Here is a 57,671-nt window from a genome sequence, read left to right as displayed (position 1 = left end):
AGTTAAGTACGAGTACGGGTAAAGAAACACTTCGTTTTTCTGCACTTGAAAAAGTCCAAGCGGCTTTAAATGATGTTGAAGGCAGCAAAGTAATTGAGCGGGTCTTGTTTACCGGCTTTGTGATGCAATAAGGGGTTAGCGTGAGCGATTTATTATCCCAAGACGAAATTGATGCGCTATTACATGGCGTTGATGACGTTGAAGAGGAAGATATACACGAAGGTGAAGATGGCGGGGGAAGTACGCTTCAGTACGATTTTTCTTCGCAAGATCGGATCGTACGTGGTCGTATGCCGACGCTGGAAATTGTTAACGAACGCTTTGCTCGTCATATGCGAATTAGCCTATTTAATATGATGCGTCGCACCGCAGAGGTGTCTATTAACGGCGTGCAAATGATTAAGTTTGGCGAGTATATTCATACTTTATTTGTTCCAACCAGTTTAAATATGGTCCGTTTTAGGCCTTTAAAAGGCACTGGCCTGATTACCATGGAAGCACGACTTGTGTTTATTTTGGTAGATAACTTTTTTGGTGGTGACGGGCGTTATCATGCGAAAATAGAGGGCCGAGAATTTACCCCAACAGAGCGCCGGATTGTACAAATGCTCCTTAAAATAATCTTTGAAGATTATAAAGAAGCATGGGCACCGGTTATGGATGTATCGTTTGAATATCTCGATTCAGAAGTAAACCCAGCTATGGCGAATATTGTAAGTCCAACAGAGGTTGTGGTTATTAGCTCTTTTCATATTGAGCTTGATGGCGGTGGCGGCGATTTTCATATTGCACTTCCGTATTCGATGCTTGAGCCAATCCGAGAGCTTTTAGATGCGGGTGTTCAATCTGATACAGAGGATACCGACTTACGTTGGAGCAAAGCACTTCGCGATGAAATAATGGATGTTGAGGTTGATATGTCGACTCAGTTACTTGAAGTTGATTTGACCTTAAAGCAAATTATGGAATTAAAAGCAGGTGATATTATTCCGGTTGAAATGCCTGAGCATATAACTGTATTTGTTGAGGAACTCCCTACATTTAGAGCCAAGATGGGTCGCTCTCGCGATAATGTTGCGCTTCAAATTAGTGAAAAAATTAAACGACCTGATTCAGTTAAATCTGAGCTGCATGTATTTACCAAAGGCGGCAAGAAAATTGACTCAGATGCAGAATTAGCAGAACTAGAAGATGATTTACACCTCTCTGACGGTGTAGACTTAGACTGGTAATTGATTAAAAGGTTAAAAGTATGAGCGATGATCAAGACACAATGGATGAATGGGCAGCAGCATTAGCAGAAGCCGAAGGCCCAGATGATAGTGGCGAAGCACATGTTGCAGAGCTTGATGAGTTAAGTGATTCAAAACATGAAATGAGTGGTGATGAAAAACGAAAACTCGACACTATTTTAGATATCCCCGTTACTATTTCAATGGAAGTAGGGCGCTCTAAAATCAACATTCGTAACTTACTGCAACTAAATCAAGGCTCTGTTGTTGAGCTTGACCGTGTTGCGGGTGAGCCGCTAGACGTGCTAGTTAATGGTACTTTAATCGCTCATGGCGAAGTAGTTGTAGTAAACGACAAATTTGGTATTCGTTTAACTGACGTGATAAGCCAAGTAGAGCGGATCAAAAAATTACGATGAGCTTATTAGTTGCTTTAACGACTACCGTTTTTTCAAAAGCAGATGTGGCAACACACACTGGGGGTATACTCTCTATGGTGCTGTCGCTTGTAATGGTGCTAGTACTGATTATTGTACTGGCATTTTTTGTTAAAAAGCTTAACCCTAATTTAGCAAATAGTGATGAGTTTAAAGTAGTTAGAAGTCTACCTTTAGGTTCTCGCGAGCGTTTAATGGTTGTTGAGATAGATAATGCTCAGCATTTACTTGGTGTAACTCCCCACAGTATTAATTATTTACACAAGTTAGAAACCCCATTAAGTGAAAAAGAACTGCCTGAACTCGCTAAACGATTTGGTAAACTTTTAAACCCGCAATCAAACCAAAATAAAAAGAATTAAACCTATGACAAAGTGGCTGCTTATTATTTTTGCCATGGTGTTTGTACCAAATGTAAGTGCAGAAGGAATTGATGCCCTTACCATTACAACAAACGCTGATGGCACACAAGATTACTCAGTAACGTTACAAGTTTTAGCAATTATGACGGCGCTGAGTTTTATACCGGCCGCCATAATTATGATGACCTCTTTTACACGAATTATTGTTGTACTCGCCATTTTGCGCCAAGCAATTGGCTTACAGCAAACACCGTCAAACCAAGTGTTATTAGGTATGTCACTTTTTTTAAGTATTTTTATAATGGCGCCTATTTATCAGCAGGTAAACGAGCGAGCTATAGAGCCTTACTTAAATGAGCAGGTTACATCAGTAGAGGCTTTAGAGCTTGCTAAAGAGCCAATGAAAGCATTTATGCTTTCACAGGTGCGTTTAAAAGATTTAGAAACGTTCGCTAAAATTGCTGGTTACGATCAGCTAAATTCGCCACAAGATACGCCATTAATAGTGTTAATACCGGCCTTTGTAACCAGCGAACTGCAAACGGCATTTATAATTGGGTTTATGTTTTTTATCCCATTTTTAATTGTTGATTTAGTGGTCGCTTCGGTATTAATGGCGATGGGTATGATGATGCTTTCCCCCATGATAGTGTCCTTACCGTTTAAAATTATGCTGTTTGTACTTGTTGATGGTTGGAGCTTAGTGATGGGGACTCTAGCTAAAAGCTTTGGTTTAGGGACTTAGTATGCAAAGCATTAACATGACCCAACAATAGGAGTACAACATGGAACCGGAAATTTTTGTTGATATTCTAAGTGACGCGCTGTTTTTAGTTATTAAATTGGTGTCTGCAATCGTTGTCCCAGGCCTAATTATTGGTTTAGTGGTTGCTGTGTTTCAGGCGGCAACATCAATCAATGAACAAACGTTGAGCTTTTTACCTCGTTTATTAATTACCATTAGTGCGCTAATTGTAGGTGGGCACTGGCTTACTCAAGAACTGATGGATTTTTTTACTCGCCTAGTATTACTTATTCCTGAAATTGCAGGTTAAACGTGGAATACCCCTTTGCAGTTGTTATTCAATGGTTGAGCGATTTTTTGCTGCCCCTGGTACGCATTAGCTCAATGATTATGATTATGGCTGGTTTAGGGGCTAAAAATGTCCCTACGCGTATAAAAATGGGGTTATCAGTTGTTGTAACTTTTCTTGTCGTTCCTGTTCTGCCGCCCGCTACATTCACTAATTTATTTTCGTTTGAGATGATTTTAGTCGTTATTCAACAAATGCTGATTGGTGTTGCTATTGGTTTTGCATCTATACTTTTATTAAATACTTTTGTGTTAGCAGGGCAAATACTTGCGATGCAAACCGGTTTAGGTTTTGCTTCGGTTATTGACCCCTCTAATGGCGCAAGCGTCCCAGCGGTTGGCCAGTTTTTCCTTATTTTGGCCACCTTGCTATTTTTTACTTTTAACGGTCATTTAATGATGATTCAAATGGTGGTGCATAGCTTTCAAGTGCTACCCATTGATGGCACATGGTGGTCTGTAGATCATTACTGGGACATAGTGACTTGGGGCGGCTGGATGTTTACTACAGCACTGGTACTCTCACTTGCACCGCTTACCGCAATGCTCGTTATTAATATGTCGTTTGGGATTATGACGCGTGCAGCGCCGCAATTAAATATTTTCTCTATTGGTTTTCCGTTTACCTTGGTAGCTGGACTTATTATTATTTGGGCAACACTAGGTAACTTTGTTACTCAGTTTGAGTTTCAATGGTTAAAAATGGTTGAGCTAATGTGTACTTTAGTTGGTTGCTCACCTTAGGAGAAAGTCATGTCTGAAGACTCAGGACAAGAAAAAACAGAAGAACCGACATCCAAAAAGCTTGAAGAATCTAAAAAGAAAGGCCAAATAGCACGCTCAAAAGAGTTAGGTACCATGTTTGTGCTTATTTTTTCGGCTATATCGCTTTTGATGTATGGTCCTGAAATTGGTAAAGGTTTATACAATGTAATGGGCCGAACCCTTAGCTTAAACCGCAACGAAGCCTTTGATACCACTAAAATGTTTGCCGTGTGGGGAGAGGTTGCAGACGCGTTGATGTTTCCTATGGCTATGTTTGTGTTAATTATCGTTTTGGCTGCATTTATTGGTAATACGTTACTCGGTGGTTTTAACTTTAGCTGGGAAGCTGCTGCACCTAAAGCAAGTAAAATGTCGCCAATGAAAGGCTTTAAGCGGATGTTTGGCCCACAAGCGGCTATTGAGCTTGTAAAGTCACTTTTAAAATTTGGTTTAGTAGCAAGTTTTGCAGTGTTTTTAATTAATACTTATTTTGATGAAATACTGCATTTAAGTTTAGAAAGTGCGCCGGGTAATATTATTCATGCCTTAGAGATTTTAGGGTGGATGTTTTTAGGCCTTTCGTGCACTTTAATTGTTATTGCCGCCATTGATGCACCATTTCAAAGTTACAACCATAACAAACAACTTAAAATGACAATGCAAGAAATTAAAGATGAGTATAAAAACTCTGAAGGTGACCCACAAATAAAAGCGCGCATTAGGCAAACACAAAGGCAAATGTCGCAAAACCGCATGATGCAAGATGTTCCTGACGCTGATGTTATTGTTACGAACCCAACTCACTACTCTGTAGCATTAAAATACGACACGGAGCGCGCAGGTGCGCCTATAGTGCTTGCTAAAGGCATTGATGAAATGGCGATGCAAATTCGAAAAGTAGCAATAGGGAATGAAGTACCTATATTAGAATCCCCCATGTTGACCCGAGCGCTTTATCATACGGCTGAAGTAGGAGAGCAAATACCCGATCAGCTATTTACCGCAGTAGCGCAAGTTTTAGCGTATGTATTTCAGCTTAAGCGCTTTAATAAAGGGCGCGGTAAACGTCCAACTAAGCTCAATAAAAAGCTGCCAATCCCCGATGCCTACAAGTATTAAACCGTTAACCGAGTAACTTGGAATAGTTATTGCAAATTCTACGTAGTGTCAATTTTTTGAAATTGTAGAATTATGAGTTTTAAAGCGGTATTACAACAACTTAACAGAGACAAAAAAGACTATGCCAAAGGGGTAGGTACACCTTTGCTTGTGCTTGCTGCCTTGGGAATGGTGATTTTACCACTACCGCCATTTTTACTCGATATCCTTTTCTCGTTTAATATTGCTCTCGCGTTAGTGGTTTTACTTGTAACTGTTTACACGATGAAGCCAGTTGAATTTGGTATTTTCCCCTCTGTATTACTAATCGCTACAATTATGCGCTTAGCACTTAACGTTGCCAGTACTCGAGTTGTGTTACTTGAAGGCCATAATGGTGGTGACTCTGCCGGTAAAGTAATTGAAGCGTTTGGCTCAGTTGTTATTGGTGGTAACTACGCTGTTGGTTTGGTTGTGTTTTTAATCCTGATCATTATTAACTTTGTAGTAATTACTAAAGGTGCTGGTCGTATTTCTGAGGTATCTGCGCGTTTCACCCTTGATGCAATGCCGGGTAAACAAATGGCAATTGACGCCGATTTGAACGCAGGCTTTATCAGCGCAGAACAAGCGCGTGACCGCCGCGAGGAAGTAACTCGCGAAGCTGATTTTTACGGCTCAATGGATGGTGCGAGTAAATTTGTAAAAGGTGATGCGATTGCAGGTATTGTTATACTAATCATCAATATTGTTGGTGGTTTATTTGTCGGTATGATCCAGCACAATTTGAGTTTTGGCAATGCAATGGAAGTATATACATTACTTACCATTGGCGATGGCTTAGTTGCTCAACTCCCTTCTTTACTGCTTTCAATTGGTACCGCGATTGTTGTAACACGCCAAAATGAGTCGCTCAATATGGGGGACCAATTTAAGAAACAACTAGGCAACGAAAAGTCACTCTTTATTGCATCTGGTATTTTGATCATCATGGGCTTAGTGCCTGGTATGCCGCATATTGCTTTTTTAAGTTTAGGTGCGTTACTGGGTTACTTAGCTTACTACACACAGCAAAGTAAATTAAAAGCTGCTGCGGCAGAAGCTGAAGAGGCCGCTAATGGCGGAAGCGTTGCAACGGGTGTTGCTAATAAACAAGAACAAAAAGAACTAGGCTGGGATGACGTTCAGCAGGTTGATGTAATTGGCTTAGAAGTCGGTTATAGATTAATTCCGTTAGTGGACCAATCACAAGGTGGTGAGTTACTTAATCGTATTAAGGGTGTACGTAAAAAGCTTTCTCAAGAGCTTGGTTTTTTAGTGCCGCCGGTACATATACGCGACAACTTAGAGCTTGACCCTAACGCTTACAGAATAACACTAATGGGGGTTTCAACCGGTGAAAGCGAGCTTAAGCATGGCGACGAGCTAGCGATTAACCCAGGACAAGTATTTGGTCCAATTAAAGGGGTTGAAACAAAAGATCCTGCGTTTGGCCTTGATGCCGTATGGATCAAGCCAGATCAAAAAGATGAAGCACAATCACTAGGTTATACCGTTGTAGATTCAGCCACGGTAGTTGCCACTCATATTAGCCAGTTATTAACTAACAGTGCAGCGTTATTACTAGGGCATGAAGAAGTTCAAAACCTACTTGATATGCTTGCTAAAAGCCATCCTCGCTTAGTGGAAGGACTAGTACCTGATGTATTGCCATTAACTGCTATTGTAAAAGTACTACAAAATTTATTAAATGAAGGCGTGGCTATTCGCGATATGCGCTCAATTGTTCAAACCCTTGTTGAGTATGGCCCACGTAGTCAAGACCCTGATGTATTAACGGCTGCAGTGCGTATATCACTGCGTAGATTAATTGTTCAAGATGCGGTGGGAATGTCATCAGAAATCCCTGTCATAACCTTGGCGCCTGAGTTGGAACAGATGTTGCATCAGTCATTACAAAATGCAGGCGATGAAGGTGCCGGTATTGAGCCAGGACTTGCAGAGCGACTTCAAGTGTCATTGACACAAGCGCATCAAAATCAAGAAATGGCCGGCGAACCTTCTATATTGCTAACGTCAGGAATGTTACGCACTGTGTTATCTCGTTTTGTTAAGTACACCATTCCAGGATTGAGAGTGATGTCTTATCAAGAGGTACCAGACGAAAGACAGATCAAAATTGTAAGCTCGGTAGGCCAACAATAAGATTTTAACAGGGGTTGAATCATGAAAATTAAACGTTTTTTTGCTAAAGATATGCGCACAGCACTTAAAGAAGTTAAAGATGAGTTAGGTGTTGATGCGGTTATTATGTCAAATAAAAAACTGGCTAACGGTGTAGAAATTGTAGCGGCAGTTGATTATGACAAAGCAGCCCCTAAAGTAGCAGCGCAACCGCAACGCCCTGCAGAGCCGCGTACTCAGGCGCCACAACAAAGCATGCATAATTTTGTAAAACCAGAGCCACAGCGTGCCAAGCCTGAGCCTCAAGCAAAAGTTGCTGACAGCCTACAAGCATTATTAGAGCGTCAATCACCGCGTCCTCGTTCTCCTGAGCTTGCATCAATGTTTTCACAATCGGGTATTGATACTACTGATAACTATCAAGAACCTAATATGGGGCAGCGTACTAAAAATATGTTTGCTCCTGAAGCTGCTGCGCCAGTTCGTCCACAAACTCAAGCGGATAGCTTAGGTTTTGATGATTTAGACCGCGACTTTGATGATTTAGATAGCCCAGTAACCACTCGCCAACAAGCACCTAATAATGAAAGCGAAGAAATGACAACAATGCGTGAAGAAATGAACGCAATTCGTCAATTACTTGAGCACCAAGTATCAGGCTTGATGCAACAAGATATGGCGCGTCGCGATCCAACACGCGCTTGTATGGTTGACCGTTTAGTCGGTATGGGTATCGATAAAGAAGTAGCACAGCAAATGGCATGTTTTGTACCTGATGATGTGTCTCGTAAGCAAGGTTGGAAAGCATTGTTAACTATGGTTGAAGATCAAATGCAAACAACCAATAATGAAATACTTCGCCAAGGTGGTGTATATGCGTTAGTGGGTCCAACAGGTGTGGGTAAAACAACGACTGTTGCTAAGCTTGCAGCTCTAGGCGCACAAAAATATGGTGCCGATAAAGTGGCATTAATAACCACTGATACATACAGAATTGGTGCTTATGAACAACTTGCAACATATGGTCGTATTATTGGTTGTGGTGTTAAGCAAGTTAAAGATGCTAATGAATTAGCTGAAGTTTTATATCATTTACGAAATAAACGTCTAGTATTAATTGACACAGCAGGTATGAGCCAGCGAGATTTACGTTTAACTGAGCAATTAAACACGTTAATGCGTAACCAACGTGTAGATATTCGCAGCTACTTAGTACTTAGCGCGACAGCACAAATTAATGTATTGCAAGAAACTGTACGTCACTTTAAAAAAGTACAGTTAAGTGGCTGTATTTTCACTAAGTTAGACGAATCATTAAGTTTGGGTGAGATTATTAGTATTGCGATTCAAAATCGCCTTCCAATAGGGTATCTTACTAATGGTCAACGAGTACCAGAGGATATTCGTGTTGCAAATGCTGAGAAACTAGTTAAAAAGGCTGAGCAATTATATTTAAAAAGAACAAAAGAACAACATTCAAGGCACCAAGCAGTGGCGCCAAGCACAGTAGGGATGTATGATTAACACAGTATTAGATCAAGCAAGCGGCCTGCGCAAAATGAGTCAAAACAATAACAACGGCGTAAAAGTTATCGCTGTAACCGGTGGTAAAGGTGGAGTAGGGAAAACAAATGTTTCTCTAAATACAGCTATTGCACTTGGGCAGCAAGGTAATCGAGTATTAGTGCTAGATGCTGACTTGGGTTTAGCAAACTGTGATGTGATGCTTGGTTTACGTGTAGAGCGTAACTTGTCACATGTCTTGTCTGGTGAATGTGAGCTTGATGAAATTTTAGTTGAAGGCCCTGCAGGAATTAAAATTGTACCCGCTACATCGGGTTCGCAAAGTATGGTTGAATTATCACCATCTGAGCATGCTGGGCTAATTCGTGCGTTTAGCGAATTGAATACCGAATTTGATATTTTAATTGTAGATACAGCTGCTGGTATTTCAGACATGGTACTGAGCTTCTCGCGTGCAGCGCAAGATGTAATGGTTGTTGTATGCGATGAGCCGACATCAATCACCGACGCTTACGCACTTATTAAAGTATTAAGTCGTGAGCACGGCGTTTATAAATTTAAAATTGTTGCCAATATGGTGCGCAGTATGCGTGAAGGCACTGAATTGTTTGCAAAGCTATCTAAAGTTACCGACCGCTTTTTAGATGTATCAATGGAGCTAGTAGCAACGGTTCCTTATGATGAAAATATGCGCAAAGCAACACGTCGTCAAAAAGTAATAGTAGAGCTCTTTCCAAATTCGCCAGCCGCTCTTGCGTTTAAAACGCTGGCAACAAAAGCAGTTAAATGGCCAATACCCAACCAACCATCTGGGCATTTAGAGTTTTTCATTGAGAAACTAGTAAACGGTTAATTATGACAACACTGGTGAATAGAGCTATGGGATATCAATCAACACAAAATTTAAATGTGATTGTTGAGAAGCATGCATCACTTGTTAAAAAAGTGGCATGTCATCTAATTGCTCGATTACCACCTAGCGTTCAACTTGATGACTTAATTCAATCAGGAATGATAGGTTTAATAGAAGCTTCCAAAAACTTTGATGCAACAAAAGGCGCAAGCTTTGAAACTTTTGCCGGTATTCGTATTCGCGGTGCTATGCTTGATGAAATGCGCCGTGGTGATTGGGCTCCTCGTTCAGTTCACCGTAAAAACAGGCAAGTTGCAGAAGCAATTACTGAGCTCGAAAGTAGTCTGAACCGCGAACCAACGGATATAGAAGTTGCTGAAAAACTTGAAATTTCGCTCAATGAGTACCATCATATTTTAAATGATGCGAATACGAGTAAAATATTAGGTATTGAAGACCTTGGTGTAGATGAGGATGTTATTACTCCCGTAGGCCAAGATTTAGCACAAGATAAACCTTTTAATAATGTTAAAAATGATAGGTTTAATGAGTCTTTGCTAAGTGCAATTAAGTCATTACCAGAGCGTGATGCAATGGTGCTTTCTTTGTACTATAACGATGAAATGAATTTAAAAGAAATAGGACATATACTCGATGTAAGTGAATCGCGTGTAAGTCAGATACATGGTCAGGCGATGATTAAGCTTAAAGCTAAAATCAATGACTGGATAAATTAGTAGTAAGTAAACAAAGGTTAATACCTCACTGGGGGATGTTTTGGATAAAAACATGAAAATTCTTGTAGTTGATGATTTTTCAACAATGAGACGCATTATAAAAAACCTGTTACGTGACTTAGGTTTCACTAACGTTCAAGAAGCTGATGATGGGTCTACAGCTTTGCCTATGTTGCAAAATCAAGTGTTTGATTTTGTAGTTACGGATTGGAATATGCCTGGAATGCAGGGTATTGATCTTTTAAGAGCAATACGTGCAGACGATAAGTTAAAACATATCCCTGTATTAATGGTAACGGCAGAGGCTAAAAAAGAACAAATAATAGCTGCAGCGCAAGCTGGTGTTAATGGTTATATTGTTAAGCCATTTACGGCTGGAACATTAAAAACTAAATTAGAAAAAGTATTTGAACGCTTAGGCTAATGATGGGGGAGAGGCTTATGCCAGCACCAGCTGCGCCTCAAATAACGTTAGAACAAGCTCGTCAGCTCGTTGTTTTTTTAGAAAATGATGAGCAAGACAAAGCAAATCAGTTGATTTTAGAGGCTGCATCTAAAGAGCAGTCTGAATTATTTGCTGAAGTTGGAAAGTTGACTCGTCAACTGCACGAAGCCCTTAAAAGTTTTGAGCTTGATACTCGCTTAACTGATATAACGACAGATGCGATTCCAGATGCTAAAAAGCGGCTTAATTATGTTATAGAAATGACAGAAAATGCGGCTAATAAAACAATGGATGCAGTGGAGGCCAGTTTACCTATAGCTCAACAGTTAGCGGACGAAATATCTCATATCAAACCGACATGGGATCGTTTAATGAGCCGCGAGATTGAGCTTGGTGAGTTTAAGCAACTTTGCCATAGCATCGATAAGTTTATGAACAACTCTCATCATAAGACTGATGAGCTTCAAAGCTTAATGACAAATGTACTAATGGCTCAAGACTATCAAGACTTAACAGGTCAAGTTATTCGCCGTGTTATCGAACTTGTTAGGGAAGTAGAAGAAAGTTTACTTCATCTTTTAACTGCGTTTGCTGAACAAGACGACACTAACAGCACCGCGAATAAAGTAGAACAACAAAAAATAAAAGAACCAGTTGCCACACAAACTTTAGCAGGTCCTGAAGGCCCTATTATTGATAAAGAATCGCGTAATGATGTTGTATCTGATCAAGATGAAGTTGATGATCTTTTATCAAGTTTGGGCTTCTAAGAGGAGAGTAACTGCATGTTTGAAGTCGATGAAGATATTTTACAAGACTTTCTTGTAGAGGCTGGAGAAATCCTAGAGCTTTTATCTGAACAGTTAGTTGAGCTGGAAAATAATCCAGAAGATACCGAGTTACTAAACGCTATATTTAGAGGTTTTCACACTGTAAAAGGTGGTGCAGGCTTTTTAGCTATGACAGAACTTGTTGATGCTTGTCACGGTGCTGAAAACGTATTTGATTTACTACGTCAAGGCGTGCGAACAGTCAACTCAGAGTTAATGGATGTTATTTTACAAGCACTAGACACCATTAATGAGATGTTTGCGACTATCCAAAACAGAGACAAGCCTGAACCTGCAGATCCTGAATTACTTCATACTCTTCATATCTTAGGTCTACCTCCAACAGAAGCCGAAGCCACTGAAGCCTCTTCACAAACAGAGGTTGAACAACCTCATAATGAAGTGGTGGATACACCGGTAGCTGATGATGAAGATCCGTTTGCATTTGATGAACTATTTAGCGGAGCGCCTTCGGTTAGCGATGCTGAAATAGATGAAATCACTGAAGACGAATTTGAAAGCTTACTTGATGAGCTGCACGGTAAAGGACAAGGTCCTGCAGTTGAAAAACCAGTAGCAAGTAGTAGTGATTTTAGTGGTGATATTACTGATGATGAATTTGACAGCTTATTAGACGAGTTACATGGTGTTGGCAGTTTTGGTGAAGTTACGAGCAAACCTGAACAAAATGATGCCAATAAAACACCTGTAGAATCTGCTATACCAGCTGTAAATACAGTTAATTCATCAGATGATGAAATTAGTGATGACGAATTTGAAGCGCTTCTTGATGAACTTCATGGTAAAGGCACTGCTCCTAAATCGATAGAAAGTGCGCCAGCTGCAAAACAACCTGAACCTGTTTCACCGCCAGCTAAACAAGTGAGTGAACCAGTAAAAAAAGCTGAGCCAGCTAAAGCTCCTACTCCAAAACCAGTTGAAAAAGCGCCAGAGAAGCCAGTAGCTAAAGTACCACCAGCAGCTCCAAAAAAATCAGCGCCACCAGCAGCAGAGACCACTGTTCGCGTAGATACAAAACGACTCGATCAAATTATGAATATGGTTGGTGAGTTAGTTCTTGTACGAAATCGTTTGGTTAGTTTAGCGACTAACTCAGACAGTGAAGCGATGGGTAAAGCAATCTCTAACTTAGATGTGGTGACTGCGGATATTCAAGGTGCGGTTATGCAAACGCGAATGCAACCAATTAAGAAAGTATTTGGTCGCTTCCCTCGCGTTGTACGCGACTTAGCACGTAGCTTAAATAAAGATATTGATTTAAAGCTTATTGGTGAAGAAACCGATCTAGATAAAAACTTAGTTGAAGCACTTGCCGATCCGCTTGTGCATTTAGTTAGAAACTCAGTTGACCATGGTATTGAAATGCCCGCTGTCCGTGAAGCTGCAGGTAAGTCTAGAACAGGTAATGTTACTTTATCAGCGTCTCAAGAGGGCGACCATATTTTGCTAACCATCAAAGATGATGGTGCAGGTATGGATGCTGAAAAACTGAAAAAAATTGCAATTAGTAAAGGCGTACTCGATCATGACCAAGCAAGTCGACTTTCTGACACCGAAGCATATAACCTGATTTTTGCACCTGGCTTTTCTACAAAAGAAGAAATATCTGATATTTCAGGCCGTGGTGTAGGAATGGACGTAGTTAAAACTAAGATCACGCAACTTAATGGCTCAGTAAGCATTCAGTCTGAACTTGGTGTCGGTACTATTTTAGAAATAAAAGTACCACTTACCTTGGCTATATTACCGACATTAATGGTCGTTGTTGGCGCACAAACATTTGCGTTACCACTGGCTGGTGTTAGTGAGATATTCAATTTAGATTTAACGAAGACGAATGTAGTTGATGGGCAATTAACAATTATTGTGCGTAAAAAGGCGATACCGTTATTTTACCTTGAGCATTGGTTAGTAAAAGACTCAGATCGTTCTCAGCGAAAATCTAAAGGTCACGTCGTTATTGTACAAATTGGTACGCAACAAATTGGTTTTGTTGTTGACTCATTAATTGGCCAAGAAGAAGTAGTGATTAAGCCGCTTGATGCGTTACTTCAAGGAACGCCAGGTATGGCAGGCGCTACAATAACTTCAGATGGCGGCATTGCACTGATTTTAGACGTTCCAAACATGTTAAAACATTACGCAGGCTAATAATAAAGTAGGTATATATTTAATATATACCTACGCATAAATTTAATAAGAGAGCTAAATGGCCGTTAAAGTTTTAGTTGTTGATGATTCAAGCTTTTTTCGCCGTAGAGTAAGCGAAATCCTTGAGCAAGATAGCGATATACAAGTTATAGGCTTTGCTGTTAATGGCAGAGAGGCTGTTGAGAAAGCAGCTCAATTGCGTCCTGACATGATCACCATGGATGTCGAAATGCCTGTGCTTGATGGTATTAGCGCAGTTAAAGAGATAATGGCGAGTAACCCAACTCCTATCTTAATGTTTTCATCACTTACACGTGATGGTGCAACAGCAACGTTTGATGCGTTAGATGCTGGCGCAATGGATTTTTTACCGAAAAAATTTGAAGATATTGCACGCAATAATGAAGATGCAATTAAGCTTTTGCAAAGTAAAGTAAAAGATATAGGACGAAGACGTTTACCGCGAACATTTAGAGCGGCAACACCAGCTAAACCAGTCATTTCAACAAAACCAACAAGTTCACTTTCGCAAAGAACAAGCACATCAACAACTCAAATCAAGCAGCCTGATAGAAGCTTTCAAAGAGCTGCGCCTGTTGCATCGACAAGTTCAAATGTTGCCTCAATGCGAGCAAGTGGAAAACAATATCAACTTTTAGCTATTGGTACTTCTACAGGTGGTCCTGTTGCTCTGCAAACTATATTGACTCAATTGCCTGCTAGTTTTTCTCTCCCTATTTTACTTATTCAGCACATGCCCGCTGCATTTACACCTGCGTTTGCAGCGCGCTTAAACGGTTTGTGCCAAATAAAAGTGAAAGAAGCACAACAAGGCGATCGCTTACAACCAGGAACTGCTTATTTAGCGCCTGGCGGGCAGCAGATGATGGTAGAGGGGCGTGGAGCAAATAGAACGCTGCGCGTATTTGAAGATCATAGCGAGAGAATAAGTTATAAACCAAGCGTAGATGTAACGTTTGCTAGTGCAGCTAAAACGTACCAAGGTGATGTACTTGCTATTGTTTTAACAGGTATGGGCGCTGATGGTCGTGATGGTGCAAGAATGTTAAAACAAACGGGGGCAACTATTTGGGCACAGGATGAGAAAAGCTGTGTCGTTTATGGAATGCCCCAAGCAATTGCTAATGCGGGGCTTTCAAGTGAAAGCTTAGCATTGAGCGATGTTGCAGCACGTATAATGAGAGAGGTAGGTTGTGGATAAACTCTCAATATTTGGACTATTGGTAGCACTTAGTGCAATAGGTTTAGGTTATTCTTTAGAAGGCGGTGTTGTTTCAGCTTTATTTAATGGCCCTGCGCTTATTATTGTACTTGGTGGCACGCTTGGCGCTGTTATGTTGCAAACCTCTGCTAGCACATTCAAAAAAATGCTAAATATGAGCTCGTGGGTTTTTGTTGCACCACAATACGATATTGAAGACGCAATAGAGCAAGTTAAACGATGGTCTCATAAAGCACGTCAAGAAGGTTACTTAGCGCTTGAGAATGAAGCCTTAGCTCACCCAGATGCGTATGCAGCAAAAGGTTTAAGCTTACTTGTCGATGGCTGCTCAGAGCAAAAACTACGTGACACGCTTGAAATTGATTTACTGCTAGAGCGCGATCGTTTGCTTGAAGCCGCGCGTGTTTATGAAGCAATGGGGGGTTACAGCCCTACCATTGGTATTTTAGGTGCGGTGCTTGGCTTAATACAGGCAATGTCGTTTATTACCGATCCACAAATGCTTGGCGCCGGCGTTGCAACGGCATTTATTGCGACCATTTATGGTGTTGGTTTAGCTAATTTATTGTTTTTACCTATGGCAAATAAGTTAAAACAGCGTGTAGAGCAAAAAATGCTTTACCATGAAATGCTTGCTGAAGGCGTTATTGCAATAAGCATAGGTGAAAGCCCAGTAAATATAGAATTAAAGCTTGAAGCCTATCGTGTAGAGCGCCCTAATTTAGTGGACGAATAACATGTTACGCCGACGACTTCGTCACTCTGCTGCTAAAAGTCAACATACCGAACGTTGGCTTGTATCGTATGCCGATTACATGACTATTATGTTTGCTTTTTTTGTGGTTCTGTATGCGATAGCGATTAATAAAGAAGAACAATTCCAAATATTGTCAGATTCCCTTGAACAGGTTTTTGATAAGTCAGCTCGCCAATACTCCCAGCAAGGTGAAGGTGTCAACGGTAATGGAATATTGACAGATAGAGTGACACCTGAACAAGAAGTCCTTTATGGCGAAAGTATATTAAAAGAAGAGCAAGGTCCTGAGCTACTCGACGGCCAAAGTGATACAAGCAACATCCAGCAAAAGTATTTAGGCAAACCTCTTGATAGTTTATTAATTAAATTACAGTCAGCGCTTATTGATGAAATCCGTGATGGAGAAGCCAGTTTAGAGCTTAACCAAGATTGGCTGATTATAGAGCTAAGCTCAGGTATGTTATTTTCAAGTGGTAGTTCAGTTGCACACTCTCGAGCAAAACAGGTCGTCAAGATTGTTAAAGATATTATTGCACCAGTAGATAACTATGTAAGAGTACGAGGTTATACTGATGATGAAAGTATTCGCAATGAAATATTTCGCTCAAATTGGGAACTGTCGGTAGCTAGAGCCACGTCAATATTAGTAGAGCTGGAAGCATTAGGCATTAATTCAGCTAGAATGGCGATAGAAGGTTATGGTCAATATTCACCTTTTGCAAGTAACGATACAGAGCAAGGGCGCGCAGAAAATCGTAAAGTTGTTATCGCACTTTCTAAGTATGGATTACCGCCAAAACAAGAGGTTAAAAGTGACGGGCAAGCTGATGAGCCTGCAGTGATTGAACCTGAAATTGAACTTCCTTCAGATGACGATACAATAAAAATAATTCGTTTGCCTCATGGTGGTATTCGCATAACAACGCGCAATGAACAGTAATTAGGATGTAATGTGAAGATTTGGACTGTCGCTAATCAAAAAGGAGGGGTTGGTAAAACAACAACCGCAGTGAGCCTTGCCGGTATTTTGGCATTACAAGGTAAACGTGTGTTGCTTATAGATACAGACCCTCATGCGTCACTCACTTATTACTTTGGCATTGACTCAGAGGATTTAGAAGTCAGTGTGTACGATATTTTTGCCCGTGGTACAAGTATGCAAAGTGAAGAGATACTCCAAGCTTTGTGTCCATCAACACTTCAAAACCTGGATATTTTACCTGCGACTATGGCAATAGCTACACTTGACCGAAGTATGGGTAATAAAACAGGGATGGGGTTAATACTAAAAAAAGCGCTTGCAAAAATTAGCGAACATTATGATTATGCCATTTTAGATTGCCCTCCAGTTTTAGGGGTGTTAATGGTCAATGCGCTTGCAGCAAGTGAGCGAATTTTAGTGCCAGTGCAAACGGAGTTTTTAGCACTCAAAGGGCTTGATAGAATGATGCGTACTATGGATTTGATGCAATCCTCTCAAGCAAAAGATTATCAATATACTATAATTCCTACCATGTACGACAAACGTACTAAAGCATCGTTAGAAGCATACAAAACATTGCAAAGTACATATGGTGATAAAGTTTGGCCAGGTGTGATACCGGTGGATACCAAATTTAGAGATGCAAGCTTTGCACAAAAAGTACCTGTAGAGTATTGTCCTCGCTCGCGCGGTGTATACGCATATAAAGCACTGCTAGAATATTTAATTGAACAAGGTTAATGAATGAGTAAGCAATTGTTTGCTAATGAAAAAGTAATGAAACAATACCTCGGGGCTTTGTTATGTGAAGATGAGCCTGTAGATAACCTTGAGCCAGTTGCAAAATTACTTGAGCAAATCCCAGATGATTCACAACAGCATATTCATTCAAAACCTAAAGAACAATTAAAAGCAGCAGAGAGTACATTTGATAATGACTTGCTCAATGTTGAAATTGAGCCAATAGCTGAGCCAGCGTTTGAAACTGAAAAAGTTAATGAAGTGGTTGACGAGGAAGTAATAGCACCTGCAATTACTACTATAGAAAAGCCAGAGCTGGAGATTGTAACTACTAGCCAATCAGACTATTTTGATGGTGAATTTCAGGCATTGTTTTTTGAAGTTGCTGGCTTGACCTTGGCTGTGCCATTAAAAGCACTTGGTGGAATACATCAATTAGGTGAAGTAAATCATTTGTTTGGTAAGCCGAAATGGTTTAAAGGCGTTATGCTCAACAGAGAAGAAAAGCTTAATGTTGTTGATACTGCGCGTTGGGTTATGCCAGAAAAATATGATGATAAATTAGAGGCATCTTTAGATTATCAATATTTGATTACACTAGGTGATAGCCAGTGGGGTTTATTAGCTGAAAAGTTGATAAATAACATTACATTGAGTAAAGAAGATGTAAAATGGCGTACAAATAAAAGCAAGCGCCCATGGCTTGCTGGCGTTATAAAAGAAAAAATGTGTGCTTTGATAGACGTAGATAATTTAAATATATTATTAGAGAAAGGCTTAGATAGCCGTCAGTAGTAATGACCATTACGGGGTAATAGCATGAATCAAGATAAATTACTGTCAGCAAATAAAAACGCAGATAATAACGATGAAATTTTACAGTGGGTTACGTTTAAGCTAGAGGAAGAAACTTACGGCGTAAATGTAATGCAAGTACAAGAAATACTTCGTTATACAGAGATAGCTCCTGTACCAGGTGCACCTTCATATGTGATTGGTATTATTAACTTACGCGGCAACGTTGTTACCGTTATTGATACTCGTGCACGTTTTGGTTTGCTAGCTGCTGATGCAACTGACAACTCTCGCATCTTAATTATTGAAGCAGAAGAGCAAGTTATTGGTATTTTAGCCGACAGCGTATCGGAAGTGGTTTACTTGCGCAGCTCTGAAATCGACAGTGCGCCAAATGTTGGTACTGAAGAAAGCGCTAAGTTTATTCAAGGTGTTTGTAACCGCGATAATGAATTACTGATTTTGGTTGATTTAAATAAGTTACTCAGTGATGACGAATGGGATGAGTTAAGCGATATATAAGCTTTACCAAATAAATTATGGTGTTACTTAGTATAGCTATATCAGCGTTAGCGGTAGGACTTATATCGCTGGCGTTAATTATTGCATTAAAAAATAAACACGCGAATGAAATTAATGCTGTATCGCAGCAGCTTAAAGATAGCTCTGAGCAGACTCATATTTTGCGCAGTGAAATTTCGGAGATTAGAACCGGGCTCTTAAGTATTGGTAAGCGAGTGCTTGAAGTTGAACAACAAAACCAAGATTTAATGCAACAGCAAGCGGCGCAAAAATACGATGACCCTGATGCTAAAATTTACTCTCGTGCTGTAAAAATGGTTGAGTTAGGTGCAGACCTTGATGAAGTAATACGCGAGTGCGAACTACCACGAGCAGAAGCCGAATTACTATTTTCATTACATAAACAAAAAGGTGCTTAGCGCCTTTTTTTATGTGCGGATAAACTGGCTCAAGCCTTAATATTTAACTTACCTTGAAAATCCTGCCAACCTGGCGGAAATTGACCTCTTAATACATACGAAAACGCAATAAGCTCTGCAATAACATAATAAAGCTCTTTAGGAATTTCTTCTCCTAACTCTAAATGCGACAACGTTTTAGCAAGTGCTGCATCTTCGTGGATCATAATTCCTTTTAGTTTAGCCGCTGCTATTATTTCATCAGCTAATTCACCAAACCCCTTAACACTTACAGTGGGTGTGTTACCAGCTTCGTACAAAAGCCCAATGGCTGACTTATTAATAGGTGTATCACTCATAGCTAAACCTTAATATTAATAATTGCGTGAGATTTATAGAATGCCTGATTGTTGGCATCGCCTCTCTTTAAGTTGAGTTCGCCAACTTGTAAGCCATGTTTAGCTAGTTTTGATCTTAAATTATCTAAGTGAGGGTGAGCAATTGCACTTACTCCTTGGCTCGAGGCTAATAGCTGGCAATCGAGTGCTTTATCCATTAACTCTGCAGTAATTTGTAGCTGCCCAAGTTGTGCATAATCAAAGTTTAATCTGACAAACCATACATTTTTATCTTCTAATTTACCGGCGATTGGCTTTTTATACTGTCCAAGTGTTATTTCTGTTTGGGCTGCTTCTGGAGGTAATCTCATCGGTAATAAAAATTGTGCAAGCGGGTTTGTGTCTGGCTGTTGATTTGGTGTTGAGACACTTACTTGGGTAAGTGTGTTTTTAACGTGTATGATTTCGCTGGCCAAAGCTTGTACTTGAGCTTGTTGAAGCTGTTCAAGTATTTTTGCTCCCGTGTTACCCATTTTAAAAGTAGGTATAAGTACTTGTAAGAGAGCATCTAAGCCAGTTTGATTATTAAAACTGATAGGCGTTACTGATTGGCTAATGAGAGGCGCAGCTAAAATACTCACAGCCACCTGTTCAAGCCCTTTAGTGAAACTACTTTGCAGCATATCACCCGCTAGTTGAGTGGGCTGTAAAGTAGCAAGTATCTCACGCTGTATGGTTGCAGGGTTTATGTTATTACTTGAAACCATACGGTTAAATGCTTGATTAATTAAGCGAGTTAAATCAGGGGTGTCTTTTGTTGCCTTATTTGTAATATCAGTAATTTGACTGCTTAAAAGTTGTTTATTGTAAGCCAGCCTATCTGTAGGGGTTGTGGCATCAGGAAGCTTTAATAATGTACTTAATAGTTTTGCTTCTATTGGTTGTAGCATTTGACTACGAGAGGGCGCATTAGATAACGGCTCAGTTAACAAGGTAATGCTTTTAGTGTTCACTGTGCTTGTGTTGTTTTGATTATTATCGTTTATTGCAAGCTGTGCTGAGGAGGTGGTAAGTCCCTTAGTGACTACTTCATTGGTAGGGTTAACCAAGGCGTTCGGTTTACTGTTTTCACTAGTAATGAGGGGTTTTAATTGGCTTGCTTTTAAATCACTTGGCTTAGCGCTCGCCACTTCACCTGGGGTAGTATTATTTGTTATTGGCGTGTAGGTTGTTGCTGTGTTTGCAGGTGTTTGCCAAACACTAACACTTCCTTTTACTAGTTGCGTTAATTGTACAATCGGCGGGAGCCTTGAAAAGTGCTCTGGCAAAATATTGCTCGTATTGTTATTTAACGCAGTACTCACACTTTGAGTAATGTTAACTCTATTTAGCGGTGATTCACTCAGTTGTATAGCTAAAGACGTTTTTTGTTGCGTGGGCGAAGTTGATAGCTGCGTTAACTCAGATTTACTTATTGTAGCAAAAGGCTTATTTTCAAAATATTTAACCGCATCATTAATTCGCGTTTTTAAATCACTAAAACTATTTTGTAGCCACGATTTTATTGGGCTATTTAGGGGCAATAATGGATTTACTTTAATATTACTCGCAGAAACGGCTACTTCAGGTGCATTGCTTTTTTGCGCTAAAAGTAACTCGTTAAATGGTTTTGAGAATGAGTTGTTAAGCGTTACTTTTATATTATTTGTATCGGTTTTAATAAATAATTTATCTGCCTGGTTCACTAAATTTACTTTAATAGGTGTATTAGGTAGCTCGGCAAGTTGTTGATTAGTAATAGGTGTTGTAAATGAACCTGACTTTTGAGGATGAGTTAAAATAGCCAGTTTTGGTGTTACTTGAAGCTGCGCACTGGGTAATAAGGCCGCGAGTAAATTAGTAAGTTTAGTTTGGCTAAGTGGTTGCGAGTGAACCGTATCAGCAAAGCGGTTAATAACATTAATCTGTGCGCCTTTATTAGTCGTACTAACAACTACTTTTAAAGGCTGTTCAGTTGTAAGTAACTGGGCTACGTCTTTATTTATGGCAATACTTGCGTTGAGTTTATCAATAACTAACTTGGGAGACGGGGATACAGCAACTTGAACATCCATTGGTTGGCTTTGAACCTCAGTGCCCGTGCTTACATAATTTAACAAGCGCTGCAATTGTACCGGCTGATTTAAAGTAAGGGTTGTACTGTTTGGCGAGATGTTGAGCTGCTTACCATCAGGGCTGATTTGTATGTTAGCACTGACTATTTTTTGCAGGTTTTGTGGTGCGCTTGTAGTGCCAAGCCTTAATGTTTGCCAATGCTTATCAATAAATACATCAAGCGTGATCGAGTCTTTCGAAAATTGGATGTTTTTAGCCGCAAGTACCTCACTAGGTAACTGTGGTAACTCATTGGTCTGGCTGTGAGCAGATTGATTGATGACCAATGAGTTAGATAATGTTATTTGCGTTGGTGTATTCATTATTTTAAATCAAGTTTTTGTTAATCGATTATAAAGCAATATTCGTATTACCCTATCATTATGGTAGACTAACGCCTAATTTTTGGCAGAGAGAATCGTCATCTTGTTACACATTAAGTCCGTCACCTGCATCAAGCAAGATCGTTGTTTGTTTGCGGATCTTAATTTTAGCCTTAATAGCGGTCAAATCATGCAATTAGCGGGTCCTAATGGGGCTGGTAAAACATCGCTATTGCGTATTATTGCTGGCTTTTCTGTGCCTGATGAAGGGTCTGTTCTGTTCCAAGATCAACCTATATCTAAGTACTATGAAGAGTATGCCAGAGAGCTGCTTTTTATAGGGCATAAAACAGGTGTAAGTACTCAGCTTAGTGCAGTTGAAAATGTTCGCCACTGGTTACAAATTAATGGCTACATAAATGAGCCTGATTTATATCCTATTTTAGCGCAACTTGGCCTTGTTGGACTCGAAGATGTACCCGTTAGAATGTTATCTGCTGGACAACAAAGACGTGTAGCGCTTGTTAGGCTTTGGTTAAGTGATGCTAAATTATGGGTACTTGATGAGCCATTTACCGCGCTTGATAAAAGCGGTGTCGCCTTTTTACAGCAGCGATTTACTGAACACTTACAAAGCGGTGGTGCTATTTTATTAACGACTCACCAAGACTTAACGACCCACTTTAGTAACTTACAAACGGTTACACTGGAGTATCGCCACTAATGACTCGTCAACACTCTTATTGGTTGCTATTTAGTGCGGTATTTACCAAAGATGTAAAACTTGCGTTTCGCCAGCGCGCCGAAATTGTAAATCCTATTTTATTCTTCTTAATTGTAATTTCATTATTTCCGTTAGCAATAGGGCCTGAGCCCGGTCTACTTGCGAGAATGGCGCCAGGTATTATTTGGGTTGCCGCATTACTCTCTACCATGTTGGGCTTAGATAAGTTGTTTAGGGATGATTTTAACGATGGCTCGTTGGAGCAGTTAATTGCATCCTCTTATCCATTATCGCTAACCGTACTTGCTAAAGTGGCTGCTCATTGGGTGGTAACAGGTTTACCGCTTGTATTAATGACCCCGCTATTTGCATTGTTGTTAAACCTAGAAAGTACGGCGTTAACAGCGACTGTTTTAACATTATTATTAGGCACTCCACTATTGAGCTTTATTGGCGCAATAGGCGCAGGGCTTACTGTAGGATTACAAAAAGGGGGTATTTTGATGAGTTTACTCGTACTGCCTTTGTATATTCCTGTTTTGATTTTTGCAACGTCGGCTATCGATACCAGTACAATGTCACTGGATTATAGTGGGCAGCTTGCCATCCTTGGTGCAATGTTACTTATTGCTATTATTAGCGCACCAATTGCCATATCGTCAGCTTTAAAAGTGAGTGTAAGTTAATGTGGAAGTGGTTACATCCCTATGCTAAAGCAGAGCGTGCGTACCAGTTATGCAATACGTTACTGCCATATTTTGCCGTAGTTACCGTAGTTAGTATGATTGTTGGATGGGTATGGGGGCTTGGTTTTGCACCTGCCGATTACCAACAAAAAGATAGCTACCGTATCATTTTTATTCATGTGCCTTCTGCCATTTTATCTATGGGCGCTTACTCTTCAATGGCGATTGCCGCTATCGTTGCACTTGTATGGCAGCTACGAAATGCCGAACTTGCCGTTATTGCTATTGCGCCTGTTGGTGCTTGTATTACAGCTATAGCGCTTATTACTGGCGCTGCATGGGGTAAACCTATGTGGGGTGCTTGGTGGGTATGGGATGCACGTTTAACGTCTGAGCTTATTTTATTATTTTTATATCTTGGCGTGCTTTCGCTTTACCATGCATTTGAAGATAAGAAGTCAGCAGGGCGTGCGGCTTCTATTTTAGCAATTGTTGGCGTAATTAATTTACCTATTATTCATTACTCTGTTGAGTGGTGGAATACGTTACACCAAGGTGCAAGCATTACAAAGCTAGATACAAAAGCAATAGATCCAAGTATGTTTTGGCCTCTTATGGTTAATATTTTAGCCTTTGCTGCTTTTGTTGGAACAGTGACTTTAATTCGTCTTAAAAATGAAATTTTGCAACGAGAAAAGCACCGACCGTGGGTTCGCTCGTTGTTAAATAAGGGGTAATTATGCAGTTTGACTCTTTTTCTGATTTTATTGCAATGGGAGGTTATGGATTTTATGTCTGGCTTTCTTTTGGTACATGCGCACTTATTTTACTCGGTATTTTAGTGAACTCTTTGAGAGACACCAAACGTATTATGGCTTCAGTGGAGCAACAAATAATACGTGAAGCGCGAATTAAAAAAGCTAAGCAGGAACAAATCTCATGAATCCAAGACGTAAAAAGCGACTATTGGTAATTATTGCCGTACTGTTTGGTATTGGTGGGTCAATTGGTTTAGTGCTTTATGCACTGCAAGAAAATATTAATCTTTTTTATACGCCAAGCGAATTAATTGATGGCAAAGGCCCTAACAAAGAAAAACCACATATAGGTCAAAAGTTACGTATTGGCGGCATGGTTGTGCCAGGCACGGTTGAGCGTAATGAACAAAGCTTACAAGTAAGCTTTAAGCTAATAGATACAGGTCCATTAGTGACTGTGCGTTATCAAGGCATATTGCCAGACTTGTTTCGTGAGGGGCAAGGCATTGTAGCGCAGGGCGTATTAGTCGAGCCTAATGTTATTGAAGCATTTGAAGTGCTAGCAAAGCATGATGAAGAATATATGCCAGCAGAAGTTGCAGAGGCAGTTAAAGGTATTAAGCACGAAAAACCAAAATACAAATTAGATAGTGGTAATTAGCTATGATCCCAGAAATTGGTTATTTTTCTTTAACGCTTGCCATGGTGCTAAGCGTTTTACTGTGTATTTTTCCTCTTTGGGGCGCGCATACTGGTAATCTTCGGTTAATGCGTGCGGCTCCATCTTTAGCAATAGGCCAGTTTGCTTTTGTACTAATCTCTTTTGCTGCACTTATTTATGCAAGTTTAACAGACGACTTTACCGTATCTTACGTAGCGTATCATTCAAGTAGTACGCTGCCTTGGTACTATAAAATCACCTCTACGTGGGGCGGTCATGAAGGTGCTATTTTATTATGGTTAGTAATGCAAGCGGGTTGGACTGCTGCTGTAGCAGCGCGTTCTAAATCATTACCTTGGGTATTACGTGCTCGCGTACTGGGTGTACTTGGCTTTTTAGGTGTAGGTTTTATGATGTACACCTTACTGCTTTCAAGCCCGTTTGAGCGCCTACTTCCTTATTTTCCGGTAGAAGGGCGTGACTTGAATCCGCTGCTTCAAGATCCAGGTATGATTATTCATCCACCATTACTGTACATGGGTTATGTGGGGCTGTCGGTTGCTTTCTCTTTTGCTATAGCTGCATTGTTAACAGGTAAACTTGATAACACATGGGCTAAATGGTCACGCCCGTGGACGATGACAGCATGGGGGTTCTTAGGTTTAGGTCTTACTATTGGTAGCTGGTGGGCGTATTCAGAACTAGGCTGGGGCGGCTGGTGGTTTTGGGATCCAGTAGAAAACGCAGCGCTTATGCCTTGGCTTGTTGCAACCGCATTACTGCATTCATTAAGTGTGACAGAAAAGCGCGGTATATTTAAATCATGGACCGTATTACTCGCAATTGCAGCATTCTCTTTAAGTTTGCTAGGTACGTTTATTGTACGCTCGGGTATTATTGTATCGGTACATGCGTTTGCTACAGACCCCGATAGAGGCTTATTTATACTCGCCTTTTTAGGCATCGTTGTCGGTGGTGGCTTGGCGTTATATGCAATGCGTGTGTCACAAGTTCACAGTGAAGGACGATACAAGCTGGTATCGCGCGAAGTGGCGTTATGGCTCAATAATATATTTTTAGTTGTTGCTACATTAATTGTTATGTTAGGTACATTGTTGCCAATGGTTCATAAAGAAATGGGCTTAGGTAGCATTTCTATTGGCGAACCGTTTTTTAATAAGATGTTTGCAATAATTTTAGTACCGTTTGCTATTTTGATGGGGATCGGACCACTTTTACGTTGGAAGCAAAACAAGTGGGCTTTTTTGCAAAACAAAATATTAATGGGCGTATTAGCAAGTGTTGTGATTACCTGCGCTTGGTTATTCTCAAGTTACGATTTAGTAAAACCACTTACGTTATTAGCGACAACACTGGCGGTTTGGATTGCAATATCAACAGGGATTGATATTTACACCAAAGCAGCTGTTCACGGGAGCTTAAAAGAAGGCTTAAAACGCTTTACTGTAAGTTACTGGGCTATGGTACTTGGGCATATTGGTATTGCATTTATTATTGCGGGCGTAACACTTACCTCGGCTTATTCAGTAGAGCGTGATGTATCGATGAAACCGGGTGAAATAGCACAGCTTAATGAGTATGAATATCGCTTTGATGGCGTTAAAACTATTCGTGGGCCAAACTACAGCGGTCATGCGGGCGTTGTATCTGTGCTTAAAAATAATGAGCTAGTAACACGTTTACACGCCGAAAAACGTAAATATGACATTGGTATGCAGTTTATGACTGAGGCGGCAATAGATGCCGGTTTTAAACGTGATTTATATTTAGCATTAGGTGAGCAATTAAGTGGTGATGCATGGTCACTTCGCATTTATCATAAACCATTTGTACGCTGGATATGGATTGGTGGCGTGCTTATGTCATTTGCAGGTTTCATGATTTTGTTTGATAAACGTTACCGTACATCAGCTAAAACAGCCCGTAAAGATGTACCGGAGAGTGTTTTATGAACCGTAAAATTTTAGCTATTGCGCCGCTTTTAGTGTTTGCTTTTGTGTGTGTATTTTTATACCAAGGTCTTTTTGCCAACCCTCGTGAAATTCAAACAGGGCGGATAGGTCAAGAAATGCCAGCGTTTAATTTACCTGATTTAATGCAAGACAATAAGCAGTGGACCAACGAGTCGTTAAAAGGTGAAGTTTACTTATTAAATGTATGGGGTACGTGGTGCCCAACATGTTTAGTCGAACTTGGTTATTTAACTAAGTTACGTGAGCAAGGCGTTAAAATTATTGGACTATATTACGTACAAGGTTACGACTCTGATTTTGATGGCCCGTTTGATATGCAATCACTTCGCAGCGAAGTCACTGATATGCTGCAACGTGCAGGTGACCCTTACCAATTTAATATTTTAGATTTACACCGTACTTTGTCGTTGGATTTAGGCGTGTCGGGTGCGCCAGAAACTTTTTTAGTCGATAAAAACGGCACTATTTTGTTACATCACACCGGTGATATAAATCCGCGAGTATGGCGAGCTAAATTTGCGCCAATTATGCAGGAGCTTAAATAATGAAGTGGTTACTACTTACGCTTAGCCTTTTTGTAAGCATGGGTGCGTTTGCACAGCAAGATCGCTATCAATTTGATAACAACAAACAAGCAATATTGTTTGAAGAGTTAACCAAAGAGCTACGTTGCCCTAAGTGTCAAAATCAAAACATTGCGGACTCCGACGCTGTTGTTGCTAAAGACTTGCGCGATAAAGTACTCGTATTGGTTAAAGAAGGTAAAAGTAAAGACGAAGTGATTGATTATATGATTGACCGCTTTGGCTATTTTGTTCATTACGACCCACCCGTTACACCAGCGACTTTAGTGCTGTGGGTACTACCTGTGTTAATTGTAATTGTTGGCTTTGGTTTTATTGTTATTCGCCAACGAAAAGCATCAGTAAAACAAACATGGAGCAGCGACGATGAAATGCTGCTAGCGAAGCTAATTGAACAAAATAAACGTCAGGAGCAAAGCTAAATGATTTTAATGTGGGCGTGTTTTGCCTTACTCACACTGGTTGCTCTTAGCTTTGTTATGATACCTTTTTTAAAAAAAGAGCGTGTTCAAACGATTACTCATAACGCCAATGCTGAATTAATTAGTATTTATGAGCAGCGTTTAGTCGATTTGCAAACTGATTTAGATAATCAACGCATTGATAGCGTAAATCACGCAGAATCAATTGTTGAATTAAAACGTCGCTTATTGAACGAGCTATCACCAGAGAAATCACTTAACAGCAAAGGTAATAATTGTATTTTTGCTTTAACAGGCGGTGCATTTGTTCTTGCACTTACAGGGATTTTTTATAGTTTTACAGGCAGTCAGCAGCAAATTTCGGCTTGGCATGACGCAATGGATAATTTAGCTGATTATGGCGAGCGTGCTGTAATGCAAAAAGGTGAGCCGCTTAGTCAAAATGAGCTGCAGGCTTTTGCATTGGCGCTTCGTACTAAACTTAGCCGCTCTGGCGATGATGAAGTTGCTTGGATGCTACTTGGTCGAGTGGCTATGTCGCTTAATGAATTTGACATGGCGCAGCAGTCATTTGATAAAGCACTACGTATGAACCCTGATAATATGCAGGTTCTTATTAGTTACAGTCAGGTTTTATTACTTGAAGGTAGCGAAGCCAATATGACTCGCGCGGCAGGTATGCTTTCAAAAGTGCTAAACGTTGAGCCTACTAATTTAGATGCTATTTCGTTACTAGCGCTGATAGCGTATGAGCGTAAAGATTGGCCGCAAGCTAAAACTGCATTTGAAGTTTTATTGGCGAGCATGGAAAAAAATGATTCACGTTATAACATGATCTCCGAACGTATTGCTGATATTGAGCAGCAAATGCAAAGTGAAGGCTCAGTTATGCCAGTTACTACTACAACGGGTGCTATTGCAGTTACAGTCGACATTGCAAAAGAGCTTATTGATAAACAGCCAAAAGACGGTATTTTGTTTATATTTGCAAAAGCTGCAACTGGCTCACCTATGCCATTAGCTGCTGTTAAGCTGACTAAATATTCATTTCCAATTACAGTTGAGTTGAGTGATAGTAGTGCTATGGTTGCAGGGCTTAACTTATCTAGTGCAGAAAATATTATTATTTCGGCGCGTATTTCTATCGATGACTCTGTTATGCCAAGCTCTGGTGAGCTAGAAGGTCATTCACAGGCGTTAAAGCGTGAAAGTGTAAGTGACTACCAACTTCAAATTGATACATTAATACCTTAAGGACGTTAGATGTTAAAACACAGTTTTACTTTTTTATGTTTATTGATACTAGCCGGCTGTGCTCAAGTACCTCAAAGCAAAGTAGATGACAGAGATCCGCTGCAAAGTATTAATCGTCCATTATATGACTTTAATATGGATGTACTGGATGCTTATTTATTGCGCCCAGTTGCTGTAGGTTATGTTGAAGTAACGCCTGTACCGGTAAGAAACGGTATTGTTAATTTTACAGGTAATATCACCGCACCTGTAGATATGATCAATGCGGGTTTGCAAGGTAAACCGGGTAATGCAAGTGTGAGCTTAGCACGCTTTTTAGTTAACTCTACTGTCGGTCTGTTTGGTATCTTTGATGTTGCAAGCTCACTAGGTCTTGAAATAGTCGATGAAGACTTTGGACAAACGTTGGGTGTATGGGGTATAGGTGATGGCGCCTATTTAATGTTACCAGGTATGGGGCCAACAACAGCACGTAACCTGACCGGTGATGTAGTCGACAACTTTGTATTACCTGAAGTTGCGCTAACGACTCCACAAACTATTTTAGTATTTGTTTTAAAAGCAGTTGAGGCGCGTGCATCATTAATCCCGCAAGAAGGGCTATTAAATGATTCACTTGATCCGTACTTATTTGTAAAAGATATTTACTTCCAGCGTCAAATTTATGAGCTGTACGATGGCAATCCACCAGTTAAAGAAGAGCCAGCTGATTTTGATGAAGACTTTTTAGAAAGTTTATAATTGAAGCCAATGATAAAAACGCCAGCTAAATGCTGGCGTTTTTATTCACTGTTTATATATAATCTGAACTTTGGCTAGAGAAAAATAAACTTAGATATCATTATGATTCAATATATTAGTAAATGTTTTAACCAAAGTTCGGGTTACTTATTTTTCGCTAACTATTAACTGCATTTGCTCATTAACCCAAGTCAGTGCTTCATGATAGGCATCAGGAACTTTTTCACCTAGGTTTAGCTCTTTCGTTAATTCGTTTGCGGCTGACCAGTTAGCTTGTTCATAATACTTAACTAAGTTTAAATATTTTGCCAGCAAGCCTTCATCGTTTAATAACGCTGCTTTTATGTCATTCGAAAGTGGAAGCTTTTTCATAACGCTTTCCATACTCTCATCTAAAATAGCATCCATAAGAGACATCATACCGGTTAAAAATGCCATGCCGGTATCTTTAAATTGTCCATGGGATATAGCGAGTAACTCACCAAAACGAGCGCGCGTAAGCGATAGCCTAATTAGCTCTACAGGTTTATCTGCTGATACTTGCGCTGCAAATAATAATGATAATAGTTTTTTAATTTCGTTAGCACCAAGCACTATAAGGGCTTGCTTAATGGTACTTATTTCAGCACGCCTTGCAAAGGCAGCAGAATTTGAATACCTAAGTAATTTGTAAGATAGGTTTACATCACGCTCAAACACATCAGTGATTTTTTTAAGATCCATATCAACGCTTGATGTTTCGTAAAGTAATTCAGCTAATGCCATTTCTGAAGGCGGTAGAGCCTTACTTTGTACCATTTCAGGTTTTGAGAAGAAAAATCCTTGGAAATAATCAAAACCAAGCTCTAGAGCTTGTTGGTAAATTTCATAGGTTTCTACTTTTTCGGCAAGTAACTTAATATGCGAGTGCAGTTTTAAATCATTAAGAACCGTTTTTATTGTATCTATATCAGATGCTAAAAAGTCTATTTTAATAATATCAATAAATGGATAAAAGTGGCGCCAAACAGGCTGATGAATATAGTCATCAAGAGCAATAGTGTAACCTTTATCTTTTAGATCTTTCACTATGGCTAATAATCGCTTCCCAGGTTGCACAGTTTCAAGGATTTCTACAACTACAGTATCTTTGCCCAATAGTGTTGGGTAGCCCTTTGATAGCGTTTCTAGGGTGAAATTTATATAGGCGGGTTTATTGTCGGTTAAATCTTCTAAGCCGAAATTAAACTGACTACCTTCAATTAGTCGTGTAGTTGCCTCGTCACCATCTATATCAGGAAATACGTTATCAACGCCATCGCGAAATAAAAGTTCATACCCGATGAGCTTTTTATCTCTGTCTAAAATAGGTTGGCGTGCAGCGTAAAAATACATAAACAGTTCCGTAAGAGTAATGTAATTGGGTATTGTAATAATATATGGCAAAAGACTCAAAATAGCATTACGTATATTTGCTAGATTAATAAATTATCATTAAAAATTAAGGTGTTTCTAGTATTTAATTTATTATATTTCACCAATTCGCTTTAAAATTATTCAACATGAGTATTTTTGTATCAGGTGAGGGCAACAAGTTGGAGATTTTATTATCAAGCATGATATAGTCAGCGAGAATGGTTTTTACCCCAATAGTGTCTTAACTATAAAATTTTAAGAGTCATTATTTGGATTAAAGCCTATTATTAATAATTATGCGGAGGCTAATTTGGAAACAGGAATGATTATTTCACTAGCATTATATTTTATTGTAATGTTAGGTATCGGACTATATGCATATAAGCAATCTACTGACGATGTATCTGGTTACATGTTAGGTGGACGAAATCTATCTCCAAGTGTAGCTGCACTGTCTGCAGGTGCATCTGATATGAGTGGCTGGATTTTAATGGGCCTACCTGGTGCGATGTTTGTTACTGGTTTTAGTAGTACATGGATAGCAATTGGCTTGGTGATTGGTGCTTGGTTAAACTATCTGTTAGTTGCACCGAGATTACGTGTTTACACTGAAAAAGCAAATGACTCTATAACCATCCCAGATTACTTTTCAAATCGCTTCAATGATAAATCCAACTTATTACGTGTTGTATCAGCTGTGGTAATTATTGTTTTCTTTACTCTTTATACTTCATCTGGTGTTGTCGCTGGTGGTAAATTGTTTGAAAGCTCGTTTGGTTTAACTTATGAGATGGGTTTATACATTACAACGGGCGTAGTTGTTTTATATACCTTGTTTGGTGGTTTTTTAGCTGTAAGCTTAACTGACTTTGTGCAAGGTTGTATTATGTTCATTGCACTTATTCTAGTACCAACGGTTGCATACTCTTTGCTTGAACAACCTTTAGAATCAACTTTACATAGCGTAAATCCAGATATGCTTAACTGGATTGGTGCAGGTTCTGCATTAGGTATTATTTCTGCAATGGCTTGGGGTTTAGGTTATTTTGGCCAACCACATATCATTGTTCGTTTTATGTCGGTGCGTAGTGTTAAAGATATGCCTAAAGCACGCCGTATTGGTATGACATGGATGATTGTTGCTGCCATTGGTGCTGTTGGTACTGGTATATTTGGTGCAGCTTATACTTATGAGAACAACATTGTAGTTGAAGACCCTGAAACAATTTTCTTAATTCTTTCTGAGTTGCTGTTCCACCCACTTATTGCTGGCTTTTTACTTGCTGCAATTTTGGCTGCGATTATGAGTACTATCTCATCTCAATTATTGGTTAGTTCAAGTTCATTAACAGAAGATTTCTATAAAACATTCTTACGTAAAGACGCCAGTGATAAAGAGCTAGTTGCTGTTGGCCGTATAAGTGTTGCCGTAGTTGCTATGTTCGCTATTTATTTAGCTTACGACAGAGATAGCTCTATTTTAGACCTAGTAAGTAATGCGTGGGCTGGCTTTGGTGCTGCGTTTGGACCACTTGTATTGTTTAGCCTTTATTGGAAACGCATGAACTTTGCTGGTGCGTTAGCTGGTATGTTAGTAGGCGCATTTACTGTGCTAATTTGGATATATGGACCATTTACTATCAATGGTGAAAGCTTAAGTAGCTTTATGTACGAAATAGTACCGGGCTTTATTTTAGCGAGTATTGCAATTGTTGTTGTTAGCTTAGTAACAAAAGAGCCTGAGCAAAACATCACTGCTTTATTTGATGAAGTAGAAAAAGAGCTTTAATTAGCAATTACTACTTATTTTAAAGTGAGTAGTAATTAATACCAATCCGCAATAATACTTAATCATTTTGCGGGGCTAAACGTGTTGCTACCGGCGTTAAAAAATTCTCATTTAGTACAACTAAATATCGAATTTTTGCCTAGCTATCAACACGTTTTTCCACCCTAAAGAGATCATTTAATTAAGCGAATTAGTATAATAAAAAAGGGAGCAACTTAGTTGCTCCCTTTTTTATTTAGTTTGTCCCGTTCGAGGAGGGAGCATTCTATGAATTAACTTACTTTTTTATCGTTGTTATCTTCAATTGATGCAACGTTATCTGACTTTTTACTTTTTGCTGGCGCTTTGGTAACAGCTGGATCTTTGCCACCTTTTAATATGGTCATAAAATCATCTTTGCTTTTCGCTATTTCTAAAGCAAGTGATTCAATTTGTTGCTCACTAAGCGGTACGTCTACCTTTTCTAGCATCAGCTCAAGTGATTCTGCTATATCGAGCATCTTGTCATAAGCATCAGCTTCTTTTTTGGTAGTAAACGTCATACGCTCGACTCCGTTTCGTTCTACAACATATTTAACAACAACAGCCATGATTTCTCCTGCAAAATTGCTTGGCACCGTGGTTTTTAAAAAACCATTAGATTACTGTTTTTATGTACAGTAATGGTTTGTAAGTAAATTTGCAAGCGCGAAGTATTAATTTTTAGGTGTCTTAAATTTGACAAAAAACGGTAACTTTACTTTAGTTAAGCAATCACTTTGTTGTACCAGCTGCATTTTCAGGATTTCGGATCATAGTGATAATGCGTTTAGGTACACTTTAAGTGATGAACTTTACAGTTCCTTATTTATTGATTTCCTGAGCAATACTCAAAATTAAGAAAAGAAGAATAAGGACAAGTTTAATGAAAACATTAAAAAATTTACTCATCATAAGTTTATTATGTTTACTACCCGCGACTACCGCGTATGCACAATTATCAGAAGTAACTAAGCAAATGCCTCAAGCTGAGACAATTAGTATAAATAATGCTGATGCAGAGATGCTTGCTAAGTTACCTGGTATAGGTAAGAAAAAAGCGCAGGCAATTGTGGATTATCGTGAAGAAAATGGCGAATTTAAAAGCGTTAGTGATTTATCGCAAGTTAAAGGGATTGGCAAAAAGCTTTTAGCTAAATTAGAGGGGAAACTTACACTTTAATATTTCTAAATAGTAATCAGGGTGCTAGGCGCCCTGATTAAATTGTTTTAGTGCATCGCTTAAGTGCTTTTTAGCAAAGTTAATCTCAATAGGTGTAGTTAATAGTGGATAGCACAATCCGCCAAGTATCAAAAATGGTATTAATATCCAACCTTTAAATACAGTGAATATTAAAAATAGTGGGCTAAGTAATAGCAGTTTTATAATACGCAATAGAACTTTATCAGTTGGCGATAGCTGACTTAATGCAAGCGCAATTACGTCTTGACGCTGGCGTACTTTTAAATGCTTAAGCTGGTCTAATTGGCTTGAAAAAAATGTAAACATATCAAATCGACTTTTTAATTGATAAACGGGCAATAATTATAATAAATAGCGTTAGTGAGAAAATCCCAAATATCACTTCCATCCAAGCAGGCATGCTCATGCCAACAAACTGCCAATCTATATTTCCACAATCCCCGGTAGCTTGAAAAAAGCTAGGTATCCATTCATGTAGTGGCATAAATGATGGGAAATTTGGTTCAAACTCGCAGCTAAATGCAAAAGGGTCTGTGGTGGTCTGCATATCAATATGTTCGCGAGCAATTAAGTATCCCCAAACACTCGATATTCCCCAAATAACATACGCTATCATACGCACAGTTTTACTTTGTGGTTTACTTGAGCCTACAATCCCTGCGCCTAATAACCCTAATACTGCAGTGCGTTGATATATACACATTATGCAAGGCGCTAACCCCATTTTGTATTGAAAGAAAAGAGCGGTAACTTCAAGTAAAAAAACGATAGCTGTAAATAAAAGCCACGGGGTTCGTTGGGTAGGTAATTGTGCAAGCCAGTTCATAAAAATTCCGCGTTTTAATAGGACGTTAGATTATGACGTAGGATAAAGTATGCAGCAACAAAAAGGAAAAAAAAGCTACCGAAGTCGCTTTTTATAAGATGAAATTAATGACTACTCAATTCAGCCTTAGCAAAGGTTAAATGACGTTCTATTATTTTCCCATCGATACATAAGCTCAGTTATATTGCTTACTTATACTAAGGTGATGCATCATCTAAAGAATTTTTTATGGTTGCACTTTTTTGTACTTTTTCTTATGGCAAGTGCGGGATAAGTTAATTAAGCTCAGGCGCTGCGTAAATAAAAATATCTCCATAATAACAATGTACCTACAATGAATATTACTCTAGATATTCATGCATTGTAGCTAAATTAGAGAAACCCAAATTTAATTATTTATTAATTTTAAATTTCTACCCATTTGCTTTTGATCATACATACATCACATAAGAATCTCACACACTGAAAAAGGCCAATTTATAGCTTTTAATTAGCCATGTGAGAATCTCACACCACGCATAACGTGAGATTTTTTTTAAATATACACGTATAAGTTGAGATTTTTTTAGACGATATAGCGGTGACCTAATGTGCGTTCAGTTACTAATTATGAACCAAGCCCATGTTAGTTTCATATTTCGCAAACTTAACATCCTATAGGGATGTTCGAGGAACCTTATACAAAAGAGGTTTCATTAAAGACAATTTTTTTGATTAAGAATAATTGAAACTACTTAGCAGCAGTATTATACATTTCTGAATTTATTAGTGGTATGTTAGTAGCATATGGAGTTTTAAATACCAAAATGGTACCAACCATTTTTAAAGGGATATTACATGGAATTCATTTTTATAATCGCAGTTGTTATATTGATAATTTGGTTAATTACCAGTCCACGCTCAAATTCAAATAAAGCAAAATCTGGATCACTAGGTAATCCAAGCCCGAACATAAAAGACACTCTTGATAAGTCAGCCTCTAAGTCTTCTATATCTGATCTTCCAAATGACGAAAGCAGCCCAATAAAGTCTATTAAAATTAATAATGCATCAGTAAGTGTTGAGCTACACAAACAAACAAATGAATTAACAACTTCAAAGCAGCTTAGTCCAAAACCTCGCATCACTGTTGTTAATACACCTCCCACAATTATAGAGCGTGCCGATAGTTCTAGAAATTCTGAAGACGATTTAGCCACATTTAATATTTTTGAGAGTAATGTATCTGAAGACACCTATATCAATAAGGGTAAACAAGCTCAATGGTTAAGCAAGGGTCAAGAAGTTACTATTCACAGTCGAAAGTTAAAAGGGTTTCTGTACGTAGGTGGGGTGATGGAATCATTGGTTGGTTATCGCTCTGAACCAGCATTAATTTGTGCAGACTTACCAGTAATATCACCACGGACTAATTCAAACGAATTCCCAACTGATGAATCTTTAGGCTACTGGCCAAGCTACGGTTTATTATCTAAAGAGTCTAGAGGTGCCTACCTTGATTGGTTAGCAACCGATAGAAGTGCGGGCAACACCCCAATAGGCTTTGTATTTTTGTACTTTTACGGATTTGAAAGATTTGTTGTTGAGAATGGTCAAGATAATAAAATTGAAGAGGAACAATTTGAAGATATTTTTGATGAAGTACTTCGTTTACATAAAGTGTTTGCTTCAAATCGCTCTTTTGCTGGTTATTCAGCAAATCTCTTAGAGTTTATGTATTTAGTTAAACCTAAATTATTTGAATGTAGAAAGCATAAATTACCAAAGACACGTCATTCACTACTTTTTAAATTACGTCTTTCAGAGCAAATCGTTGCTACAGAAAGAGTGAGTGATGAGTTAGCACTTGAGTGGATTAAAAATACAGACCAATACAATTTAAAAACCGCAGCTAGGCGCTGCGATATAGAGTTTGATTCACTTTTTAAACTTTACTACAAGCAAAAATTCCCAGAGGGAATGCAAGTGAAGCCCAATAAAACCAAATTAAACGCAGAGTACTTTGCCGCCAGCGGTGGTATCCCTAGTATTAAAATTTTACTCGACGGTTTGCCTGATCCGAGCATATTAAAAGCACCTATAAAAAAGCTTATTCCAATAGCAGATAAAGTCACTGAGGAGCTAGCTAGTTATAGCCGTTATTTAGCTAAGGCTGATACAAGCAAAGATGATTTAGCTGCATTAATGCTGTTGCCTCGTGTCATTGCTAGCAGTCAACCGTCACCATTAATCGAAAAGTTTAAAGCGTGGGCTAAGGCCATCATTTTAGAAAATGATGGGGTAACAGATGTATCTGAATTTTGGTTGCAAACAGGCTTACCAACACCGAAAGCGATAAATAAAAAAGAAGGTGAGCTCATTTATAACTTAGCGAACTTTGCTGATATTGGTATTGCGCCTGACTTACGTTACCACCATACAAAACCCAAATTAGATGGCAAACTTGTACTATTTACTCCAGGGCATGAGGAAGAATTCGTCCCTAGTCATGCGTTTAACCAAGTGGGTGTCGCACTGCGTTTAGGTGCTATGGTTGCAAATATAGATGGGGTTGTGGATGAATCAGAAAGTTCTGAGCTAGAAAAGCTAATTGCTCATGATGAAAAATTAACGGATATAGAAAAGCGATCTCTAAAGGCTTATCTTACATGGCGACTAGTTACACCATCGGATAATACGGGTTTAAAAAATAGACTTAATAATTTAGGTGTAAAAGAAATAGAATTTGTGAAAAGGTTTATTCTGTCTATTGCGCTAGCAGATGGCAATGTCGATAACAGAGAAGTAAAGCAAATCGAAAAACTCTACACAAATTTAGGACTGGATAAAGAGTCTGTTACGAGTGATATTCATCAGCTTACTACAAGTAGTCACCAGCCAGCGCCACGTAGTCAAAGCTCATCAGAGTTTAGCTTAGATGAAACAATATTAGCCCTTCATGAAAGCCAAACAACAGAAGCTAAAAACATGCTGGAACAGATCTTTACCTCAGATGAAGATGAAAGCGATTATATTGAAGTCCCAGAGCTGACAAACGAAGTTGATGGATTAGATCAGGCTCATAGTCAGTTGTTTGAAAAGCTATGCGCTAAAGCGCAATGGGGTCGCGAAGAGGTAGCCCAAATGTGTAGTGAGCTAAAATTAATGGTCGATGGTGCTATAGAAACCATTAATGACTGGTCATTTGATTTAGTGGATGCACCAGTAATTGATGACGACGGTGATATATACATTGATGAAGAAATAGTCAAAGAGATAAGGGAGTTATAACAATGGCAGCAAAAAAAATTAGATCAAAAGAGCGCGATGCAATTATACAGTCTCTTAAATCGGGTGTTACCCCAAAAGTCGGCATACAGCATATACAAGTAGGTCGTGGTAATGAGCTTAAAGCGCTCATTAAAGATATCGACAGAGTGACAGAGGGCGGCTCTGCTTTTCGGTTAATTATTGGCGAATACGGCTCAGGTAAAACATTCTTTTTAAGTGTTGTAAGAGCGATCGCATTAGAGCGAAAGTTAGTTACTGTTAATGCAGATTTATCTCCCGATCGTCGTATTCATGCATCATCTGGACAAGCCAGAAACTTGTATTCTGAGTTAATGAGAAACATGTCTACTCGTAATAAGCCTGATGGTAATGCATTGACCAGTGTGGTTGAAAAGTTTATTACCGAGGCACGAAAAGAAGCAGATAATACAAGCAAAGAAATAACCACAGTGATTCACGAAAGGCTCGCGTCTCTCTCTGAGCTTGTAGGTGGTTACGACTTTGCAAAAGTTATAGAAGCATACTGGACTGGCCATGAAACAGATAACGAGCAACTTAAGAACAACGCTGTAAAATGGTTAAGAGCAGAATATGCAACAAAAACAGATGCTCGCAAAGATCTTGGTATAAGAAGTATTATCTCAGATGCTTCGTTTTATGACTCTCTAAAGCTTATGAGTTTATTTGTAAGGCAAGCTGGCTACGAAGGGTTATTAGTTAACCTCGATGAAATGGTAAATTTATACAAACTCAATAGCACCCAAGCACGATTATCAAATTACGAGCAAATTCTTAGAATACTCAACGACTGCTTACAAGGATCGGCTGAGTACTTAGGGTTTTTACTCGGTGGTACACCCGAGTTTTTACTTGATCCAAGAAAAGGGTTATATAGCTATGAGGCGCTGCAATCTCGCCTAGCTGGCAACACATTTGCAAAACAAGCCGGTGTTATTGATTACTCATCCCCTGCATTACACTTGGCAAGTTTAACGCCAGAAGAGTTATTTATACTACTTAAAAACCTTAGACATGTTTTTGCATCAGGCGATGAATCGTTATATTTAGTACCTGACGAGTCCCTCAAAGCATTTTTAGTCCATTGCAGTAAAACAATTGGAGACGCTTACTTCAGAACGCCAAGGAATACGATCAAAGCGTTTTTAGATATGCTTGCCGTGATTGATCAAAATCCAAATATTTCGTGGGACAGCTTAATAAAAAATGTTGATATTGCAGAGGAAAAACCTTCCGATGTAGAGCTAGACACTGAATCTGAAGACGATGAGCTAGCTGACTTCAAATTATGATTGACGCACACGAAAAGCTCGATTTGCGCATTCAGCAGTGGATTTTTAAACAAGGCTGGGATCGGCTCAGAGAGATTCAATGTTTAGCAATTGACCCTATCCTATCAGGCAATACTGATGTGCTTATTAGTGCCTCTACTGCCGCAGGTAAAACCGAAGCATTTTTTTTACCTGCAATAAGTAGTATCGCAGATGAAGTAAGTGGTGTGGGCATTTTATATATCAGCCCACTAAAGGCGTTAATAAACGATCAAGACCGAAGGCTAGAAAGCTTGTCAGATTTGTTAAACATACAAGTTACACCTTGGCATGGTGATAGTCCTCAAAGTCGAAAAAATAAGCTGAAACGAAATCCATCAGGCATTATGTTAATAACGCCAGAGTCCCTAGAGTCATTATTAATAAGAGACAGTGGCTGGGTAAAGTCTGCTTTTCAGAATTTAAAGCACATAGTTATAGACGAATTTCACGCATTTATTGGCACAGAGCGAGGCCATCACTTGTTGAGCTTACTGCACCGCTTAGAACACCTTGTAGGCCGTATAAACTCACCAATACCCAGAACGGCTTTAAGTGCCACTTTAGGTAACTTAGAAAGTGTCCCAGCATCTTTAAGACCTAATAAATCACTGTCTTGTAAAATAATAAAGCAAACGCAGTCTTCATCATCGTTAAAAATGCAAGTGAAGGGATATATTGAGAGCGCTGTTGTGGCAGATGAGACGGTTACTGCGGAGCAAACCGTATGTAACGATTTATATGGTCTTTGCCGTGGTGGAAACCACCTAGTGTTTGCAAATAGCAGAAGTCGCACCGAAAGTATTGCGACCACTCTTGCAGAGATGTGTGAGAGCAACACTGTGCCTAACGAGTTTTTTCCACATCACGGCTCGTTAGCCAAAGAAATGCGAGAATCACTTGAGGCTCGGCTTCAGCAAGATCAAATTCCCACGACAGCAGTGTGTACTATGACTTTGGAGTTAGGCATTGATATAGGCAAGGTTAACTCTGTCGTGCAAGTTACTGCGCCGCATTCTATTGCAAGTTTACGGCAGCGCATGGGTCGTTCAGGTAGGCGTGGTGGCGCTAGTATTTTGCGAATGCTGATAACTGAGGCTGACCTTACAGAAAAATCGAGTATTGTAGATAAACTGCGGCTTGAATTGGTTCAATCGCTAGCGATGATACGGTTATTGGTTGCAAGTAAATGGTATGAACCAGCAGACACTTCGCTCTATCACTTTTCAACATTACTTCATCAGGTTTTAGCTCTCATCGCGCAATGGGGGGGGATAAGAGCAGATCAAATCTACGTATTACTTTGTAAAGACGGGCCATTCCAACAAGTTACTGTTACTCATTTTAAAGATTTGCTATTTTACATGGGTAAGGTAGATCTTATTACCCAGTTAGGAAGTGGTGAACTGGTTTTAGGTTTTATGGGTGAAAAAGTAACAAATCATTATACGTTTTATGCCGTCTTTAAAACTCCTGAAGAATTTAGAATTGTAACGGGTAGTAAAACACTAGGGACATTACCCGTAGATAGCCTTATTTTAGAGGGCCAACATATTGTATTTGCGGGTAAACGTTGGGTGGTTGAGCTAGTCGATACAGACAAAAAATTGATTTCAGTACAGCATGCAAAAGGAGGGAAACCACCTAAATTTGGTGGTTCAGGGATGGCTGTACATGATGTAGTGAGACAAGAAATGCTTAAAATTCTGAAAGAAAGTGACTACAGAGTTCAAGTTGGTGAACAAAGAATTGAATTTGGTGATGCAGTTGCCCAAGCACTTTTTAAAGAGGGGGCTGACTTTTTTAAAACTGCAAAACTTGAAAGTACATATTTCTTACAGCATGGCAATACAGCCGTTGTTTTGCCTTGGGCCGGTGATAAAGTTGTAAATACACTTGTTGCAGTACTTATACACAAAGGGTTTGGAGCGGGTGCATTTGCAGGAATTATAGAAGTTGAGAATACCTTAATTGATCATGTTATCGGGGCTCTTAAAAGCTTTCGAGATGATAAAACCATATCAGCAATTGATTTAGCTGATGCTATTGCAGAAAAAACTATAGATAAGTTTGATGAGTATTTACCTCAAGAAATTCTTGCACAAGGGTATGCTGCAAGAACTTTTGATGTTGAGAAAGCACAGGTATTAGTTAAAGAATTACTCTAAGACAGTAGAAAGCTATTAATAGCAACCTCTTAGATTATTTGTAAAACAATGCACCCCCCTCTTCACAGAGGGAGGTTGAGTTGTCTGTTATTATGAAGCTCCTGCCACTTCTTCAGTTCAATTAGCTTTAAAGTTGAGTTATCTGCTTTCCAGTCAGAGGATTTGATTAATCCGCTACTAATTGCATTTTTGATGGTGTTGGGTGATATTTTGGCAATTTTTGCACATGTATCAATACTGACTGTTCTGGCTTTAGACGATTCCAAATGACGTTCGCCTACTTTTATCAACTCATCGCGGCTAAAGTAAATTGAATCAAGGAGGCTGCTGTTACCTTGATAGTAAAATGGCAAATCCTTCAAAAATATTGCTAATAAGAGATCTGATTTTTCCATCAAGTATTGCTCGACAAATTTTGTAGCTTCCATGAAATCGACTTCATTTATGACTTCAGGGGTTGATTTAGTTATCAGCTCTTCGATTAAGTGCTTGGCATCAATTAAACCATCGACTTGATAGCGGTTTGTATTGCTGAATCGTAGAATTTTTTTGTACCACAGAGGCTTTAAATCAGCTGCGTTTAGCCCAAGACAAGATGCGAGTATCCTTATTTCCAAAGGTTTGCTAGTGGAAGTAAGCTGGAGAGAAGGTTTTCTACTATCGATTTGAGCGCGCTTTATCAAGTTCCAATCTCTGTGTATATGACATGATAAGGAATAAAGCTCAGGATATGCCAAGTTTTTAGGATAACCAGCTGGCAGCCCTTTGCTAGATATTTTTGCTAGCCAATGCACTAATGCTTCATTATTAGTTAACAAGTCAATTCCTGCGGTTAGGATTTTTGGTATGTCTTTATAATTAAAATAGGCTTTTCTTTTAAGCTCTGAAATTTCAAGAACGTACAAACCTGCAATAATACAGTCTTCTATATTACCGGTTGTGAGCCTTTTAATCTTTTCATCCACCGAAAGCTGAAGAAGTTTTCTTCCACAATATTCATTGCTGCAATACCCTTGAAGTAAACTTGCGTTAAATTCCAGTTCGTGTTCGCAGTGAGGGCATACATCAATAAGCATGACCTGGTGCTTTGCACAGTGCGTATATCTTGGGTCTTGCCAATTATCTCTATGAATAGGGTTTTCATTCAAGCATTTTAGACATGCTCTAGCGTGGAGAATTCGAGCACTGGAACAGACTTTTGGAAAAGGGCTCCCCTCCGTTTCTGAAAATGAAATAGGGCGTTGTATGAGTGAGCTGATATTGTTGATATCAGCTTTTTTTAGATTATTGCGAATTGCTAAGTTAAATACTTTCTTATTAACAATGTCTTCTGGTTTCATAAAACCATTTCGCATTGCAAGACGAAGAATGTAGCCAGCCTGGCTTTCTCCAACGAAAGGCCTAACTCGAATTGGTAACCTAGCCATGTGTGAACGTTTCCTTTAACTTGCGATCTAAATCTTCAATATTTCGTTCAGTTTGCTGTGCATTAATCATGTCAGCATTAAACGGGTTGTCTTCGCTATTTCTGATAGCAAATTTATACGCTTCTTCAAATGCTCTTATGTACTGAGCTGTATTCTTGTAATCAGCGGGTAACATCTGTGCATAAAGCTTATTAAGGAGCCCATGCATGCCATTTGTTGCAATATAAATGCGGTTGAGTAAGTCTTTATGTGACTGAGCCGTTAGCCTATTAAAGCCATATTTAAGTTGATAAAAATTAACCATGTTTATCCAAGCTAGGCACTGGCTTGGACAGGGACTAAGTTGATGTGGGGCTAGAAAACGACGGCTTAATTGCTCTTCTTTATCTCCACCTTTGTAGGCGAGTTCGATAATTCTTTTAGCCAATGGCGTTCCCATTAAAATTACAGGGATGCTAGCTTTGTCTACTAGACCTGCAAATTGTTTTGCCATTTGCTGAGCTCTGATACCGTCTGTATCAGGTAAGCACTCTTGAACCTCATCAATAATAATAAGCTCAACACTTTGTTCATTGAGTAGATGTAACAAACGTTCAAGTGCAGTATAAGGCCTTTCTTTGCTGTTCATTACAGTGCACCCTAAAGCCATTAAAATTTGATGAAGCAAGTCAGTTGGAGTTGATGTTGCACCTAACTTAACGTAAAGCACTGGAATAATATTTTTTTCTTCTAACTCAGATTGAGGGAATTGTTGGGTATACGTCTTAGCCAAATATGATTTGCCAACACCAGAAACCCCCGTCAATAAGCCTGAGTAGTTTCTATTCTGATGAATCTTGCTAATGTATTCCCATGCTTCCGTTGTAGACGAATGGCAATGGAATGTGCCACTTTGCGGTACATATAACGAACTTGGTGATGTATTAAGAGTAGTGCTTACCATTTTTCATAACCTTCCTTGTTTCTGAAGTGAGAGTCATCCTGATTCTCTTGTGAGAGATCCGTACCTAGTAACGGATCTGTGCGTTTAGATTGGCGTTCATGGGGAGAGCTATTAGATTGCTTAATGATATCTTTAGTAGATCGATCATCTATTAAGTTTTGCTCCATATTTTGCGTTTGCTTGCCATTACGTATTTTTCGACGTTTACGTTTTATAAGCTCAGCTTCGCCACAATATATTGAGCGACGAATAGGTGTACTGTGATTCATGTTGGCGACCTCAAATGAAATTGCCACCTGTTCATCAACCAAATCGATGTTGTAAGCAATGATTTTTGTAACATGAGTGTCGCCAGGCAATGTGACCGCAAGGGTTACAGACCTGCAATCTTGTGTATCATACAATACCGATACTTTAGGGTTTTTCCCTGAAGCTTTGCCGGTTTTAAGCTGCCAATATAGGTTTTGAACCTCTTCACCATAAAAGTCCTGTTTGTTGAATCTGAATTTACCAGTCTCGTTTAAGGTAGTCTCCCCCTGAAAAACATGGAAACTGGTTTTTAGATGTTCATAGTGGCACGGAATCAATGGGTACTCTAGGCAAGAGGCTTCCCATACTTCCTGGGGAGTTTTGCCATTGAGTTCATTGTGTGGCTGATTTACATAATGCACTAAAAAATCGTGGAGATTCTGAACGAAGCTATCTACCGTCATGGCGGCAGCTTGTTTTAGCGTTTCATCTGTAGGGTTCCTGTTAGTGTTTTTCCCTTCATAACGCTTACCTTTGTATCCAGGCACGCCATGCACGATTTTATTGCCAACTTTAAGCTCAGCGCTTTCTAAAAACTCACTTCGGATCGTTTTATTAAATGATTCTACAAAAGGTTTTTTGTAGGGCTGATTGCTTGGCGCGTAAATCAGTTCACACTTCAATGATTCAGCTGTTTTTGCAAATGTTTCATTATTGAACCCCGGACCATTATCGCAAATTATTCTGATAGGTATGCCAAATGCATCGAGTTGTTTACTCGCGGGTATAACAATATTGCGAAGTAAGTTAACGCCACCGATAGCCTTTTCGGCTTCACCAAACTCCACAGTGACTGCAATCGGGTAGCGAGAATGACAATCAATGGCAATATATAAAGCGACTTTTCCAGTAACTTCTCCAGTAGTATCATCAATTAGGCGAAGATTAAGCGCTAATCTATCTGCTTCTATACGCGTAAGTACTCGATCCGTTTTGATGCGAGTTTTGTATGTTCTCATTAGCTTATTGACTTCAGCTCTGTTGCCCGACGCTTCGGCACGGTCTAGATCGTTGAAGCTGTGATGGTGCTTTCTAAATTTTTCTCTACTTACGATGGTAATGGTAGGGTCATTCATCTCGTTGACCCAATTCTCATACTTTGCATGTCCTACAGCAATACTTGGAGTTATTTTTCCCATCATGAACTTTTCGTAACCCTCCCACATGATTTGTTCAGAGCGAGAGTCTGTTGTATTTCTCTTAGACTTTCGTTTTGGGAGAGAGTCAATATGACTAAACCCAGCGTCTTTAAACCTCTTCCACCACCTTGATAAGCTTGATTGGCTTGGATGCTTTACCTTAACAACTGTCCCTGGTTTGCTATTTATTGTTTGCTGCTCTTCCACTTCAGCTATAACTCGTTTATAAATTGATAACGTGGTCATATGTGCGTTTTCTTCTTCAAAAATCTTTTTCATTAAAGAAAGGTAAGGTGCTTGCTTTTCTTTTATTAGTTTTTGGAATGGATCTAATGCTGAATGAGGTGAATTAGGGGTAACTGGTATCAAATAAGTTTTTAAGGCAAATGCAAACTCATTACGAGTAAAAGTTTGCAGCTCCTTGGTTTTAATATCTCTAGTAACTACGTTTAATTGATCGCAAAGCAAGATATCGAATTTACGATCTTTATCATCTAATAGTTGAGAATAAGGAAGTATATTCATCGAGCTTAATTTCTCAATTGAGTGCTGTCAGAAAGCTTTACAGTATTGTCAAACCCGATGTGTGAGTGAGCGAGTAGAGCAAAAGGAACAAATGGGCTAATGCCAATAGATTCAGCTTGTTTCCTCAAATCACCAAAAGTAGTTGGGAATGAATTAACTAAAGGTAATAATTTATGAACTTCGCTCGGTTCTGTTCTTAGGTAGGGGTAAAGTGTTTTAAAGTTGCCAATAGTAATTGGGTTTAAATCCTTTTCAGTGACAATACGAACAGGGCGCCCAGTTAAGCGCTCAATATACTGCGCCTTTTCAGTAAACTTGTTTATAAAAGTTTTAGAATGCACGTACTTGTATGGATGCGGGTCAAAGTAAATACTAGAACCATTTTGAAGCTCAACTAATACATCGGGCGTATAGCGACCTGCCGGCGTATCCGCACTCTCTGGTTGGGTTGTATAGGCAGACACTCTTTCGTCAAATTCGAGCCAATACAAAAAGTCTAGCTCTAATGTTGATTCAACCCAAACATGGCAATTGTTCTTTAAACTGTAAAAGTAGTCTACGGGCCTATCTCGCCTGATCCTACGAAGTGTTCGCTGTTGCATAAAATTCTCCAAACATCCTGTTTATAGCTGCGTCATTCCTTGTGATTGATGAGCAAGTCATCATTTGAATATGCATACTTGAGACTAGCTAAGTTAATCTGTTTAATTTCCGTATTGCACTCAATCTTCATTAACGATCATAGCAGATAATTTCCAGATGGATTTCGTTGGTATGAAATAAAATCAAATAAAACAATGCTTTAAATAATATAACCAAGCAGTAAACAAAGATGAATAAGCACTTTCTTTGATAAATCAGCTAACTAGTCTAAATGATGAGAAATTTTTGATGTTGATAATTTTTTTGAGAAACTTGTTGTATTCGAATATAGGTATCTACAGTATTAACATTTCCACTTCTAGTACCTTTGCGAAGTTCGGCTGTGAGTGATGAAGAGACGGTCACGATAACTTTATGTAATTAGTTTTATTCTGCAAAGCCGGCTATCGTCTAACTCGTATTTGCCCCAAAACGAGTTAACGTAAATACTCTATAGGTCAGCTTTGAGCGATCAGCAGTCAGTCGTATTTTTTACACTGTATGACTTCTTCAAGCTCATTGGTGCCGTTTATATTAAAAAAAACTCTGCATGAACATTATTTTTTATAAATATTTTTAAAGCGCATCATGGGTACAGGATTGAGCGGATTACGACCAAGTTGCACCAAAGTAAATCGCATTAATATTTTATGAAATCCAGCATTGGGTATTGCATTGCGTACCTTCTTGATAAAAGCCTTATCGACACCGCTTTTAACCAGACCCAATGAAAAATCAACTAAATCAGCTTTTCTAAATACTTCTGCTAACTTTTCATACGGTCCTTTATAAGCAAAGAGTAAATGATGCATATCAATGATGATTTGAATTTCTTCTTTCCAACCATCTAAAGCTTCCTGTTCAAGATATTGATGACAGTCTTGATACGATGGAACTAAATAGTCCACCCTGTCATGTGTCCATAATGCAATATCATGAAAGGCCGCAGCAATTTGTATTTTTTTACTGTCTTCCATTGTAATTTCTGGCATTAAATAATGGCAAAAATTTAGCATTCGGGTGACATGGTTACGATAACCATTAAAGTCACTTTTTATTACATGCTTATACGTTTCTAAAATCTCATCTACAAGTGGATAGCTCATTACAACGTTCATTGTTATACCTCTATTAATTCTATGAGGTAAGTTTAAATACTTTCAATTATGCTTATAATGGTTGAAATGACACATAACATTACTTTTAGGCCAATCTAGTATGATCAACGTAGTAATAGTGGTTTACAATGAAGTTAGCATGTTTCATTTATCTGTTCCTACGGCTATTTTCAATGATGCTGTATTAAACAATGATAAATTATTTGACGTAAAAGTCTGTGCAGAGCAGAAAGGAAAATTAAGTTTCGCTAATGGTCTTAGTTTCATTGTTGAAGAGGATTTTTCAATTATCCAACATGCTGATATCGTTATTTTCCCTAGTTGGAAGCCTGAAGTTCCACTAAATACAAGGCTCATCAAACTTATAACAAATCTCTCTAGAAATAATAAAATGATAGTAGGTTTATGTTTAGGTGCTTATGCCCTTGGTTATTCAGGTTTGTTAGATGAGAAGCGAGCAACAACTCATTGGAAAATGGGCGAAGATTTTCCACTAAAGTTTCCTCAGGTTCATTTTGAAAGTAACCAACTATATATAGTACAGGACAATATTATTACCTCTGCTGGCAGCGCCGCTGCGATAGACTGTTGTTTATATATCGTTAAATATTTTTATGGCATAAAGAAAGCAAACCGAATAGCGAGGGTGATGGTTTCATCACCTGAAAGGGATGGTGGTCAAAACCAATACATAGAGCAACCAACCATTGAACGAGCGAGTGATGAGCGCTTGGCTAAATTAATAGATTACGTCCAGACTAACTTAACAGATGATTACTCAATAGAATGGGTAGCTTCATATTGTGCTATGAGTATTCGAAGCTTTAGTCGCTATTTTAAAGCTAACCAAGGAATAAGTTTCAAACTATGGCTGAATAATTTGCGTCTAAATCGTAGCCAAGAGTTACTTGAGTCAACGGCCCTGTCTATTACCCATATATCAGAACAGGCAGGGTTTAGCTCAGAACAAATATTTCGTAAACACTTTAAGCAGCGATTTGATACAACACCTAATGCTTGGCGAAATTTGTTTAGAAGTAAAAACAGTGAGTGACTGACCTCTTATTAGGAATGTTTTATAAGAAGTATTGTCATTTTATTATAAGCCTTTAATGACCACTTTGGTGGCATTTGCGTCCATCAGTATAGACTTAAATTCAAATACTGAATGTCCGCAAATGGCACATAGCCCCCTTCGGCTAAAAAGCATTTTATCCAGTAAACACATACCCCAAAACACTATAAAGTGTAATTATTAGATGTAATTTATATCTTGCTCTTTTTTAAAGTTTGGTAAATGGCTCTAGGTGGAGTTAGCCAATGTGCTACCAGATGAAGTTAACAGTAGTGAAAACCCTAACAATTTAAGTCTATTTTGAAAGGGGATTGCTTTTTATCCATTCTTTCAAGTGGTCAATGAAGTTCCTAACTATCATCGATTGGTTTTTCCTAGACGGATATAATAGGTTAATTGAAATTGATGGGTCACACTCCCAATCTTCTAAAATAACCTTTAAGCGCCCTTTTTCAACATGTTCTTTAATATGCCAATCAGACAAGAGTGCAATACCATGATCTAATTCCACCATACCCAAAACGCTATCCCCTAAGCTAGAAGAAAAGCTGGGGTTTAACTTAACTGTTTTTCGTTCACTTTCTCTAATGAATGACCAGTTAGTTTCATTCCCAACGGTTAATAAACTATGATCAGTTAAATATTCAGGTGATTGTGGTGCTCCTTTTTTTTCTAAATAACTCGGCGTTGCACATAAGACTCTCTTTGTATCAGATAGCTTTTGACCAATTAATGATGAATCTCGCGAAGGGCCATGTCTAATCGCCAAATCAACACCTTGTTCTGTTAAATTAACTAAACTATCTGTAGAAATGATTTCAATATTAACTTGCGGGTAACTTTCTAAAAAGCTGCTAATCACAGGTAATAGATAGCTTTGTGTAAAAGAAGCTGACGCAGTTATTTTTATTTTTCCTTTTAACGTATTAGTTGGGTCGAGGTCATGTTCAATCTCATCGCTAATACTTAAAAGTCTTTGCGCATGGTTATATAGCTTCTCACCCGTAAATGTCGGACTAAGGGTCCGTGTTGTTCTATAAAATAATTTAGCACTCAGCCTGTTTTCGAGCGCTATCAACCTTTTACTCACTGCTGCAGCCGTTAGGTTGTGAGCATCAGCAGCCATTCGAATAGATTTAAGTTCAAAAATCGTACTGAATATCTTTAGTTCTTCTATTGAATCGATCAAATTATCAACCTTTTGGAATTAATCATTAAACTTTTAGTGTGTTTTTGGTTGTTAATTATGTTGATAACATCACTTTCGTCAATAACAAAGAGGAAATTATTATGAAAGCAATAGCTATTAATGGTCATGGTGACGTTAATGTTTTACATGAAATCGAAGTTCATGCGCCAAAACCAAAATGCGGTCACGTCGTAATAGATGTAAAAGCGACAAGTGTTAACCCTGTTGATACTAAAATCCGTCAAGGCAGTGAAGGAACTGCTGGTATGACTTATCCAGCAATCCTTCACATGGATGTATCGGGCGTAATCAGTGAAGTAGGTGAAGGTGTAACTAACTTTAAAATTGGTGATGAAGTATACGGTTGTGTCGGCGGTATCGTTGGCATTCCGGGTACTCTTGCAGATAAGGTTGAAGCTGACGCTGTATTATTAGCACATAAACCTAAAACGCTTAGCTTTGGTGAGGCGGCTAGCTTGCCTTTAGTAGCAATTACAGCATGGGAAGCAATTATTGGTCGAGCTGAAATCCAGCCGAGCGATAGAGTGTTGGTTCATGGTGGTACAGGTGGCGTAGGCCACATTGGTCTTCAGCTTGCAAAAGCACTAGGTGCACATGTTACAACGACTGTTGCAGATGAAGCTCGCGCAGAAATTGCAAAACAATTAGGCGCAGATGAAACGGTTCTATTCCCTACAGAAGAGCCAAAGGAATATGTTGAACGACTAACCAATGGTCAAGGCTTCGATACGGTATTTGATACAGTGGGCGGGCCCGTTTTACAAAACTCATTAATCGCTGCAAAACTGAAGGGGCATGTTATCTCTACTATTGGTTATGCTGATTATAACTTAACTGAAATGCACTTTAAGGCTCTAAGGTTAGACCTAGTATTTATGGCGATTTCAATTATTCATAACATCGATAGAGAGACTCACGGTGACATTCTAAGCCGACTTGCTGGGCTTGTAGATAAAGGTCAAGTTAAACCGCTTATCGATAGTGTTTTCCCTTTAACTTTACAAGGAGTTAAAGATGCTCACACTCGTCTAGAGTCAGGGTTAGCCACAGGTAAAATCGTAATCGAGCGTTAAATTTCTGTTATTTAATTAAAGGCTGTGTAAGCAGCCTTATAAACCAAGATAAAGGTTAAAAATGGACAATGAAGTAATGATTGTTGTAGATATTCTATGCGAAACACAACATTACCGCACCGTATTAAATGCAATTTATGAATGTGCGAGTGACAGTATTCTTGAAGATGGATGCGAGCGTTATGATGTTTTCCCTGATGTTAATGGGTCACAAAGAATCACATTAATTGAAATGTGGCGTGACATAGATACTTTAGAGCAACATAAGACACTGTCGCATTATCTTCAATTACAAACGTCTTTAGAAGGTAGAGTGCTATCAGTCGTTATTAAAACAGCTCGTGTGTTTTAAGGCTTGTGATAAATGAAATATCACCGCATATCAGATATTAAAACATCACTAAGATTTTGCTATGAGGGTCTTGGGTTAAAAGTTCTAAAAAGGAAAGACTACTTTGGAGCAAAATTTTCTCTTATCTTTTAGCTGCACAAGGTGATGAAAGCGCTCAAATTGAACTTACTTATAACTTGGAGCCTGAGTATCTAAATACAGGAAGAAACCTCGGTCATATAGCCTACAGAGTTGAAAATATATACGAGACATGCGCTCACTTACAGGAACTAGGCATTGAAGTAAATCGATTTCCTCAAGACGGTCAAATGGTTTTTTTACGCTCTGCGGATAATATTTCCGTCGAGTTGTTACATGTGGTGAGCCGCTACCAAAAACTGAGACTTGAGCTTCAATGCCTAACAATGAAAGTTTGTAGCATATTTTACAAGTAACCGACAAATCGGTTGGTTTAATTTATATGAGAAAGATAGTATGAAATTTCTATTATTATTCATGACACTAGTTTTCGCGGCTCCAAGTTTTGCTGCGGATAAAATCCTTTTCGTACTGACTAGCCACAATAAAATGGGTTCGTTAGATATGAAAACTGGCTTTTGGTTAGGTGAGTTAACACATCCTTATTACGTCCTTGCTGATGCAGGCTTTGAAGTTGATGTTGCTAGTATTGATGGTGGAATGGCCCCAATAGACCCTAAAAGTCTAGATTTTTCAGATGAAAACAATGCTAGGTTTATAAATGATAAAAAGCTCATGGCTTCAATTATAAATACTAAAGCGATTGAAGATGTAAACAGTGAAGATTATCAAGCAGTAGTTTATGTAGGCGGTCACGGTACCATGTGGGACTTCTCGAACAATGAACGTATCAATAAATTAACTGTTTCAATATATGAGCGAGGCGGTATTGTAAGCGCGATTTGTCATGGCCCAGCAGCTCTTACAGACGTAAAGCTTAGTAACGGACAATACCTCGTTAAAGGAAAAAAATTAGCTGTATTTACTAACGAGGAAGAGTCAAATGTAGGGCTAACAGAAGTTGTTCCTTTCTCACTACAGGATACATTAATGTCCAAAGGTGCAAAGCACATTTATGGTGCTCCATGGACGGTAAACGTTGTGAATGATAGGCGAGTTATTACTGGTCAAAACCCGCAATCAGCTCGTAAAGTAGGCGAAGAGATTCTAACTGGATTAAAAGGCATCAAATAGGCATTTAATGTCAGACACTTATCAATTCAAGGTTTTTAAGTGAATTTCAATAAAGAATGGGTAGTAGTACATAGTGAAAAATATCTTAATTTTAAATGGCGGTAAATGTTTCGCTCACTCTAAAGGTGAGCTTAACAATTCGCTCACAGCCTTTGCTGAAAACTTCTTTGTACAAAGTAACTGTAATGTTCGTAACACAACTATTGATAAAGGATATGATGTCGATGAAGAAATTTCTAAATGGCTGTGGGCTGACTTGGTAATCTTTCAGATGCCCGCATGGTGGATGGGGCCTCCTTGGACTGTGAAAAAGTACATGGATGAGGTGTTTACCAAAGGGCACGGTAAGTTATATGAAAGCGACGGTAGGTCTAGAAGTGATATTTCAAAGCAGTATGGATCTGGAGGCTTACTTCACGGTAAAAAATACATGCTTTCTGTCACGTGGAATGCCCCAGTAAATGCGTTCATTGATAGTGAGCAGTTTTTTGAGGGGACTGGGGTAGATGGTGTGTATTTACCCGTGCATAAAGCAAATCAGTTTTTAGGAATGAAGCCACTAGAAACTTTTATTTGTAGCGATGTTATGAAAAATCCCCAAGTAAAAGTCGATATGGAGCGATATAAACTACATTTGGGTGCAGCACTTAAGATCTGATTTAGCATTGTTAAGTATTTTTAAGTAGCTCTACTCTACGGACCTTATGCCTCATAAAAACACCTTGTTCTTACTTACATGGTGTTTTACCTAGATAGTCAGCTGATTACAGCTCTGTTGAAGGTTACCAATGGCCGCCCAATAACTTTCAGAAAGAGTAAAAGAAGATTTTGCTTTAAAAAAACTAGGGGTGTAAGCGAGTGCTATGTGAACGCCCGGAAATGGCACTCAGCTGACGTTAGGTATTTACACATAGCTGCCCTTGATATACGTGTGATTATAATTTTTATATATATGGACTGTGCGTTCAATTAAAAGCCAATTCTGATCTTTTTACCAAGCCAAAAATCTCACGCTGTGCAACAATCTCACCTTTGATATGTATGATCACTTTATTAATATATATTACTTTACTTGTTAGTTGTGCTTCGTCTGGTACAATCAGTCAGTTATTCGTGTAAAACGATGAGTGTTGATTAATTCGAGTGGGAACTGGATGAGAATTTTTAAAGCGAAAAGCCCAGCAGGATTTGCTGAAGAATATATAGTTGAGTCCATTTGGAACGGCGATTTCCCTCCAGGTTCAATTTTACCTGCCGAGCGAGAACTTTCAGAGTTAATTGGTGTTACAAGAACAACCTTGAGAGAAGTATTACAGCGTTTAGCACGTGATGGTTGGCTAACAATTCAGCATGGTAAACCCACAAAAGTAAATAACTTTTGGGAAACGTCTGGCTTAAACATTCTTGAAACATTAGCGCGCTTAGATGAAGACAAGATGCCAGAGCTGACAGATCAGCTTTTATCTGCACGTACTAATATTAGTGCTATTTATACACGTGCTGCAATTAAGTTAAATCCTGAACGCGTGATTGAAATTTTATCACAAAGCCATGAGCTAGAAGACACCGCTCAAGCATTTGCTGACTATGATTATAAAGTGCATCACGAATTAGCCGTTGCGGGTAATAACCGTATTTATGTATTAATACTTAATGGTTTTAGAGGCTTTTATTCAAAGATTGGTTGTCATTACTTCTCTGATGCTGGAACTCGTGAACTTGCTCGTCAGTTTTATAAAGATTTAACCATTTTGGCAGAAAAGAAAGAGCATGATGGTGCTATTTCTATGATGCGTAAATACGGTCATCAAACGGGTGAGATTTGGCAAAAAATCCGTGGTGATATGCCCTCAGATATAATGGACTAAGTCTAAGCGAGAAACCTGCATTTGCAGGTTTTTTTATATCTGTAAAATTTAGCGCCACCGTATATGAAATTCTAAAAAGTTTAATGCATAAACCACTTCGATATTTTTAAAATTTCTACTTAGTTACAACGCAACTTACACTTTAAATTAGACCTATTATTTAAGCATATTAGCGCAAGTTGCAAGTGTTCGTTATTTTCGATTGCTCACATCGTTAAATGCGATTGTTCTTTTGTAGTGAATAACTTTAGAATGCCAATTAATTATATGTATGCGCTATTGGTTTTTAATTTTTAGCGCCCATATAAGTACCAGCATTGCGAAAGCAATTGAAAACAAACTCAAAATATTTGGAGAATAAAATGGGTGTATTAGTAGGCCGCCAGGCACCAGACTTTACCGCTGCAGCTGTTCTTGGTAACGGTGAAATTGTAGATAGCTATAACCTTCATGAAACAATTAAAGGTAAAAAAGCAGTTATCTTCTTTTACCCACTAGATTTCACGTTTGTATGTCCTTCTGAACTTATTGCATTTGATAAGCGTTTTGAAGAGTTTCAAAAGCGTGGCGTAGAAGTAATTGGTGTTTCTATCGATTCACAATTCTCACATAACGCATGGCGTAACACTGCTGTAGCAGACGGCGGTATTGGTAAAGTTCAATACGCACTAGTTGCAGACGTTAAACACGAAATTTGTAAAGCATACGACGTTGAGCATCCAGAAGCGGGTGTTGCGTTCCGTGGTTCTTTCTTAATTGATGAAGAAGGTAACGTACGTCACCAAGTAGTGAACGATTTACCACTAGGTCGTAACATAGACGAAATGCTTCGCATGGTTGACGCGCTAGCGTTCCACACTGAGCACGGTGAAGTATGTCCTGCTGGTTGGACTGAAGGTAAAAAAGGTATGGACGCAAGCCCTGAAGGCGTTGCTAAGTTCTTATCTGAAAACGAAGGCGAGCTATAATTTAGCCCTTAGTTTTAAATAAAAAAACCGCCAATTGGCGGTTTTTTTATTTGTAGCGTTAGCTCACTTTAAAATAAGCTCGCAAAGTTAAAACGAGAAGCTAACTTTAGTATAGAAGTATCGGCCTCTAGGATTGTGTACACCTGAAGCATAACCGTATAGATCAGCATCGCCATCACCAATTGCAAATGGTGGCTCTTCATCAAATAAATTATTTACACCTAGCGATACTTTAGTTGAGTCAGTAACACGATAAGATGTTTGTAAATCTACCAATGTTTGCGAATCAACCATACGTGATGTATTGCTATCAAAGTCTAAATTACCGTCAAAATCAATATCTGGGGTATCTTCAAACTCACCTACATAACTGATGTTTACGTTTGTATTAAACTCGCCAATTTCCCAGTTTGTAGAGAAAATCCAGCGGTGCTCTGGATAGCCATACTCACCGGTGTAATCGCGGCCATCTTTTTCAAATTTATCTTGGTATGCCCATTCTAAATTAAATTTCAATAAACCTAAGTCATCAAGTGAGTGATTGTAGTTAGCTGAAACATCAACCCCAGATACTTCTTGCGAAGAAACGTTTTCAAATGTGCTGTAAATTTTTTGAATTGTTCCTAAGCTATCGCCACCTGTAGGTGTTAAGCGCACACATACAGTACTATCTTGGTTATTACACTCAGAGTTATAAATTGGACCAAACTCTTGCTCATCAATTTTGTTATCTTGAGTGATGCTCCACACATCGACACTCAAACCAAACTCAGCAGAAGGCGCCCAAATAAAGCCGACATTCCATGATTCTGATTCTTCAGCTTCAAGGTCAGGGTTACCAGCAAATTCAATGTTGTAATCAAGTGCATCACAATCAAGGCCTGTTGCCTCACATCGGTATGTATCTACAAAGAATTGGCTTTCTTGAGATGGACCCAAACCAACTTGTGCCAAAGAAGGCGCTCTAAAGCCTTGTGCCCAAGAGCCACGCACTGTGATTTCATCAGTGGGCGCCCAGCGAAGAGCTACTTTAGGGTTTGTTGTTGTACCGAAGTCACTGTAGTCATCGTAACGGCCGGCAAGTTGTAGCTCTAAATTATCAGCAAGAGGGATAGAAAACTCGACATAGGCTGCGTATTGTTCACGATCTGCAGATGCAGATACAGACTCTGTGCCAAATATTAAACCACGTTGAAATTGATCATCTGGAATGTCATTAACGTCTTCTTCACGGTACTCAATACCTGCAGCCATCATTACTACATCATCGCCAAAACTAAATGCTTCGCCTGTAATGTTTGCATCAAAGGAAGTCATGTGAGACTCACCACGACGCACTAAGCTTGTTGTAATACGATCAATTACAGCAGGGTCGTTGTATGTGCCACCAAATGGATTGTAGTTTCCTGCATCAATTTCTTGTTGTAAGAAATCAGTACGCACCCAACCTTGTGTTCTATCACCTGTTTGAAGAGATTTACTTCGGCCTTTTTGTACAGCGGTTTCCCAACTCCAGTCATTAAACTCACCTCTAAGCCCTGCAACAAAGCGAAGAGTATCTGATTCAATATCCCATTGGCGTGCGCCAGCATCAACTGTACGGTAACGACCAATTTGAATGTCTTCACCAAATGGATTGTTAGGGTGGCTAGCTGGGACAGTTAAGCCTGCATCTTCATCAAGTGGAGTAGGGGCTCCGGCCGCAACAGACGTATTGTGCTGTACTGCCATTTCTAAAAAGCCCGTAATGCCATTATCAAAGTTATATTCAAATTGAGAAATAGCACCCACGCGTTCAGACGCTGGTGCGATATAACCGTAAGGGCCGTAATCAAATAAACAACTGCCGCTTGAAGTTGCATTTTCAGCAGGACAAGCCGGATCAATTGTTTTAACACCGTCTACATAAAAATATCCAGGGAAGCCACGAGATGAGCGAAAATCTTCACCACCATAAGGTGATTGATTTGCTGTACCTAAGCTGCCCATTTCATCAGAAGAAA

The 57,671-nt window shown here is 39.0% G+C and carries 58 protein-coding genes (2 of these 58 running past the window's edge); 45 read left to right on the top strand and 13 right to left on the bottom strand.

Annotation, left to right across the window (positions count from 1 at the left end):
- The 22 genes from fliL to H5088_RS09005 all read left to right on the top strand — a co-directional run.
- Nucleotides 1-131, top strand: partial view of a flagellar basal body-associated protein FliL gene (gene fliL, locus H5088_RS09110; protein WP_039484617.1) — the end only. The gene continues 400 nt to the left of window position 1, outside the view; only the last 131 of its 531 coding nucleotides appear in the window; its start codon lies beyond the left edge, outside the window; its stop codon occupies nt 129-131.
- 9 nt (nt 132-140) lie between these two features.
- Nucleotides 141-1,232 (top strand): flagellar motor switch protein FliM, encoded by a 1,092-nt coding sequence (gene fliM, locus H5088_RS09105; RefSeq protein WP_002959334.1) that lies wholly within the window; start codon nt 141-143, stop codon nt 1,230-1,232.
- A 20-nt stretch (nt 1,233-1,252) separates the two neighbouring features.
- Complete coding sequence (gene fliN, locus H5088_RS09100) at nt 1,253-1,651, top strand: flagellar motor switch protein FliN (RefSeq protein WP_002959332.1); 399 nt, start codon at nt 1,253-1,255, stop codon at nt 1,649-1,651.
- Entirely contained in the window at nt 1,648-2,031 is a 384-nt protein-coding gene (fliO, locus tag H5088_RS09095; RefSeq protein ID WP_182752709.1) for a flagellar biosynthetic protein FliO, read from the top strand. Before fliN ends, fliO begins: the two co-directional genes overlap by 4 nt.
- A gap of 4 nt (nt 2,032-2,035) precedes the next feature.
- Nucleotides 2,036-2,776 carry a flagellar type III secretion system pore protein FliP gene (gene fliP, locus H5088_RS09090; protein WP_002959327.1) on the top strand — a complete coding sequence of 247 codons (741 nt, stop codon included), beginning with the start codon at nt 2,036-2,038 and terminating at the stop codon, nt 2,774-2,776.
- A gap of 40 nt (nt 2,777-2,816) precedes the next feature.
- Nucleotides 2,817-3,086, top strand: a complete 270-nt coding sequence (fliQ, locus tag H5088_RS09085) for a flagellar biosynthesis protein FliQ (protein ID WP_002959325.1) — start codon at nt 2,817-2,819, stop codon at nt 3,084-3,086.
- 2 nt (nt 3,087-3,088) lie between these two features.
- Nucleotides 3,089-3,868, top strand: coding sequence for a flagellar biosynthetic protein FliR (gene fliR / locus H5088_RS09080; protein WP_182752708.1), 780 nt, complete (start codon nt 3,089-3,091; stop codon nt 3,866-3,868).
- Nucleotides 3,869-3,877: 9 nt separating this feature from the next.
- A complete protein-coding gene (gene flhB, locus H5088_RS09075) occupies nt 3,878-5,008 on the top strand; it encodes a flagellar biosynthesis protein FlhB (protein WP_024596365.1) in 1,131 nt (376 codons plus the stop codon).
- Between the two features lie 72 nt (nt 5,009-5,080).
- Complete coding sequence (flhA, locus tag H5088_RS09070; RefSeq protein ID WP_039484610.1) at nt 5,081-7,192, top strand: flagellar biosynthesis protein FlhA; 2,112 nt, start codon at nt 5,081-5,083, stop codon at nt 7,190-7,192.
- Nucleotides 7,193-7,213: 21 nt separating this feature from the next.
- Nucleotides 7,214-8,695 carry a flagellar biosynthesis protein FlhF gene (flhF, locus tag H5088_RS09065; protein ID WP_182752707.1) on the top strand — a complete coding sequence of 494 codons (1,482 nt, stop codon included), beginning with the start codon at nt 7,214-7,216 and terminating at the stop codon, nt 8,693-8,695.
- Nucleotides 8,688-9,548, top strand: coding sequence for a MinD/ParA family protein (locus H5088_RS09060; RefSeq protein ID WP_002959312.1), 861 nt, complete (start codon nt 8,688-8,690; stop codon nt 9,546-9,548). Before flhF ends, H5088_RS09060 begins: the two co-directional genes overlap by 8 nt.
- A gap of 26 nt (nt 9,549-9,574) precedes the next feature.
- A complete protein-coding gene (locus tag H5088_RS09055) occupies nt 9,575-10,285 on the top strand; it encodes an RNA polymerase sigma factor FliA (RefSeq protein ID WP_002959310.1) in 711 nt (236 codons plus the stop codon).
- A gap of 40 nt (nt 10,286-10,325) precedes the next feature.
- Nucleotides 10,326-10,709, top strand: a complete 384-nt coding sequence (gene cheY / locus H5088_RS09050) for a chemotaxis response regulator CheY (RefSeq protein ID WP_008132609.1) — start codon at nt 10,326-10,328, stop codon at nt 10,707-10,709.
- 17 nt (nt 10,710-10,726) lie between these two features.
- Nucleotides 10,727-11,500 (top strand): protein phosphatase CheZ, encoded by a 774-nt coding sequence (locus tag H5088_RS09045; protein WP_149602298.1) that lies wholly within the window; start codon nt 10,727-10,729, stop codon nt 11,498-11,500.
- 15 nt (nt 11,501-11,515) lie between these two features.
- Nucleotides 11,516-13,732: a chemotaxis protein CheA gene (locus tag H5088_RS09040; protein ID WP_182752706.1), complete on the top strand. Its 2,217-nt coding sequence runs from the start codon at nt 11,516-11,518 to the stop codon at nt 13,730-13,732.
- Nucleotides 13,733-13,790: 58 nt separating this feature from the next.
- Nucleotides 13,791-14,954 carry a chemotaxis response regulator protein-glutamate methylesterase gene (locus H5088_RS09035; RefSeq protein WP_182695469.1) on the top strand — a complete coding sequence of 388 codons (1,164 nt, stop codon included), beginning with the start codon at nt 13,791-13,793 and terminating at the stop codon, nt 14,952-14,954.
- On the top strand, nt 14,947-15,711 hold the full coding sequence (locus tag H5088_RS09030) for a flagellar motor protein (RefSeq protein ID WP_024606204.1): 765 nt from the start codon (nt 14,947-14,949) through the stop codon (nt 15,709-15,711). The genes H5088_RS09035 and H5088_RS09030 overlap by 8 nt, the downstream gene beginning before the upstream one ends.
- Before the next feature lies 1 nt (nt 15,712).
- Nucleotides 15,713-16,672 (top strand): flagellar motor protein MotB, encoded by a 960-nt coding sequence (locus tag H5088_RS09025; protein ID WP_024595392.1) that lies wholly within the window; start codon nt 15,713-15,715, stop codon nt 16,670-16,672.
- Nucleotides 16,673-16,684: 12 nt separating this feature from the next.
- On the top strand, nt 16,685-17,455 hold the full coding sequence (locus H5088_RS09020; RefSeq protein ID WP_002959298.1) for a ParA family protein: 771 nt from the start codon (nt 16,685-16,687) through the stop codon (nt 17,453-17,455).
- Between the two features lie 3 nt (nt 17,456-17,458).
- Complete coding sequence (locus tag H5088_RS09015; protein WP_024595393.1) at nt 17,459-18,250, top strand: chemotaxis protein CheW; 792 nt, start codon at nt 17,459-17,461, stop codon at nt 18,248-18,250.
- Nucleotides 18,251-18,274: 24 nt separating this feature from the next.
- Nucleotides 18,275-18,772, top strand: a complete 498-nt coding sequence (locus H5088_RS09010) for a chemotaxis protein CheW (protein ID WP_002959294.1) — start codon at nt 18,275-18,277, stop codon at nt 18,770-18,772.
- A gap of 17 nt (nt 18,773-18,789) precedes the next feature.
- A complete protein-coding gene (locus tag H5088_RS09005; RefSeq protein ID WP_024595394.1) occupies nt 18,790-19,191 on the top strand; it encodes a DUF2802 domain-containing protein in 402 nt (133 codons plus the stop codon).
- 29 nt (nt 19,192-19,220) lie between these two features.
- Here H5088_RS09005 and H5088_RS09000 read toward each other — a convergent pair whose 3' ends face one another.
- Entirely contained in the window at nt 19,221-19,529 is a 309-nt protein-coding gene (locus H5088_RS09000) for an EscU/YscU/HrcU family type III secretion system export apparatus switch protein (RefSeq protein ID WP_007377933.1), read from the bottom strand.
- Between the two features lie 2 nt (nt 19,530-19,531).
- On the bottom strand, nt 19,532-21,985 hold the full coding sequence (locus tag H5088_RS08995) for a flagellar hook-length control protein FliK (RefSeq protein WP_182752705.1): 2,454 nt from the start codon (nt 21,983-21,985) through the stop codon (nt 19,532-19,534).
- Nucleotides 21,986-22,088: 103 nt separating this feature from the next.
- On the opposite strand from H5088_RS08995, the gene ccmA reads away from it, so the two are divergent.
- From ccmA to H5088_RS08945, 10 genes are read left to right on the top strand one after another with little or no spacing between them, the layout of a single operon-like run.
- Nucleotides 22,089-22,709, top strand: a complete 621-nt coding sequence (gene ccmA, locus H5088_RS08990) for a cytochrome c biogenesis heme-transporting ATPase CcmA (RefSeq protein WP_152609331.1) — start codon at nt 22,089-22,091, stop codon at nt 22,707-22,709.
- Nucleotides 22,709-23,395, top strand: coding sequence for a heme exporter protein CcmB (ccmB, locus tag H5088_RS08985; RefSeq protein WP_002959286.1), 687 nt, complete (start codon nt 22,709-22,711; stop codon nt 23,393-23,395). The genes ccmA and ccmB overlap by 1 nt, the downstream gene beginning before the upstream one ends.
- The gene (locus H5088_RS08980) at nt 23,395-24,132 is read left to right on the top strand and encodes a heme ABC transporter permease (RefSeq protein WP_002959285.1); all 738 of its coding nucleotides are present in this window, start codon (nt 23,395-23,397) and stop codon (nt 24,130-24,132) included. The genes ccmB and H5088_RS08980 overlap by 1 nt, the downstream gene beginning before the upstream one ends.
- A gap of 2 nt (nt 24,133-24,134) precedes the next feature.
- The gene (gene ccmD / locus H5088_RS08975) at nt 24,135-24,338 is read left to right on the top strand and encodes a heme exporter protein CcmD (protein ID WP_002959284.1); all 204 of its coding nucleotides are present in this window, start codon (nt 24,135-24,137) and stop codon (nt 24,336-24,338) included.
- Complete coding sequence (gene ccmE / locus H5088_RS08970; protein ID WP_182752704.1) at nt 24,335-24,814, top strand: cytochrome c maturation protein CcmE; 480 nt, start codon at nt 24,335-24,337, stop codon at nt 24,812-24,814. The genes ccmD and ccmE overlap by 4 nt, the downstream gene beginning before the upstream one ends.
- A gap of 2 nt (nt 24,815-24,816) precedes the next feature.
- Nucleotides 24,817-26,787 carry a heme lyase CcmF/NrfE family subunit gene (locus tag H5088_RS08965; protein WP_002959282.1) on the top strand — a complete coding sequence of 657 codons (1,971 nt, stop codon included), beginning with the start codon at nt 24,817-24,819 and terminating at the stop codon, nt 26,785-26,787.
- On the top strand, nt 26,784-27,353 hold the full coding sequence (locus tag H5088_RS08960) for a redoxin family protein (protein WP_024595354.1): 570 nt from the start codon (nt 26,784-26,786) through the stop codon (nt 27,351-27,353). The genes H5088_RS08965 and H5088_RS08960 overlap by 4 nt, the downstream gene beginning before the upstream one ends.
- Nucleotides 27,353-27,814 (top strand): cytochrome c-type biogenesis protein, encoded by a 462-nt coding sequence (locus tag H5088_RS08955; protein WP_002959280.1) that lies wholly within the window; start codon nt 27,353-27,355, stop codon nt 27,812-27,814. Before H5088_RS08960 ends, H5088_RS08955 begins: the two co-directional genes overlap by 1 nt.
- Complete coding sequence (gene ccmI / locus H5088_RS08950) at nt 27,815-29,068, top strand: c-type cytochrome biogenesis protein CcmI (RefSeq protein ID WP_182752703.1); 1,254 nt, start codon at nt 27,815-27,817, stop codon at nt 29,066-29,068. It abuts the gene before it with no gap.
- Between the two features lie 9 nt (nt 29,069-29,077).
- The gene (locus H5088_RS08945) at nt 29,078-29,809 is read left to right on the top strand and encodes a VacJ family lipoprotein (RefSeq protein ID WP_182752702.1); all 732 of its coding nucleotides are present in this window, start codon (nt 29,078-29,080) and stop codon (nt 29,807-29,809) included.
- 147 nt (nt 29,810-29,956) lie between these two features.
- Here H5088_RS08945 and H5088_RS08940 read toward each other — a convergent pair whose 3' ends face one another.
- Nucleotides 29,957-31,183: an EAL and HDOD domain-containing protein gene (locus H5088_RS08940; RefSeq protein WP_182752701.1), complete on the bottom strand. Its 1,227-nt coding sequence runs from the start codon at nt 31,181-31,183 to the stop codon at nt 29,957-29,959.
- A gap of 331 nt (nt 31,184-31,514) precedes the next feature.
- Here H5088_RS08940 and putP point away from each other — a divergent pair, with 331 nt between their 5' ends.
- Nucleotides 31,515-32,993 (top strand): sodium/proline symporter PutP, encoded by a 1,479-nt coding sequence (gene putP / locus H5088_RS08935; protein ID WP_149602304.1) that lies wholly within the window; start codon nt 31,515-31,517, stop codon nt 32,991-32,993.
- A 272-nt stretch (nt 32,994-33,265) separates the two neighbouring features.
- Here putP and H5088_RS08930 read toward each other — a convergent pair whose 3' ends face one another.
- Nucleotides 33,266-33,583 carry a YebG family protein gene (locus H5088_RS08930; protein ID WP_004335683.1) on the bottom strand — a complete coding sequence of 106 codons (318 nt, stop codon included), beginning with the start codon at nt 33,581-33,583 and terminating at the stop codon, nt 33,266-33,268.
- 314 nt (nt 33,584-33,897) lie between these two features.
- Between H5088_RS08930 and H5088_RS08925 the strand changes: the two genes are divergently transcribed.
- Complete coding sequence (locus H5088_RS08925; RefSeq protein WP_024595349.1) at nt 33,898-34,194, top strand: helix-hairpin-helix domain-containing protein; 297 nt, start codon at nt 33,898-33,900, stop codon at nt 34,192-34,194.
- A gap of 24 nt (nt 34,195-34,218) precedes the next feature.
- Here the strand turns inward: H5088_RS08925 and H5088_RS08920 are convergent, their stop codons facing one another.
- Both H5088_RS08920 and dsbB read right to left on the bottom strand, forming a co-directional pair.
- A complete protein-coding gene (locus H5088_RS08920; RefSeq protein WP_024595348.1) occupies nt 34,219-34,521 on the bottom strand; it encodes a DUF6170 family protein in 303 nt (100 codons plus the stop codon).
- 1 nt (nt 34,522) lies between these two features.
- Nucleotides 34,523-35,041 (bottom strand): disulfide bond formation protein DsbB, encoded by a 519-nt coding sequence (gene dsbB, locus H5088_RS08915; RefSeq protein ID WP_024595347.1) that lies wholly within the window; start codon nt 35,039-35,041, stop codon nt 34,523-34,525.
- An 837-nt stretch (nt 35,042-35,878) separates the two neighbouring features.
- Between dsbB and H5088_RS08910 the strand changes: the two genes are divergently transcribed.
- The 3 genes from H5088_RS08910 to H5088_RS08900 are packed head-to-tail and all read left to right on the top strand — an operon-like array spanning nt 35,879 to nt 41,807.
- Nucleotides 35,879-38,311: a TerB N-terminal domain-containing protein gene (locus H5088_RS08910; RefSeq protein WP_076923491.1), complete on the top strand. Its 2,433-nt coding sequence runs from the start codon at nt 35,879-35,881 to the stop codon at nt 38,309-38,311.
- Nucleotides 38,312-38,313: 2 nt separating this feature from the next.
- The gene (locus H5088_RS08905) at nt 38,314-39,621 is read left to right on the top strand and encodes an ATP-binding protein (RefSeq protein ID WP_182752700.1); all 1,308 of its coding nucleotides are present in this window, start codon (nt 38,314-38,316) and stop codon (nt 39,619-39,621) included.
- On the top strand, nt 39,618-41,807 hold the full coding sequence (locus H5088_RS08900) for a DEAD/DEAH box helicase (RefSeq protein ID WP_182752699.1): 2,190 nt from the start codon (nt 39,618-39,620) through the stop codon (nt 41,805-41,807). Before H5088_RS08905 ends, H5088_RS08900 begins: the two co-directional genes overlap by 4 nt.
- A 62-nt stretch (nt 41,808-41,869) precedes the next feature.
- Here the strand turns inward: H5088_RS08900 and H5088_RS08895 are convergent, their stop codons facing one another.
- The 5 genes from H5088_RS08895 to H5088_RS08875 form a co-directional block, all read right to left on the bottom strand.
- Nucleotides 41,870-43,234, bottom strand: a complete 1,365-nt coding sequence (locus H5088_RS08895) for a TniQ family protein (RefSeq protein ID WP_182752698.1) — start codon at nt 43,232-43,234, stop codon at nt 41,870-41,872.
- Entirely contained in the window at nt 43,227-44,177 is a 951-nt protein-coding gene (locus tag H5088_RS08890; RefSeq protein ID WP_182752697.1) for an ATP-binding protein, read from the bottom strand. Before H5088_RS08890 ends, H5088_RS08895 begins: the two co-directional genes overlap by 8 nt.
- Nucleotides 44,171-46,150 (bottom strand): DDE-type integrase/transposase/recombinase, encoded by a 1,980-nt coding sequence (locus H5088_RS08885; protein WP_182752696.1) that lies wholly within the window; start codon nt 46,148-46,150, stop codon nt 44,171-44,173. The genes H5088_RS08890 and H5088_RS08885 overlap by 7 nt, the downstream gene beginning before the upstream one ends.
- 5 nt (nt 46,151-46,155) lie before the next feature.
- On the bottom strand, nt 46,156-46,752 hold the full coding sequence (locus tag H5088_RS08880; RefSeq protein WP_139015384.1) for a hypothetical protein: 597 nt from the start codon (nt 46,750-46,752) through the stop codon (nt 46,156-46,158).
- Between the two features lie 597 nt (nt 46,753-47,349).
- Nucleotides 47,350-47,910 carry an HD domain-containing protein gene (locus H5088_RS08875; protein ID WP_182752695.1) on the bottom strand — a complete coding sequence of 187 codons (561 nt, stop codon included), beginning with the start codon at nt 47,908-47,910 and terminating at the stop codon, nt 47,350-47,352.
- Nucleotides 47,911-48,010: 100 nt separating this feature from the next.
- Between H5088_RS08875 and H5088_RS08870 the strand changes: the two genes are divergently transcribed.
- Nucleotides 48,011-48,964 carry a GlxA family transcriptional regulator gene (locus H5088_RS08870; RefSeq protein ID WP_182752694.1) on the top strand — a complete coding sequence of 318 codons (954 nt, stop codon included), beginning with the start codon at nt 48,011-48,013 and terminating at the stop codon, nt 48,962-48,964.
- Nucleotides 48,965-49,280: 316 nt separating this feature from the next.
- Here the strand turns inward: H5088_RS08870 and H5088_RS08865 are convergent, their stop codons facing one another.
- The gene (locus H5088_RS08865; RefSeq protein WP_182752693.1) at nt 49,281-50,174 is read right to left on the bottom strand and encodes a LysR family transcriptional regulator; all 894 of its coding nucleotides are present in this window, start codon (nt 50,172-50,174) and stop codon (nt 49,281-49,283) included.
- Nucleotides 50,175-50,275: 101 nt separating this feature from the next.
- On the opposite strand from H5088_RS08865, the gene H5088_RS08860 reads away from it, so the two are divergent.
- The 7 genes from H5088_RS08860 to H5088_RS08835 all read left to right on the top strand — a co-directional run bounded on the left by H5088_RS08860 (nt 50,276) and on the right by H5088_RS08835 (nt 55,668).
- Nucleotides 50,276-51,268: a zinc-binding dehydrogenase gene (locus H5088_RS08860; RefSeq protein ID WP_182752692.1), complete on the top strand. Its 993-nt coding sequence runs from the start codon at nt 50,276-50,278 to the stop codon at nt 51,266-51,268.
- Nucleotides 51,269-51,329: 61 nt separating this feature from the next.
- Nucleotides 51,330-51,620: a putative quinol monooxygenase gene (locus tag H5088_RS08855; RefSeq protein ID WP_182715752.1), complete on the top strand. Its 291-nt coding sequence runs from the start codon at nt 51,330-51,332 to the stop codon at nt 51,618-51,620.
- A gap of 113 nt (nt 51,621-51,733) precedes the next feature.
- A complete protein-coding gene (locus H5088_RS20495) occupies nt 51,734-52,054 on the top strand; it encodes a VOC family protein (RefSeq protein ID WP_404936290.1) in 321 nt (106 codons plus the stop codon).
- Between the two features lie 40 nt (nt 52,055-52,094).
- Nucleotides 52,095-52,832, top strand: coding sequence for a type 1 glutamine amidotransferase domain-containing protein (locus tag H5088_RS08850; protein ID WP_220488856.1), 738 nt, complete (start codon nt 52,095-52,097; stop codon nt 52,830-52,832).
- Between the two features lie 73 nt (nt 52,833-52,905).
- Entirely contained in the window at nt 52,906-53,490 is a 585-nt protein-coding gene (locus H5088_RS08845; protein WP_089349248.1) for an NAD(P)H-dependent oxidoreductase, read from the top strand.
- A 496-nt stretch (nt 53,491-53,986) separates the two neighbouring features.
- Nucleotides 53,987-54,700, top strand: a complete 714-nt coding sequence (fadR, locus tag H5088_RS08840; RefSeq protein WP_024606190.1) for a fatty acid metabolism transcriptional regulator FadR — start codon at nt 53,987-53,989, stop codon at nt 54,698-54,700.
- Nucleotides 54,701-55,062: 362 nt separating this feature from the next.
- Entirely contained in the window at nt 55,063-55,668 is a 606-nt protein-coding gene (locus tag H5088_RS08835) for a peroxiredoxin (RefSeq protein WP_007378637.1), read from the top strand.
- 87 nt (nt 55,669-55,755) lie between these two features.
- Here the strand turns inward: H5088_RS08835 and H5088_RS08830 are convergent, their stop codons facing one another.
- Nucleotides 55,756-57,671 carry the 3' portion of a TonB-dependent receptor gene (locus tag H5088_RS08830; RefSeq protein WP_182732703.1) on the bottom strand. Its footprint extends 676 nt past the window's final position, so 1,916 of the gene's 2,592 nt are visible here — the last part of the coding sequence; its start codon lies beyond the right edge, outside the window — the gene reads right to left on this strand; its stop codon occupies nt 55,756-55,758.

Origin of the sequence: Pseudoalteromonas sp. SR43-3 (assembly GCF_014163875.1) — a bacterium.
In the GTDB taxonomy this organism is placed as follows: Bacteria; Pseudomonadota; Gammaproteobacteria; order Enterobacterales; family Alteromonadaceae; genus Pseudoalteromonas; species Pseudoalteromonas distincta.
Note: the sequence above shows the minus strand (reverse complement) of the source record. Positions and strands in the feature narration are given on the sequence as shown.

Excerpts from the sequence above, each read along its gene's own strand:
- H5088_RS08960 (WP_024595354.1), top strand. The coding sequence starts at position 26,784 with ATGAACCGTAAAATTTTAGCTATTGCGCCGCTTTTAGTGTTTGCTTTT.
- ccmB (WP_002959286.1), top strand. The coding sequence starts at position 22,709 with ATGACTCGTCAACACTCTTATTGGTTGCTATTTAGTGCGGTATTTACC.
- H5088_RS08930 (WP_004335683.1), bottom strand. The coding sequence starts at position 33,583 with ATGGCTGTTGTTGTTAAATATGTTGTAGAACGAAACGGAGTCGAGCGT.
- fliP (WP_002959327.1), top strand. The coding sequence starts at position 2,036 with ATGACAAAGTGGCTGCTTATTATTTTTGCCATGGTGTTTGTACCAAAT.
- fliO (WP_182752709.1), top strand. The coding sequence starts at position 1,648 with ATGAGCTTATTAGTTGCTTTAACGACTACCGTTTTTTCAAAAGCAGAT.
- H5088_RS09040 (WP_182752706.1), top strand. The coding sequence starts at position 11,516 with ATGTTTGAAGTCGATGAAGATATTTTACAAGACTTTCTTGTAGAGGCT.
- H5088_RS08875 (WP_182752695.1), bottom strand. The coding sequence starts at position 47,910 with ATGAACGTTGTAATGAGCTATCCACTTGTAGATGAGATTTTAGAAACG.
- H5088_RS08895 (WP_182752698.1), bottom strand. The coding sequence starts at position 43,234 with ATGGCTAGGTTACCAATTCGAGTTAGGCCTTTCGTTGGAGAAAGCCAG.
- H5088_RS09035 (WP_182695469.1), top strand. The coding sequence starts at position 13,791 with ATGGCCGTTAAAGTTTTAGTTGTTGATGATTCAAGCTTTTTTCGCCGT.
- flhA (WP_039484610.1), top strand. The coding sequence starts at position 5,081 with ATGAGTTTTAAAGCGGTATTACAACAACTTAACAGAGACAAAAAAGAC.
- flhB (WP_024596365.1), top strand. The coding sequence starts at position 3,878 with ATGTCTGAAGACTCAGGACAAGAAAAAACAGAAGAACCGACATCCAAA.
- H5088_RS08855 (WP_182715752.1), top strand. The coding sequence starts at position 51,330 with ATGGACAATGAAGTAATGATTGTTGTAGATATTCTATGCGAAACACAA.
- H5088_RS08980 (WP_002959285.1), top strand. The coding sequence starts at position 23,395 with ATGTGGAAGTGGTTACATCCCTATGCTAAAGCAGAGCGTGCGTACCAG.
- H5088_RS08860 (WP_182752692.1), top strand. The coding sequence starts at position 50,276 with ATGAAAGCAATAGCTATTAATGGTCATGGTGACGTTAATGTTTTACAT.
- H5088_RS09045 (WP_149602298.1), top strand. The coding sequence starts at position 10,727 with ATGCCAGCACCAGCTGCGCCTCAAATAACGTTAGAACAAGCTCGTCAG.
- flhF (WP_182752707.1), top strand. The coding sequence starts at position 7,214 with ATGAAAATTAAACGTTTTTTTGCTAAAGATATGCGCACAGCACTTAAA.
- H5088_RS09015 (WP_024595393.1), top strand. The coding sequence starts at position 17,459 with ATGAGTAAGCAATTGTTTGCTAATGAAAAAGTAATGAAACAATACCTC.
- fadR (WP_024606190.1), top strand. The coding sequence starts at position 53,987 with ATGAGAATTTTTAAAGCGAAAAGCCCAGCAGGATTTGCTGAAGAATAT.
- H5088_RS09010 (WP_002959294.1), top strand. The coding sequence starts at position 18,275 with ATGAATCAAGATAAATTACTGTCAGCAAATAAAAACGCAGATAATAAC.
- H5088_RS08910 (WP_076923491.1), top strand. The coding sequence starts at position 35,879 with ATGGAATTCATTTTTATAATCGCAGTTGTTATATTGATAATTTGGTTA.
- H5088_RS08850 (WP_220488856.1), top strand. The coding sequence starts at position 52,095 with ATGAAATTTCTATTATTATTCATGACACTAGTTTTCGCGGCTCCAAGT.
- H5088_RS08945 (WP_182752702.1), top strand. The coding sequence starts at position 29,078 with ATGTTAAAACACAGTTTTACTTTTTTATGTTTATTGATACTAGCCGGC.
- H5088_RS09005 (WP_024595394.1), top strand. The coding sequence starts at position 18,790 with ATGGTGTTACTTAGTATAGCTATATCAGCGTTAGCGGTAGGACTTATA.
- H5088_RS08835 (WP_007378637.1), top strand. The coding sequence starts at position 55,063 with ATGGGTGTATTAGTAGGCCGCCAGGCACCAGACTTTACCGCTGCAGCT.
- H5088_RS09025 (WP_024595392.1), top strand. The coding sequence starts at position 15,713 with ATGTTACGCCGACGACTTCGTCACTCTGCTGCTAAAAGTCAACATACC.
- ccmD (WP_002959284.1), top strand. The coding sequence starts at position 24,135 with ATGCAGTTTGACTCTTTTTCTGATTTTATTGCAATGGGAGGTTATGGA.
- H5088_RS08890 (WP_182752697.1), bottom strand. The coding sequence starts at position 44,177 with ATGGTAAGCACTACTCTTAATACATCACCAAGTTCGTTATATGTACCG.
- ccmE (WP_182752704.1), top strand. The coding sequence starts at position 24,335 with ATGAATCCAAGACGTAAAAAGCGACTATTGGTAATTATTGCCGTACTG.
- H5088_RS08885 (WP_182752696.1), bottom strand. The coding sequence starts at position 46,150 with ATGAATATACTTCCTTATTCTCAACTATTAGATGATAAAGATCGTAAA.
- H5088_RS08995 (WP_182752705.1), bottom strand. The coding sequence starts at position 21,985 with ATGAATACACCAACGCAAATAACATTATCTAACTCATTGGTCATCAAT.
- H5088_RS08880 (WP_139015384.1), bottom strand. The coding sequence starts at position 46,752 with ATGCAACAGCGAACACTTCGTAGGATCAGGCGAGATAGGCCCGTAGAC.
- H5088_RS08920 (WP_024595348.1), bottom strand. The coding sequence starts at position 34,521 with ATGTTTACATTTTTTTCAAGCCAATTAGACCAGCTTAAGCATTTAAAA.
- H5088_RS08955 (WP_002959280.1), top strand. The coding sequence starts at position 27,353 with ATGAAGTGGTTACTACTTACGCTTAGCCTTTTTGTAAGCATGGGTGCG.
- H5088_RS08925 (WP_024595349.1), top strand. The coding sequence starts at position 33,898 with ATGAAAACATTAAAAAATTTACTCATCATAAGTTTATTATGTTTACTA.
- fliN (WP_002959332.1), top strand. The coding sequence starts at position 1,253 with ATGAGCGATGATCAAGACACAATGGATGAATGGGCAGCAGCATTAGCA.
- ccmI (WP_182752703.1), top strand. The coding sequence starts at position 27,815 with ATGATTTTAATGTGGGCGTGTTTTGCCTTACTCACACTGGTTGCTCTT.
- fliQ (WP_002959325.1), top strand. The coding sequence starts at position 2,817 with ATGGAACCGGAAATTTTTGTTGATATTCTAAGTGACGCGCTGTTTTTA.
- H5088_RS08940 (WP_182752701.1), bottom strand. The coding sequence starts at position 31,183 with ATGTATTTTTACGCTGCACGCCAACCTATTTTAGACAGAGATAAAAAG.
- H5088_RS08905 (WP_182752700.1), top strand. The coding sequence starts at position 38,314 with ATGGCAGCAAAAAAAATTAGATCAAAAGAGCGCGATGCAATTATACAG.
- H5088_RS09060 (WP_002959312.1), top strand. The coding sequence starts at position 8,688 with ATGATTAACACAGTATTAGATCAAGCAAGCGGCCTGCGCAAAATGAGT.
- H5088_RS08900 (WP_182752699.1), top strand. The coding sequence starts at position 39,618 with ATGATTGACGCACACGAAAAGCTCGATTTGCGCATTCAGCAGTGGATT.
- H5088_RS09000 (WP_007377933.1), bottom strand. The coding sequence starts at position 19,529 with ATGAGTGATACACCTATTAATAAGTCAGCCATTGGGCTTTTGTACGAA.
- H5088_RS09055 (WP_002959310.1), top strand. The coding sequence starts at position 9,575 with ATGGGATATCAATCAACACAAAATTTAAATGTGATTGTTGAGAAGCAT.
- H5088_RS08965 (WP_002959282.1), top strand. The coding sequence starts at position 24,817 with ATGATCCCAGAAATTGGTTATTTTTCTTTAACGCTTGCCATGGTGCTA.
- H5088_RS08870 (WP_182752694.1), top strand. The coding sequence starts at position 48,011 with ATGATCAACGTAGTAATAGTGGTTTACAATGAAGTTAGCATGTTTCAT.
- dsbB (WP_024595347.1), bottom strand. The coding sequence starts at position 35,041 with ATGAACTGGCTTGCACAATTACCTACCCAACGAACCCCGTGGCTTTTA.